The 55,338-nt window shown below is 60.1% G+C and carries 55 protein-coding genes and 1 pseudogene (1 of these 56 running past the window's edge); 18 read left to right on the top strand and 38 right to left on the bottom strand.

The window, feature by feature from the left end; genetic code table 11:
• Window positions 1–249 precede the first annotated feature (249 nt).
• Window positions 250–942: a GNAT family N-acetyltransferase gene (locus PL599_RS09445; protein ID WP_137411964.1), complete on the top strand. Its 693-nt coding sequence runs from the start codon at window positions 250–252 to the stop codon at window positions 940–942.
• Window positions 929–1,189, top strand: a complete 261-nt coding sequence (locus PL599_RS09440) for an intracellular growth attenuator family protein (protein WP_149148271.1) — start codon at window positions 929–931, stop codon at window positions 1,187–1,189. The genes PL599_RS09445 and PL599_RS09440 overlap by 14 nt, the downstream gene beginning before the upstream one ends.
• On the opposite strand, the gene PL599_RS09435 is transcribed toward PL599_RS09440, so the two are convergent.
• From PL599_RS09435 to PL599_RS09425, 3 genes are all read right to left on the bottom strand, one after another.
• Complete coding sequence (locus PL599_RS09435) at window positions 1,186–2,235, bottom strand: nickel/cobalt transporter (protein ID WP_077984061.1); 1,050 nt, start codon at window positions 2,233–2,235, stop codon at window positions 1,186–1,188. The two genes, PL599_RS09440 and PL599_RS09435, sit on opposite strands and share 4 nt — an antisense overlap.
• On the bottom strand, window positions 2,229–2,870 hold the full coding sequence (locus PL599_RS09430) for a DUF1007 family protein (RefSeq protein ID WP_173991521.1): 642 nt from the start codon (window positions 2,868–2,870) through the stop codon (window positions 2,229–2,231). Before PL599_RS09430 ends, PL599_RS09435 begins: the two co-directional genes overlap by 7 nt.
• A gap of 107 nt (window positions 2,871–2,977) precedes the next feature.
• Window positions 2,978–4,156 (bottom strand): hypothetical protein, encoded by a 1,179-nt coding sequence (locus PL599_RS09425; protein WP_137411967.1) that lies wholly within the window; start codon window positions 4,154–4,156, stop codon window positions 2,978–2,980.
• Window positions 4,157–4,426: 270 nt separating this feature from the next.
• Between PL599_RS09425 and PL599_RS09420 the strand changes: the two genes are divergently transcribed.
• On the top strand, window positions 4,427–4,714 hold the full coding sequence (locus tag PL599_RS09420; protein WP_077984058.1) for a hypothetical protein: 288 nt from the start codon (window positions 4,427–4,429) through the stop codon (window positions 4,712–4,714).
• Here PL599_RS09420 and PL599_RS09415 read toward each other — a convergent pair.
• Window positions 4,671–5,075, bottom strand: coding sequence for a hypothetical protein (locus PL599_RS09415; RefSeq protein WP_269824848.1), 405 nt, complete (start codon window positions 5,073–5,075; stop codon window positions 4,671–4,673). The two genes, PL599_RS09420 and PL599_RS09415, sit on opposite strands and share 44 nt — an antisense overlap.
• Window positions 5,076–5,108: 33 nt before the next feature.
• On the opposite strand from PL599_RS09415, the gene PL599_RS09410 reads away from it, so the two are divergent.
• Window positions 5,109–6,290 carry an MFS transporter gene (locus tag PL599_RS09410; RefSeq protein ID WP_142913150.1) on the top strand — a complete coding sequence of 394 codons (1,182 nt, stop codon included), beginning with the start codon at window positions 5,109–5,111 and terminating at the stop codon, window positions 6,288–6,290.
• Window positions 6,291–6,332: 42 nt separating this feature from the next.
• On the opposite strand, the gene PL599_RS09405 is transcribed toward PL599_RS09410, so the two are convergent.
• The 3 genes from PL599_RS09405 to PL599_RS09395 all read right to left on the bottom strand — a co-directional run bounded on the left by PL599_RS09405 (window position 6,333) and on the right by PL599_RS09395 (window position 9,592).
• Window positions 6,333–7,325, bottom strand: coding sequence for a WD40 repeat domain-containing protein (locus PL599_RS09405; protein ID WP_142913148.1), 993 nt, complete (start codon window positions 7,323–7,325; stop codon window positions 6,333–6,335).
• A 223-nt stretch (window positions 7,326–7,548) separates the two neighbouring features.
• Window positions 7,549–8,676, bottom strand: coding sequence for a CobW family GTP-binding protein (locus PL599_RS09400; protein ID WP_080793899.1), 1,128 nt, complete (start codon window positions 8,674–8,676; stop codon window positions 7,549–7,551).
• 115 nt (window positions 8,677–8,791) lie between these two features.
• The gene (locus PL599_RS09395) at window positions 8,792–9,592 is read right to left on the bottom strand and encodes a creatininase family protein (protein ID WP_137411970.1); all 801 of its coding nucleotides are present in this window, start codon (window positions 9,590–9,592) and stop codon (window positions 8,792–8,794) included.
• A gap of 79 nt (window positions 9,593–9,671) precedes the next feature.
• Between PL599_RS09395 and PL599_RS09390 the strand changes: the two genes are divergently transcribed.
• From PL599_RS09390 to PL599_RS09380, 3 genes are all read left to right on the top strand, one after another.
• A complete protein-coding gene (locus tag PL599_RS09390) occupies window positions 9,672–10,181 on the top strand; it encodes a MarR family winged helix-turn-helix transcriptional regulator (protein WP_077984053.1) in 510 nt (169 codons plus the stop codon).
• A 134-nt stretch (window positions 10,182–10,315) separates the two neighbouring features.
• Window positions 10,316–11,338 carry a LacI family DNA-binding transcriptional regulator gene (locus PL599_RS09385; RefSeq protein ID WP_142913140.1) on the top strand — a complete coding sequence of 341 codons (1,023 nt, stop codon included), beginning with the start codon at window positions 10,316–10,318 and terminating at the stop codon, window positions 11,336–11,338.
• Between the two features lie 407 nt (window positions 11,339–11,745).
• Window positions 11,746–12,708, top strand: a complete 963-nt coding sequence (locus PL599_RS09380) for a 2-hydroxyacid dehydrogenase (protein ID WP_271359040.1) — start codon at window positions 11,746–11,748, stop codon at window positions 12,706–12,708.
• 133 nt (window positions 12,709–12,841) lie between these two features.
• Here the strand turns inward: PL599_RS09380 and PL599_RS09375 are convergent, their stop codons facing one another.
• The 11 genes from PL599_RS09375 to PL599_RS09325 all read right to left on the bottom strand — a co-directional run bounded on the left by PL599_RS09375 (window position 12,842) and on the right by PL599_RS09325 (window position 25,355).
• Window positions 12,842–13,969, bottom strand: coding sequence for a Gfo/Idh/MocA family protein (locus PL599_RS09375; RefSeq protein WP_269824850.1), 1,128 nt, complete (start codon window positions 13,967–13,969; stop codon window positions 12,842–12,844).
• 36 nt (window positions 13,970–14,005) lie between these two features.
• Window positions 14,006–14,818 (bottom strand): 5-deoxy-glucuronate isomerase, encoded by an 813-nt coding sequence (gene iolB / locus PL599_RS09370; protein ID WP_269824851.1) that lies wholly within the window; start codon window positions 14,816–14,818, stop codon window positions 14,006–14,008.
• A gap of 101 nt (window positions 14,819–14,919) precedes the next feature.
• Entirely contained in the window at window positions 14,920–15,828 is a 909-nt protein-coding gene (gene iolE, locus PL599_RS09365) for a myo-inosose-2 dehydratase (protein WP_142913134.1), read from the bottom strand.
• 1 nt (window position 15,829) lies between these two features.
• The gene (gene iolD / locus PL599_RS09360) at window positions 15,830–17,656 is read right to left on the bottom strand and encodes a 3D-(3,5/4)-trihydroxycyclohexane-1,2-dione acylhydrolase (decyclizing) (protein WP_269824852.1); all 1,827 of its coding nucleotides are present in this window, start codon (window positions 17,654–17,656) and stop codon (window positions 15,830–15,832) included.
• Window positions 17,653–19,569 (bottom strand): bifunctional 5-dehydro-2-deoxygluconokinase/5-dehydro-2-deoxyphosphogluconate aldolase, encoded by a 1,917-nt coding sequence (locus tag PL599_RS09355; RefSeq protein WP_269824853.1) that lies wholly within the window; start codon window positions 19,567–19,569, stop codon window positions 17,653–17,655. Before PL599_RS09355 ends, iolD begins: the two co-directional genes overlap by 4 nt.
• A gap of 204 nt (window positions 19,570–19,773) precedes the next feature.
• A complete protein-coding gene (locus PL599_RS09350) occupies window positions 19,774–20,589 on the bottom strand; it encodes a MurR/RpiR family transcriptional regulator (protein WP_142913128.1) in 816 nt (271 codons plus the stop codon).
• A gap of 173 nt (window positions 20,590–20,762) precedes the next feature.
• Window positions 20,763–21,479 (bottom strand): ABC transporter ATP-binding protein, encoded by a 717-nt coding sequence (locus PL599_RS09345; protein ID WP_077984045.1) that lies wholly within the window; start codon window positions 21,477–21,479, stop codon window positions 20,763–20,765.
• Complete coding sequence (locus PL599_RS09340; protein WP_077984044.1) at window positions 21,460–22,224, bottom strand: ABC transporter ATP-binding protein; 765 nt, start codon at window positions 22,222–22,224, stop codon at window positions 21,460–21,462. Before PL599_RS09340 ends, PL599_RS09345 begins: the two co-directional genes overlap by 20 nt.
• Window positions 22,221–23,228, bottom strand: coding sequence for a branched-chain amino acid ABC transporter permease (locus PL599_RS09335; protein WP_142913125.1), 1,008 nt, complete (start codon window positions 23,226–23,228; stop codon window positions 22,221–22,223). The genes PL599_RS09340 and PL599_RS09335 overlap by 4 nt, the downstream gene beginning before the upstream one ends.
• A gap of 1 nt (window position 23,229) precedes the next feature.
• The gene (locus PL599_RS09330; protein WP_077984042.1) at window positions 23,230–24,093 is read right to left on the bottom strand and encodes a branched-chain amino acid ABC transporter permease; all 864 of its coding nucleotides are present in this window, start codon (window positions 24,091–24,093) and stop codon (window positions 23,230–23,232) included.
• 89 nt (window positions 24,094–24,182) lie between these two features.
• On the bottom strand, window positions 24,183–25,355 hold the full coding sequence (locus PL599_RS09325; RefSeq protein ID WP_142913123.1) for an ABC transporter substrate-binding protein: 1,173 nt from the start codon (window positions 25,353–25,355) through the stop codon (window positions 24,183–24,185).
• Window positions 25,356–25,698: 343 nt separating this feature from the next.
• Between PL599_RS09325 and PL599_RS09320 the strand changes: the two genes are divergently transcribed.
• Window positions 25,699–26,073 (top strand): hypothetical protein, encoded by a 375-nt coding sequence (locus PL599_RS09320; RefSeq protein WP_077984041.1) that lies wholly within the window; start codon window positions 25,699–25,701, stop codon window positions 26,071–26,073.
• A gap of 84 nt (window positions 26,074–26,157) precedes the next feature.
• Here the strand turns inward: PL599_RS09320 and PL599_RS09315 are convergent, their stop codons facing one another.
• The 6 genes from PL599_RS09315 to PL599_RS09290 form a co-directional block, all read right to left on the bottom strand.
• A complete protein-coding gene (locus tag PL599_RS09315) occupies window positions 26,158–26,982 on the bottom strand; it encodes an AraC family transcriptional regulator (protein WP_269826616.1) in 825 nt (274 codons plus the stop codon).
• Window positions 26,983–27,102: 120 nt separating this feature from the next.
• Window positions 27,103–28,836, bottom strand: coding sequence for a M14 family metallopeptidase (locus tag PL599_RS09310; RefSeq protein WP_269834363.1), 1,734 nt, complete (start codon window positions 28,834–28,836; stop codon window positions 27,103–27,105).
• Window positions 28,837–28,841: 5 nt separating this feature from the next.
• On the bottom strand, window positions 28,842–29,690 hold the full coding sequence (locus PL599_RS09305) for an ABC transporter permease (protein ID WP_077984038.1): 849 nt from the start codon (window positions 29,688–29,690) through the stop codon (window positions 28,842–28,844).
• Between the two features lie 6 nt (window positions 29,691–29,696).
• On the bottom strand, window positions 29,697–30,620 hold the full coding sequence (locus tag PL599_RS09300; RefSeq protein WP_003519820.1) for an ABC transporter permease: 924 nt from the start codon (window positions 30,618–30,620) through the stop codon (window positions 29,697–29,699).
• 78 nt (window positions 30,621–30,698) lie between these two features.
• Window positions 30,699–32,234 (bottom strand): ABC transporter substrate-binding protein, encoded by a 1,536-nt coding sequence (locus PL599_RS09295; protein WP_271359039.1) that lies wholly within the window; start codon window positions 32,232–32,234, stop codon window positions 30,699–30,701.
• A 41-nt stretch (window positions 32,235–32,275) separates the two neighbouring features.
• Window positions 32,276–34,096 (bottom strand): ABC transporter ATP-binding protein, encoded by a 1,821-nt coding sequence (locus tag PL599_RS09290; RefSeq protein WP_271359038.1) that lies wholly within the window; start codon window positions 34,094–34,096, stop codon window positions 32,276–32,278.
• Between the two features lie 490 nt (window positions 34,097–34,586).
• Here PL599_RS09290 and PL599_RS09285 point away from each other — a divergent pair, with 490 nt between their 5' ends.
• Complete coding sequence (locus PL599_RS09285; protein ID WP_271359037.1) at window positions 34,587–34,880, top strand: putative quinol monooxygenase; 294 nt, start codon at window positions 34,587–34,589, stop codon at window positions 34,878–34,880.
• A gap of 77 nt (window positions 34,881–34,957) precedes the next feature.
• Here PL599_RS09285 and PL599_RS09280 read toward each other — a convergent pair whose 3' ends face one another.
• Window positions 34,958–36,859: a bifunctional sugar phosphate isomerase/epimerase/4-hydroxyphenylpyruvate dioxygenase family protein gene (locus PL599_RS09280; protein ID WP_271359047.1), complete on the bottom strand. Its 1,902-nt coding sequence runs from the start codon at window positions 36,857–36,859 to the stop codon at window positions 34,958–34,960.
• 119 nt (window positions 36,860–36,978) lie between these two features.
• On the opposite strand from PL599_RS09280, the gene PL599_RS09275 reads away from it, so the two are divergent.
• Window positions 36,979–37,671, top strand: a complete 693-nt coding sequence (locus PL599_RS09275; protein ID WP_271359036.1) for a TetR/AcrR family transcriptional regulator — start codon at window positions 36,979–36,981, stop codon at window positions 37,669–37,671.
• On the opposite strand, the gene aroQ is transcribed toward PL599_RS09275, so the two are convergent.
• From aroQ to pcaD, 11 genes are all read right to left on the bottom strand, one after another.
• Window positions 37,646–38,089 (bottom strand): type II 3-dehydroquinate dehydratase, encoded by a 444-nt coding sequence (gene aroQ, locus PL599_RS09270; protein WP_142913111.1) that lies wholly within the window; start codon window positions 38,087–38,089, stop codon window positions 37,646–37,648. The genes PL599_RS09275 and aroQ overlap by 26 nt on opposite strands.
• On the bottom strand, window positions 38,086–38,955 hold the full coding sequence (locus PL599_RS09265) for a shikimate dehydrogenase (RefSeq protein ID WP_271359035.1): 870 nt from the start codon (window positions 38,953–38,955) through the stop codon (window positions 38,086–38,088). Before PL599_RS09265 ends, aroQ begins: the two co-directional genes overlap by 4 nt.
• 72 nt (window positions 38,956–39,027) lie before the next feature.
• On the bottom strand, window positions 39,028–39,789 hold the full coding sequence (locus PL599_RS09260; RefSeq protein WP_077984031.1) for an amino acid ABC transporter ATP-binding protein: 762 nt from the start codon (window positions 39,787–39,789) through the stop codon (window positions 39,028–39,030).
• A 13-nt stretch (window positions 39,790–39,802) separates the two neighbouring features.
• Complete coding sequence (locus PL599_RS09255) at window positions 39,803–40,642, bottom strand: transporter substrate-binding domain-containing protein (RefSeq protein WP_142913107.1); 840 nt, start codon at window positions 40,640–40,642, stop codon at window positions 39,803–39,805.
• Window positions 40,643–40,681: 39 nt separating this feature from the next.
• Complete coding sequence (locus PL599_RS09250; protein WP_142913105.1) at window positions 40,682–41,332, bottom strand: amino acid ABC transporter permease; 651 nt, start codon at window positions 41,330–41,332, stop codon at window positions 40,682–40,684.
• Window positions 41,333–41,342: 10 nt separating this feature from the next.
• Window positions 41,343–42,011, bottom strand: coding sequence for an amino acid ABC transporter permease (locus PL599_RS09245; protein ID WP_269833810.1), 669 nt, complete (start codon window positions 42,009–42,011; stop codon window positions 41,343–41,345).
• 368 nt (window positions 42,012–42,379) lie between these two features.
• The gene (locus tag PL599_RS09240; RefSeq protein WP_142913102.1) at window positions 42,380–43,441 is read right to left on the bottom strand and encodes a 3-carboxy-cis,cis-muconate cycloisomerase; all 1,062 of its coding nucleotides are present in this window, start codon (window positions 43,439–43,441) and stop codon (window positions 42,380–42,382) included.
• 68 nt (window positions 43,442–43,509) lie between these two features.
• A complete protein-coding gene (gene pcaG / locus PL599_RS09235) occupies window positions 43,510–44,130 on the bottom strand; it encodes a protocatechuate 3,4-dioxygenase subunit alpha (RefSeq protein WP_271359034.1) in 621 nt (206 codons plus the stop codon).
• Window positions 44,131–44,132: 2 nt separating this feature from the next.
• On the bottom strand, window positions 44,133–44,873 hold the full coding sequence (gene pcaH, locus PL599_RS09230; protein WP_077984025.1) for a protocatechuate 3,4-dioxygenase subunit beta: 741 nt from the start codon (window positions 44,871–44,873) through the stop codon (window positions 44,133–44,135).
• Window positions 44,870–45,304, bottom strand: a complete 435-nt coding sequence (gene pcaC / locus PL599_RS09225; RefSeq protein ID WP_271359033.1) for a 4-carboxymuconolactone decarboxylase — start codon at window positions 45,302–45,304, stop codon at window positions 44,870–44,872. Before pcaC ends, pcaH begins: the two co-directional genes overlap by 4 nt.
• A 3-nt stretch (window positions 45,305–45,307) precedes the next feature.
• The gene (gene pcaD, locus PL599_RS09220; protein ID WP_271359032.1) at window positions 45,308–46,105 is read right to left on the bottom strand and encodes a 3-oxoadipate enol-lactonase; all 798 of its coding nucleotides are present in this window, start codon (window positions 46,103–46,105) and stop codon (window positions 45,308–45,310) included.
• A 94-nt stretch (window positions 46,106–46,199) separates the two neighbouring features.
• On the opposite strand from pcaD, the gene pcaQ reads away from it, so the two are divergent.
• On the top strand, window positions 46,200–47,144 hold the full coding sequence (pcaQ, locus tag PL599_RS09215; protein WP_271359031.1) for a pca operon transcription factor PcaQ: 945 nt from the start codon (window positions 46,200–46,202) through the stop codon (window positions 47,142–47,144).
• Here pcaQ and pobA read toward each other — a convergent pair.
• A complete protein-coding gene (pobA, locus tag PL599_RS09210) occupies window positions 47,138–48,310 on the bottom strand; it encodes a 4-hydroxybenzoate 3-monooxygenase (RefSeq protein ID WP_271359030.1) in 1,173 nt (390 codons plus the stop codon). The genes pcaQ and pobA overlap by 7 nt on opposite strands.
• 117 nt (window positions 48,311–48,427) lie before the next feature.
• Here pobA and PL599_RS09205 point away from each other — a divergent pair, with 117 nt between their 5' ends.
• Window positions 48,428–49,351 (top strand): helix-turn-helix domain-containing protein, encoded by a 924-nt coding sequence (locus tag PL599_RS09205; protein ID WP_271359029.1) that lies wholly within the window; start codon window positions 48,428–48,430, stop codon window positions 49,349–49,351.
• Here PL599_RS09205 and PL599_RS09200 read toward each other — a convergent pair.
• The gene (locus PL599_RS09200; protein ID WP_077984020.1) at window positions 49,321–50,082 is read right to left on the bottom strand and encodes an IclR family transcriptional regulator; all 762 of its coding nucleotides are present in this window, start codon (window positions 50,080–50,082) and stop codon (window positions 49,321–49,323) included. The genes PL599_RS09205 and PL599_RS09200 overlap by 31 nt on opposite strands.
• Before the next feature lie 139 nt (window positions 50,083–50,221).
• On the opposite strand from PL599_RS09200, the gene PL599_RS09195 reads away from it, so the two are divergent.
• The 6 genes and pseudogenes from PL599_RS09195 to PL599_RS09170 all read left to right on the top strand — a co-directional run.
• A complete protein-coding gene (locus PL599_RS09195) occupies window positions 50,222–50,929 on the top strand; it encodes a 3-oxoacid CoA-transferase subunit A (RefSeq protein ID WP_077984019.1) in 708 nt (235 codons plus the stop codon).
• Window positions 50,926–51,621: a CoA transferase subunit B gene (locus PL599_RS09190; protein ID WP_142913091.1), complete on the top strand. Its 696-nt coding sequence runs from the start codon at window positions 50,926–50,928 to the stop codon at window positions 51,619–51,621. The genes PL599_RS09195 and PL599_RS09190 overlap by 4 nt, the downstream gene beginning before the upstream one ends.
• A gap of 10 nt (window positions 51,622–51,631) precedes the next feature.
• Window positions 51,632–52,837, top strand: coding sequence for a 3-oxoadipyl-CoA thiolase (pcaF, locus tag PL599_RS09185; protein WP_271359028.1), 1,206 nt, complete (start codon window positions 51,632–51,634; stop codon window positions 52,835–52,837).
• A gap of 144 nt (window positions 52,838–52,981) precedes the next feature.
• A pseudogene (locus tag PL599_RS09180) lies at window positions 52,982–53,713 on the top strand (TIM barrel protein).
• A gap of 621 nt (window positions 53,714–54,334) precedes the next feature.
• A complete protein-coding gene (locus tag PL599_RS09175) occupies window positions 54,335–54,979 on the top strand; it encodes a DUF1629 domain-containing protein (RefSeq protein ID WP_269833811.1) in 645 nt (214 codons plus the stop codon).
• Between the two features lie 43 nt (window positions 54,980–55,022).
• Window positions 55,023–55,338, top strand: the 5' portion of a protein-coding gene (locus PL599_RS09170; protein ID WP_271359027.1) for an AHH domain-containing protein. Its footprint extends 3,632 nt past the window's final position; 316 of the gene's 3,948 nt are visible here — the first part of the coding sequence; its start codon is at window positions 55,023–55,025; the stop codon falls past the right edge of the window.

The raw sequence follows: 55,338 nt of genomic DNA, 5'->3' as shown, positions 1-55,338 counted from the left end.
CCTCTGCCCTGCCGGGCATCTCCCCCTCAAGGGGGGAGATCGACTCGCGGATAGGTCTCGCCTATCACGACGTTTGCGAATGAAGTGGTGTTTGTGCCTCCTGCCGATCTCCCCCCTTGAGGGGGAGATGCCCGGCAGGGCAGAGGGGGGTGAACCACACCCACCAACGCCACCGCATCCCGCCCCACATCCCCTGTTGTCATCCCGCCCCGCTTGCCCTAATCCTTCTCCCAGCAAATGGGGAAGAGAATGCGCGATCTGAGTGATTTCAAGGGATGTCCGCCGCCGCAGCCGGTGGTGTTGAAGGGTCGTTATGTGACCGCCGAGCCGTTCGACCGCGAAAAGCATCTGGAAAAACTCTGGACCGCCCTTGGCGGCGAGGGCGTGAATGCGCTGCTCAAATATTTCCCGCAAAGCGCCTTTCCCGATGCCAGCGCTTTCGGCGACTGGCTTGTCGGCGCAGGGCAGAAGCTTAACTGGGTCACGCTGGTCTTCGTTGAAAACGCCACCGGCGATATCGTCGGCATGGCGAGCTATATGCGGCCCGATCCCGCCAATGGCGTGGTCGAGGTCGGCTCCGTCGCCCATGGCGCGAAGATGAAACGCTCGCCTCTTTCCACCGAGGCGCATTACCTGATGGCGAAACATGTTTTCGAGGATCTGGGGTATCGCCGTTACGAGTGGAAATGCCACAATGAAAACGAGCCCTCCAAGATAACGGCGAAGCGTTATGGCTTCACCTTCGAGGGCGTTTTCCGCCAGCATATGGTCTCGAAGGGCCAGAACCGCGATACGGCGTGGTTTTCCATGATCGACGGCGAATGGCCGCTGATCGGCAAGGCCTTCGAAGCCTGGCTTTCGCCGGAGAATTTTGCGGCCGATGGCGCGCAGAAACGCAAGCTTGAGGATATCCGCGCGGAGTTTGCCGATGCCATTGCCTGAAAACCAGGCCCCTGAAAACCCGGCGCCTGAAAAGCCGAGCCACGGTAAGAAGGATTGGTCTCCGGCCCTCGCCGCCGCCCTCATCATCGTCGGTTTCGGGCTGGTCTTCTTCGTCATGCCGAAGATCATGCTGTGGCTGGGCGATTATTCGCCCTGGCTCGCCGCTGCCTTCGGTTCGGTGGCTGTGCTGTGTTTCTTCCTGCTATTTTGGCTGCGCGCCCGTTACCAGCGCCGCCGTGACGGTTAGAGCTGAAGCGACGCACCGAGCAGCAGCAGTCCCATGATCAGCACGAACAGCGCACCGGCGATCTCTATCGCATGGCTGATGCCGGCCGCCCTGCGGCTGCCGGGGCCGGCGAAACGCACGGCGAGGCCCTTTGCCGAGACGGCCATGATGGCGAGAGCCGATACCGTTATGGCCGTGCCGAGCGACATGGCGAGCACGGAGAGCACGCCGCCGAGATAAAGCCCGTTCAGAAGTGCAAAGCTCATGACGATGATCGCGCCCGAGCAGGGTCTGAGCCCGACTGCGATAATGGCGGACCACGCCTCGTGCAGGCTGAAGTTCTTGCCCTTCAGCAACATCGGGTCGGGCGCGTGGGATTTGCCGCAGGCGGTGCACAGGTCGCCCGCGCCATTATGCTCATGATCTGCGAAAACCGGCTTACCCTGGAAGCGCAGGCCCGTGCCCATGCCGGTCGTTCGCGGCATGGCGGTTTCACCTGCCGTGGCGAAAACGGGAACGGGTTCGCGCCGGATGCGCAGCGACCAGAGCTTTCGCACAAGCAGCCAGGCGCCGAACAGCGCCACCATGGCGAAGCTGGCGATTTCCATCGCCTGCGTGGCCTTCGTCATGGTGATGGAGGTGCCACGCAGCACCAGCCAGGCCGCACCGACAAGGCCGATGGCCATCAAACCCTGAATGAGCGCCGAAACGAAAGAAATGAGAATGCCGCGTTTCAACTGCGTTTCATTGGCGATCATGTAGGACGAAATGACCGCCTTGCCGTGGCCGGGGCCGGCGGCATGAAAAACGCCATAAGCAAAGGAGAGGCCGATCAGCGAGCTGAGCGCCCAGCCATCCTCGCGCATGGCCTTCAACGCGCCGGTCAGCGCACGGTAGAACATCTGCTGGTGCACGTTGATCCATTGCATCAGCGGCGCGAAGGGGCCGCCAACGGAAAAGGAAGGCTCGGCCGAGCCGATGCCGAGCGGCGACTGCGCATGGGCCGCACCGGCCACGGCAACGAGGCCGATGGCGACAGCGACGAGGCTTGCCCTGCGGCTCAGCATGATATCTCCAGCCGGGTGGCGAAGAGTTTGGTCATGTCGGTTCCGGTCGGATCGTTGAAGAAGGCATCGGTCAGCGAACTCTGGTTTTGCGAGATCACCTCGTCCGGATCGGGTCGGACGACATGATGCTTGCAGGCATTCAGGTCCTTGCCCTGCGTTGCTATATCGCCGTCCTTTGCGAAATCGATCGCCGTGTACATGGTCGGATCCCAGGCGCCGAAGGACAGCTTGCCCTTGACTGCGAGCGGTTTGGTTGGCTTCACGGAGAAGAACATCAGGATCTGGTTGTCCTTATAGTCCACGTGAATGGCGTCGGGCTTCCCAAACTCCACCGGTTTTCCATTGGCGGTGATGAAGGTGTAGTAGGAATATTCGGCAAGCGATTCCTTGACCGTATTGCCGATTTCCGCCAGCTCGTCCTTGTCGAGCTTCAGATCGCTGTTCTTGTCGTAATCCATCACCACGCTTGCGGAAAACATCTCGTCGAAACGCCAGATGTTGCGCACTTCCTGAACGGTGCCGTTCGGCCCCTCGACGATTTCCATGCGGGCTTCGGCAAAGATATGCGGATGCGCAACCGCCGCGACGGGAACGCAGGCGAGGCCGGCCGCGAGGAGCAAAAAGCGTCTGTTCATTATCCGGTCTGTCCTGCCTTCGAATCTTGAAGGCCCGACTCTAGCAGAAATTGGGACCGAATTTCGACCTGATGGGTTTGATCCTTCGCGCGGGCCGCCAAGGAATTTCAGAAGGTGCCGCTGAAGCGCGAGGTGATGCTGGAGCCGCTATAGGCAAGATCGGTATCGCGCTCGCCATGCAGCAGGCGGTTGAACTCCAGCTCAAGCTTGCTGTTCTTGCCGGTATCGAAGGACAGCGTTGCGACCAGCCTGCGCTCGCTGGTATCGTAATTATAATAGATCCAGTCCTTGTGGACGCGATGCAGCGCAAGATCGAGCCCCACCTTTTCGGTGAGCCTGCTTTTCATGACGAATTGAAAGCGGCGATGGAATTCCGCAATCGGATCATCCGGATCGAAAAGCGCATAGTCCTGCGAAAAGCCGACGCCGAAGGCGATGCGATCGGTGGCCTTCACCTCGGCCTCGGCCCGCAGATAGGGGCGGGTGTGCTTTACCTTGTCGCTGATCTCATCGCCGGAAATGGATGTGAAACCCGCTTCGGCCAGAACCGCGAAACGGTCGGAGAACCTGTAACCATAGGCCAGAGAGCCGCGCAGCGTTTGGGCCGGGAAACGTTCATATTTTTCCTGCTGCCCCTCAGGCACGGCGATACGGTCGTAAACAAGCGTCAGCCCCGCCTCGCCACCGCCGAGCGATCGTGCATGTTCGGCCTTCAGCGATAAAAGCGCCTCGTTGGCTTCCAGTCGGGTGGGCAGGAAATAGGCCGGGCGGAACCGCGCCTTGCCTTTCATCAGGCTGGCGATGCTTGCCGTCAAGGTGTTCTTGCCGCCAAGGGCGAGGATGCCGAGCTGGGAAGACGCCTCCAGCTTGTGATCCAGCTGTCGGTAACCAATGTCTTCTTCCGGCAGATGCAGGAAAATATCGCCGGCATCGCTGCGGGTACCGCGCAGCTCAACAGCCCATTCCAGCTTGTCGGAAAAGCGCTTCGTCAGACCCAGTGTAGCGATGGTGTTATGTTCATTGGCGAAACGATAGCGGGGTAGGCGAACCTCTTCCTGCTCGAGCGAATAACGCAGCTCCGCCCCCTCCAGCGTTATCTTGCCATTGAGCCCGAAGCCGGTGCGCAGCGATATCGCGCTCAGCCGGTTGGTGTCGGCGAAATAATTGCTGTCATAAGCAATGCCGGATTTATAGGTGACATTGTGCTCCTCGGCCTTTTGCTGCGCCTGCGCGCCGCAGGCGCAGGCAAGCCCAAGAACAAGCGCGATATATCCCCCCAGCCGCATTCGCATCTCCGGTCGCTAATTAAGCAATATCTTATATTTGGATGGTTAATAAAGTCTCCCGCACCGTTTTACGTTCGGAGCCGAAATTCATGGCGTCTATGCCGAAATAGAGATGGTGAGCTCGAAAAGATGATGTGTAAAATTCTATTAAAATCACCAGTATTAAAGTTAATTTTTCATTGTAATATTAGCATTTGCTTGAATTAGAATCCTCTAAATATACAGTTCAGTTACGCCAGATGGCGTGATCAAGCAAAAGAGGAGAGAGAAATGATTGCAAAGTTCGCTTGTGTAGCCGCTATTCTTACTGTCGCTTCCGTTGGTCAGGCCAATGCGGGCGGTCTTCTGGGAGGCATCCTGTCCGGCAACAGCAACAAGGGCGGCGCCCTTGTCGTCGTCTCGCCCAGCATCGATCTCGGTGTCAACGGCATCCTGTCCAATAACGGGATTCTGAATGGCAACAAGACCGGCATTCTGAACGGTGTGCTGAACGGCAACAAGACGTCCGTCGATGTCATCGACAACAAGAACGGCGGCGGCAAAAAGCGCCGGCACTAACTGAAACGTGGAACGGGATGGCGAAACCATCGGGCTTTTCCCCATCCCGCTCCAACGGAACAGCTCGAAAATCATCAGGGATTTCCGACGCAGACGATGCGCGCAGCACATAAGCCGGCAACGATCCTCGAGTTGCGTGTGTTTGACGCATGGCGTTTCCGGCAAGAACAAACGGCGCATCGCATGACTGGAAGAGGGCCTCGCGGCCCTCTTTTTTGTCCGGTTTCTTCACAACATTGAAACCGAGCCGGTGTACCGGATGGGGAAGACGACTTGTTTTCTTCGAGAAGCGAAACCGCATTCGTTCCTTCGGACGGGCTTGAACCACAGAGCATTTTGGTGTGATGGTGGTCGCCGTCATCCCGTGCCGCCTCCCAGCCTTCACTCGATTCCCATGCCACAGAAAAGCACTTTGCCGGGCGCTTTCGATCGTCAGGCCTATATGATCGCGCTGCTGGTTTTCATCGCCGGCAGCACCAATGCTGCCATTGTGCCGTTTATCGGTTTCTACATCATCCAGGTGCTTGGCCATCCGCCGGCAACGCTCGGCCTTTACAGCGTGACGGCAGCGCTTGCCTCCATCATCGCCAGCCGTATCTATGGCGAGCGGGTGGATGCCGGTGTGCGGGTGAGGCCGTTGCTGCTGCTTTCCGTCGCCGGGGCTTTCGTGGCGGCGGCGGCGGCGAGTTTCGGGCATCTGGCGCTGCTGGTGGCGGTCACGGCGACAGGCATGGGGCTTTCCAACGCGGCCACCACACTTGTCTTCAGTTACGGCCGTTATCATGGCCGGATCGAGGCGCTCGATACCATCTCTTATAATGCTTTCCTCAGGATGATGGTATCGCTGGCATGGATGTTGTTGCCGGCTGCCGCCTTTCTGATTGTCGATCTCGCCGGTGCAAAGGCCGTCTTCGTGAACGCGATGCTGATGGCGGCCACCTGGGGAGCGCTTGCGTTTACAATCGTGCCGCGTGGCCAGACCTGCCCGATGGAGCGGCGAGATGAAGGCGGGGTCGATACGGGGCGCAACTTGCCGCTATTGATGGCGGCGGCAGCGAGTTTCTGCATGTCTTTCGCCCACGCTCTTTGCGCCTCGGCCCTGCCGGTGTTTCTGGTGCGTGAGGTGGGCTTGCCGGACTATGCGCCGGGCCTTTCGCTCAGCGTCAAATGCGCCATGGAAGTCCTGCTCATTCTTCTTGCGCCGCGCATCATGCGCCTGATCAGCGCACGGCTGCTGCTGAGCGGCGCGGCGATAACGGCGATCATCGCCTTCAACATCATCGCTTCCGTCACGACCCTGCCCGCAATGCTGCTGGGCGCTGCGATGGAGGGTGCATATTACGGCCTTTTTGCCGGCACCTGCCTCACCTTCGTGCAGGGCTTTGCCCGCGGACGCACGGCCCGGGCGACGGCGCTCTATATGAATTCGATTTTTCTCGCCGCGCTGTTTGCGGTGCCGCTAATGGGGTTCGTATCGCAATATGCCAGCTTCGGCACCTCTATTCGCCTTGCTTCAGTCGGGGCGGGTGCGGCGCTGCTGCTGCTGTTTCTGACGCGGCGGCAAGTGGCGGAATAGGGCGTTCCGGCGAAAGTGCGGAGCAACCCATTACGCCATCCCTCAAGCCGAAATATCGATGATCCCGCAATCGCCCGCTTCGGACGCAAAGGCGAGCAGTTTGCCGGTAGCGCTCCAGTCCATGGACGTAATAGCGCCCTTGCCGGGGCGGCGCAGCAGGGCTTCCTTGCCGTCGGCGAGGCGCACGCCGAGGATCATGCCGTCGATGAAGCCGATGGCGAGTACATCTTCCACCGGATGGAAGGCGACATTGGTGGCCATGATATTGGCGCGGCTACCGAGTTCTTCCGGGGCCTTGCCCATCGGGCCATCCTTGCCGGAGAAGGGCCAGACGATTGCGGCGGGGGCGCCCGATGAGGCGAGCCACTTGCCCTTTGCCGACCATGACACGGATTTGACCTTGGCGGGATAACCCGTCATGCGCATGTGGCGGGCTTCCATGCCGCCCTTGGTGGCTTCCATCTTCCAGCCGTGCAGGGCGTTTTCCTGCATGGTGGTCACAAGGAACTTGCCATCGGGCGAGAAGGTGACGCCGGTATGCGCACCCTTCCATTCCAGATCGACGGGATCGCCCGATGTTCCCACCCAGTGCAGTGTCACGCCGTTATAACGCGCCACCGCGATGCGCAGGCCCTTGGGGGCAAAGGCGATTGCCTCCACCGTGCGTTCTTCCTTGAATTCCTTGACCGTGCCGTCCGACAGCCGCACGAAGCTGGATTTGCCGACGCCATAAGCGACCGCCTTCTGCGGGCCGCCGGCAACGACGCCCACCCATTTGCGCGGTACATTGGCGATCTCGCTGATGCTGCCATCATGGCCGATGCGCAGCACGCGCCCGTCTTCGCCGCCGGAAAGCAGCGTGGCGCTATAGGGGTCACGAATGCAGGTCAAAAGACCGTCATGCGCCTCGGTCACCTTCTCGCCGCCATCCAGCCGGTGAATGGTGCCGGCGGCGGTGGCAAACAGAGGAATGTCGCCGAGAAAATGGGTCGAGACCACGTGGCCTTCGATATCAAGCGGGGCAACAGTCGGCATGGGGCATCGGTCTTTCGTATCAGTGTTTTTTGTTTGGTGGATTTCGGTCGCTGACAAAGGTCGGGAAGACCCGTTGGTGCGGTTTCAACCCGTTGCGTCATGGTCGGGCTTGACCCGGCCATCCACATGCTGGCGGCAATGGGTCCTCGGGTCAAGCCCGAGGATGACGTCGAGCGTGGGGAGGCACCGAGCATGAGCGTCTCGGTGCCTTCCCTTGAAAACCTCAGGCCGTCGCGAGGCAGGCGTTAAAACTCTTTTCCAGCTTCTCGCGGTCCAGTTCGCGGCCGATGAAGACGAGGCGGCTTTCGCGCTTTTCGTCTTCCTTCCACGGGCGCTGGTGATCGCCCTCGATGATCATGTGCACGCCCTGCACCACGTAACGTTCCGCATCGCCCTTGAAGGCGATGATGCCCTTGAGGCGCAGGATGTTCGGGCCGTCTGTCTGGGTGACTTTCTGGATCCACGGGAAGAACCGCTCGGGGTTCATCTCGCCGCCGCGCAGCGAAACCGACTGTACCGTCACGTCATGGATCGGGGAGACCGCGCCATGGTGGTGATCGTGGCCATGGTCGTGCGCATGGTCATGATCGTGGTGATGATGCCCGTGATCGTGGTCATGATGATGGTGATCATGGCCGTGGTCGTGATGATGATGATCGCAATCGGGGCCGCAAACGTGGTCGTCATGGCCGTGCTCGAGGAAATGCGGGTCGTTTTCCAGCGCGCGTTCCAGGTTGAAGGCGCCCTGATCGAGAACCCGGGCGAGATCGACGCCGGAACGGGTGGTCTTGTAGATACGGGCGGAAGGATTGATGGCGCGCACGATATCTTCGATGCGGGCGACTTCCTCCGGCGAAACGAGATCGGTCTTGTTGACGACAACGACGTCGGCAAAGGCGATCTGGTCTTCGGCCTCGCGGCTGTCCTTCAGGCGCAGCGGCAGATGCTTGGCGTCAACGAGGGCAACGACAGCATCTAGCTCGGTCTTGGCGCGCACGTCGTCATCCATGAAGAAGGTCTGGGCGACAGGAACGGGGTCGGCAAGACCTGTGGTCTCGACGATGATACCGTCGAAACGGCCCGGACGGCGCATCAGGCCTTCCACGACGCGGATAAGGTCGCCACGCACCGTGCAGCACACGCAACCATTGTTCATTTCGTAGATTTCCTCGTCGGATTCGACGATCAGATCGTTGTCGATGCCGATCTCGCCGAATTCATTGACGATGACAGCGTATTTCTTGCCGTGGTTCTCGGAGAGAATGCGGTTGAGAAGCGTCGTTTTGCCGGCGCCGAGATATCCCGTCAGGACGGTGACTGGAATGGGCTTGGCTATAGCTGTTTCGGTCATGGAAACCTCGTGTGGAGCAAGGCCGGTCGCGGCCTTAAGGAATAAGTGTCGTCGTCCATATAGGCGCGACGTTCCGGCAGTTCAAAGGGATTCTGGCCGGTTTCGGCTGAGTTTTTCAAATTTTGTTATGAAATAACGTTATGTCAAAAGCGTGGACATCTTCAAGCAGTTCGACGAGGCCCGATACAGCATGGGAAATCAGCCTTTCGCCCTTTTCGGCCGAGGCGACTGCCGCGTTTCCGGCAACGCCATCGGGATTCAGGTCGCTCATCAGCCAGCCGAAGGCGTGGGGGCCATAGGCGCGCAGATGTCTGAAGCGCTGTGCGAAGTCGCTTTGGCGCGAGGGGAAATTCTCGGCTTTTTCCATCGCCACACGTTCGGGGTGAAGCGCGAGCATGACGGATGTCTCGATATCGCCGCCGTGGATGTCGACCGCCTTGTCCTGCGGCTTCACGATATCGGCAGGCACGCCGAAACGGGTCCAGCTTGTGGCGACCGCCAGCATACCGAAACGGGCGCGGGCCTCGGTGGCGACGACGGTCATCAGCGGTGAATTGCCGCCATGAGCGTTCAGCATCACGAATTTGCGCACGCCCTTTTTATATTCCGCCTCGGCGATGCCGAGCCAGCGCTCGATGGCTTCATCGTAACGCAGTGTCTTCGTGCCCGGCACGTCCATGTGTTCGATGGAATAACCGACCGGCTCGACCGGCAGGAACGAGACCGGCAGATGGGCCGGCAAAACGGCGGCGAGGCGGGAGACGATGCCTTCGGCAATCAGCGTATCGGTCTCGAAGGGCAGGTGCGGACCATGCTGCTCGTGCGCACCGAGCGGCAGGACGGAGATTGCTCCTGTTGCGCGAAGATGAGGCTCTGTTACGTTTTCGTCGTGATAATGCGTGTATGAGTTTGGCATCTGGCAGTCCGCGCGTGCATTCGATAAGGATTTCCAGCAACATATATCGGTTCCGCCACAGGGTAAAAGGCACTCGCATATGAGCAAGGACAAATCCGGGAACAAGGACAAAAGCGCCAAGAAGGAAAAGGGCGGCAAGAAGGCCAAGGACGCCAAAAAAAGGGATGAGAATTTCAACCCCGAGGAACTGGCGCAATCCATCACTCAGGCCGCCCGCTCCATGCGCACGGCGCTGAGCCACAGTCTTGCCGAAAGCGGCCTTTATGCCGGACAGGACGGCGTTATCCTGGCGCTGGCGCAGGAAGGCAGCCTGACACCCGGGCAGATCGCCCAGAAACTCGGCGTCAAGGCGCCCACCATGACGCGCACGATCGGCCGCATGGAAGCCCAGGGCTTCGTGGAGCGCAGCGGTGACGACGAGGATGGCCGTGTGACGCTGGTGAAGCTGACGGAAGCGGGTCTGAAAAGCGTCGAACACATCAATGTTTCCATCGCCAATTGCGGCGCAAGAGCCGTCGAGGGGCTTTCGGCCAAGGATGTGCGTAACATCGTTAAACTCTTGAAGGCGATAGACGCCAATCTTCAATAATTTTTGCTGAAATTTTTAAAAGAACCATCTGTTTTGTGGGTATTCCTTAAACGGGTTGCGGATTTTGTTTAAATTGTTTAATTGCAATTTAAACGGAGCTATCCGTCATCGACGTGCGTTTGGGGAGGAATGCCGTGGCCCAAAAGGTCAAATTGTCCACGATTGCCGAAAGCCTCGGACTTTCGACCGCCACCATTTCTCTTGCATTGCGCGATAGCCCGCTGGTCGCCGCCGATACGCGGGAAAAGATCAAGGAACAGGCGCGGGCGCTGGGTTATATCTATAACCGCCGCGCCGCCAGCCTGCGCACCTCCCGCTCCGGTATTGTCGGCGTGGTGTTCCACGATGTGATGAACCCCTTCTATGGCGAAATCCTGAAAGCCATTGAAAGCGAGCTGGACCGCAGCCGACAGACGTTCATCCTGTCCAACCACTACGATTCGGTGGAAAAACAGCGCACCTTCATTGAAACGCTGCTGCAGCTCGGCTCTGACGGCATCATCATGTCTCCGGCCATTGGCACGCCGGTCGAGGACATGACGCTCGCCGAAGAAAACGGCATGCCCGCCATTCTGGTGGCCCGCTCCATGGACGGCGTCGACATGCCAACCTATCGCGGCGATGACAGCTACGGCATTTCGCTCGCCACCAACCACCTCATCAGCCTCGGCCACCGCACCATCGCCATGGTTGGCGGTACCGACCAGACCTCGACGGGGCGTGACCGTTATCAGGGTTATGTCAATGCGCTGCGCAAGGCGGGCATCGAGGTCGATCCGAACCTGCGCATTCCCGGCCCGCGCTCCAAACAGGGCGGCTTCGAGGCGGCGGTGCATTTCCTCTCGCTGCCGCAGAAGCCGACCGCCGCCGTGTGCTGGAACGATCTCGTCGCCATCGGTCTCATGAACGGCATTTCCCGCGCCGGTCTGGTGCCGGGTGTCGATATTTCAGTAACGGGCTACGACGATCTGGAGGAAGCTGCCATCGCCACCCCGGCGCTGACCACCGTTTCCAACGGCCAGGCCGAGGTGGGGCGCTTGGCGGCCCGCGCGCTGCTGGACAGGCTGGCGGGCAGCCATGAACCTGATGGTATTCACCTCATCAAACCGGAAATGCGCATCCGGCAATCGACTGGGCCGGTGCGGCCGCGGGTGTGAGCTTAACCCCACGGCAGGAAGTGGTCTTGGCGACGCCAGCCGCGCCGAGGTCAATCCTCGGGCCTGTCCCGAGGATCCGCAACCTATTGATTTTGTTGGCATGGTTAGACCCTTGGACAAGCCCAAGGGTGACGTTGCGAAAAGCTGTATCCATCGCGCTCAATGCCGTGATGTGTGCTCCTTTTAGAAGGTCACACCCTGCAGCGATGAAACAGCCCGGCACGACGGTGCGAGGCGCCGCCAAAAAATCGGCATGAAACCTCCGTCTGCCTCCACAACATCCCCTTATTGGCCTTTTCACGGCGGTCGTTGTTTGAAAAGATCGCCGCCATGAGGAGTGGGATGGCAAGCGGTTCGCTTGACGACCACTCCTGATATCGGAATGTTATCTGGAGGAATATCCGCTCATGTCTGGCAAAAAGGCCGTCGTTCTCATTCCCGGCAAGATAAACCCGCGCGTTCTCGAACGCCTCGAAGGCAAGGTCGAGATTGTGGCAGTGCCTGCCGGTGCCGAGCCGGTTTTGCCGGAGGGCGCGGCCGGACGCGTCAATGCGATTGCTGTTTCTGGCGCCGTCAACGCCAAATGGATCGATGCGCTGCCGAAGCTCGAGATCATCGCCAATTTCGGCGTGGGTTATGATGGTGTCGACGCCAAACACGCCGCCACCCGTGGCGTCGTGGTGACGAATACGCCTGATGTGCTGAATGACGAAGTGGCCGATACGACGATTGCGCTGTTGATTAACACCGTGCGCCGTCTTTATCAGGCCGAGACCTGGCTGCGGGATGGCAAATGGGTTGGCGAAGGCCCGTTCGCACTGTCGCCGTTTTCGCTGCGCGGCCGCAAGGTCGGCCTGTTCGGCATGGGCCGCATCGGCCAGGAAATCGCCAAGCGGCTTGAACCCTTCAAGGTGGAGATCGGCTATCACACCCGCAGCAAGCGCGACGAACTCTCCTACACCTATTATGGCTCGCTGAAGGAAATGGCAGAGACCGTCGATACGCTGATCTGTATCGTGCCGGGCACACCAGAGACACACAAGGCGATCAATGCCGACGTGCTGACCGCGCTCGGGCCTGAGGGCGTGTTCATCAATGTAGGCCGCGGCTCCAGCGTCGATGAGGACGCACTGCTTGAGGCGCTTAAAAGTGGCGCTTTGGGGGCTGCCGGTCTCGACGTGTTCTATGCCGAGCCGAAGGTGCCGGAAGCTTTCCTGTCGCTGCCGAATGTCTCCCTGCTGCCGCATGTCGCCTCCGCCTCGGTTCCCACCCGCAACGCCATGGCCGATCTGGTGGCCGATAATATTCTCGGCTGGTTCAGGGACCGCAAGGTGCTGACGCCGGTGCCGGAGACGCCGGTCAAGGGCTGAGGCCTTTCCTCCGTCCTCGGGCTTTTGTCCCGAGGATCCAAACACGTCGCGTTAGAGCAATCGTTTGCAGATGCTCGGGACAGGCTTGAGCATGACAAAGGAGGTGAGCGTGGCGCTCACCCCCTATCTGTCCCTATTCCGCAATTTCCTCCGTCGCCACCCAGCGCCCTTCTGCAAATGACCGGGCCATGGCGTGAATGCTGCGCTCGATCTTCAGCCCTTCGTCGAAATCGATGATATGGGCCTTCTTGCCTTCCATGGACGCTATCAGTTCCCGGCATTCGATCACTTTCAGATCGTTGAAGCCGAGGCCGTGGCCGGGGGCTGGGATGAAGCGGTCGTAGGGCTTGTGGTGGGGGGCGGTGAGAATGGTTCTAAAGCCCTGTTCTTCCGGGCGTCCGTCCGTGGTGTAGAGCTGGAATTCGTTCATTCGCTCCTGATCGAACAGGATGGAGCCGGTGGAGCCATATATCTGGATGGCGATGCGGCCCTTGCGGCCCCAGGCGGAACGATTGGCGATCAGCACGGCGGAAATGCCGCCTTCCAGCTTCAAGAGAACGCTGGCAAGATCATGCGTCTCGACCGCACGTTCGCCACCGCCGGCAAGCGGGCGGGTTTCGTAAGGTTTGACCATGTCGGTGATGGCGCTTTGCGCGTGGCCGAACAGGGCGAAGAGCAGTGACAACGGATGCACGGCGAAATCATCCAGCGCACCGTAACCGGAGGATGCCTCGCTCTTCCAGTAGAAGGTCTGGGTCGCGTCTGCCATGAAGTCCTCGTCCATTTCGGCCCGGACGTGATAGACCTTGCCGATGGCGCCTTCGTCGATCAGGCGGCGGATATGGCGGATGACGGGGTTCTGGATGTAGTTGTAACCCATCGCCGCTGCCTTGCCGGATCGGCGGGCCGCATCGCGCATCTTCACCGCGTCAGTAAAGGCAGGCGCCATCGGCTTTTCGCACCAGACGTGCTTACCGGCCTCAAGTGCGGCAATCGCCATTTCCGGGTGAAAGGCATTTGGTGTGGTGACGGAGATGACGTCGATCTCCGGGTCTGCCAGCAGATCGCGCCAGTTGCCCGTGGAACGGACGAAACCGAACTCCGCCGCTTTTTTGGCAGCAAGCTCCGGGTTGACTTCCGCGAGCGTCACGAGGCGGGGGCGTTCCACATCGCCGAAGACGCTGGTGACGTTGTTCCACGCAAGCGCGTGGCATTTGCCCATGTAACCGGTGCCGATAAGGCCCACGCCAAGAGCGGCCATGGTCATTCCTCCCAAAATTTAAAGTGAAAATAGCGGTCAGGGATTATCGCGCTTGAAAATCCAGTCATGATCGGGATGGTTCTTGAACCGCCATTTGCGCATCGGCCCGGCCATCACGTTCAGATAATACATATCGTACCCATAGGGCGCGCCGCAGGGGTGGTGACCCTTCGGCACCAGCACGACATCCCCGTCCGATACCGCCATGGTCTCGTCCAGCGAGCCGTCTTCGGTGAAGACGCGCTGGAAGCCGAAACCCTGCGCCGGGTTGAGCCGGTGATAATAGGTTTCTTCCAGATAGGTCATGTCGGGGTAATTATCCTCATCATGCCGGTGCGGCGGATAGGACGACCAGTTGCCCGACGGGGTGAAAACTTCCGTCACCAGCAGGCTGTCGGCCACATCGCGCTCTTCCATGGCGATGGGGAAAATGTAACGCGTGTTGGCGCCCTTGCCGCGCTCGGTCAGCTGCACGCCATTGGGGCCAATCTGCTGCGCCTCGCGGTTGCCTTTTTCGCCGGGCGCGGTGCAGACACCGATTGTGCAGTCCGTCGTGGCGGTCAGCGACCATTCGGAGCCGGCGGGAACATAAACGCAGTGCGGCGGCTTGCGCTCGAATACATTCATGCGGTCGCCGAGTTCACCGAAGTCCTTACCGCCTGCGGAAATCGTCGCCTTGCCTTCGACCAGCACGAGGATGACTTCCGTATCGCCGGTGTTTTCCGCCGCCGTTTCGCCCGGCTTCAGGCGGTAAAGGCCGAAACCGACATAACCCCAATCCGCGCTTTGGGGCGTGATATCGTGCACCTTGCCGCTGGTCGCGACCGGCTTGCGCAGAAGTGAGGTCATGGTGGTGTTCCCTTTTTTGGTCAGTCGTTCAATTCATCGGGCGGCTATTCCCGCGTTTCCCTCATCCCGGTGACGAGCACAGGAACGAGGGAGAAAAGGCTTCAAGCAGCCTCAGCCTTGTCCAGCCCCGCTTCGCGCGCAAAAGCCTTCAGCGATTTCAGCCCAAGGCTCTGATATTCAAACGGGTTGCGCACATCAGGGTCCTGTTCGGCCTCGATCACCAGCCAGCCGCTGTAATTGTGCTCGGCGGCAATTTTCAGCACGGCTGAGAAGTTCACGCCGCCCTCGCTGTCACCTGGCACGGTGAATACGCCGCGGCGAACGCCTTCGAGGAAGGAAAGCCGCTCGTTCCGAACCTGCTCGGCAATGACTGGGCGCACGTTCTTGGCGTGGATATGGCCGACGCGGCCCATGTATTTCTGCGCGACGCGGACGGGGTCGCCGCCGCCGAACAGGCAATGGCCGGTATCGAGCAGCAGATGGGTCTTCGGACCGGTATGCTTCATCAGGAGATCGATCTCCTCTTCGCTCTCGACCACCGTTCCCATATGGTGATGATAAACGAGGGTGATGCCCTGTTCCGCGGCAAAGGTGGCCAGCGCCTCGACACCTGCGCCGAACTTTGCCCAGTCCTCGGCCGCAAGGCGCGGACGGTCGACCAGCGCCGTGTCATCGGCGCCGTGGATGGCGTTGGAGGTTTCGCAGACGATGATGACCTTCGAGCCCATGGCCTTCAGGAGATCGAGCGCCGGCTGCATGGCCTTCTTTTCGGATTCGATGTCGTCGGTCAGGAGGTTCAGCGAATGCCAGCCGGAGACGAAGGAGAGGCCGCGCGGCGAAAGCACGCCCTTCAGGCCTTCCGGGTCGGTCGGGAATTTGTGCCCCTTCTCGATACCGTCGAAACCGATCTTGGCGGTTTCATCGAGGCATTGTTCCAGGCTGATATGCGCACCCAGCGTCCGGTCGTCGTCATTGGACCAGGCAATCGGGTTGGTTCCGTAACGGATCATCTTACTGTCTTTCCTTGACATGGGTTTCATAACGGACGCGGGCCGGGCCGATTTCGGCGCGGTCGGAGACTTCGGGCACCGCCACATCCCACCAGTGACCGCCGGCCTGCGGGGTCGGATAGGGGTCGGTATCGATGACGATGACAGTCGTGTGGGTGGAGGCGCGCGCGGCTGCGAGCGCGTCTTCCAGCTCCGCGATGGTGGAAACCTTGCGCGCATCCGCTCCCATCGAGCCGGCATGGGCGGCAAAATCGATGGCGATGGGATTGACGTTGCTGTGGGCGTAGAGATTGTTGAACTCCGCGCCGCCGGTTTCCATCTGCAGGCGGTTGATGCAGCCATAGCCCCTGTTGTCGGTGATGACGAGCGTGATCTTGACGCCCATCGCAACCGATGTCGCAAGCTCGGAATTCATCATCATATAGGAGCCGTCGCCGACCATGACGATCACATCGCGGTCCGGTTCCGCCATCTTGATGCCGAGGCCGCCAGCCACCTCGTAACCCATGCAGGAGAAGCCGTATTCCATGTGATAGGAAAGCGGCAGCTTGGATTTCCACAGTTGGTGCAGCTCGCCCGGCATGGTGCCGGCCGCGCACATGACGACGGTATTGTCACGCGACTGGCGCTGGACAGCGCCGATCACCTGCATGTCGGTGGGCAGGCTGTTCACATGCTCCTCGCCCGGTGCCGCCGTATCGGCATCGGCCTTTTCGAACCATGCTGCCTTGAGGCCCGCATCGGTCGCCGCAAAACGATGGCTACCGAGCGCTGCGGAGAGTTTTTCAAGCCCGATTTTGGCATCGGCCGTCAGGCTGATCGCATCGTGCTTGGCGCTGTCATAGGGCTGAACGTTGAGTGCCAGGATCTTGCGGTGCGGGTTTTTGAACAGCGCCCAGGAGCCGGTGGTGAAATCCTGAAAACGCGTTCCGACGCCAAAGACCAGATCGGCTTTTTCGCTGATTATATTAGCGCTTTCCGCACCGGTCACGCCGACGGGACCGAAATTGAGATCGTGATCCCACGCCAATGCCGATTTACCGGCCTGCGTTTCGACGACAGGAATGGAGTGGGTTTCGGCAAAGCGCTTCAACGTGTCGGTTGCGCCGGCAAAATGCACGCCGCCGCCGGCAACGATGATCGGGTTCTTCGCGGCCCTCAGCGCGGCGACGGCCTCTTCGAATTCCACCATATCCGGCTCGGGGCGGCGCTGACGCCAGACTCGCTTTTCGAAGAAGCTGACAGGGTAATCATAGGCTTCCGCCTGCACATCTTGGCAGAACGCGAGCGTGACGGGGCCGCAATCGGCCGGGTCCGTCATGGTGCGCATGGCGCGGGGAAGCGCCGTCAGCAACTGTTCCGGGCGCATGATGCGGTCGAAATAACGGCTGACCGGGCGGAAGCAGTCATTCACCGTCATCGTGCCGTCGCCGAAATCTTCGAGCTGTTGCAAGACCGGATCGGGACCGCGATTGGCGAAAACATCGCCGGGGATCAGCAGAACCGGCAGGCGGTTGACATGCGCAAGCGCTGCTGCCGTTACCATGTTGGCAGCGCCGGGGCCGATGGAGGAGGTGACCGCCATGGCGCGCCGGCGACGCAGCTGCTTGGAATAGGCAATCGCCGCATGCGCCATGGATTGCTCGTTCTGGCCGCGATAGGTCGGCAGTTCTTCGCGAATGCCATAAAGCGCCTCGCCGATGCCGGCGACATTGCCATGGCCGAAGATGGCCCAGACACCGGCAATATAGGTCTCGCCATGCTCATTCATCTGCGCGGCGAGGTAACGAACCATAGCCTGCGCAGCCGTCAATCTGATTGTCTTCACGCTGCCTCTCCCTTTTTGGCGCGCGCCTCATCCCATATACGGCACAGGCTGGTATAGCGCTGCGCCATGTCCTTCACCGCTTCCTCATCGGTGATCTTGCCACCGAGCCAACCCCGCGCGGCGTCGGCGAAAATCGTGCGGCCAACGGCGAAACCCTTGACCAAATCGAAACCGGCGGCAAGGCGGAAGCTCTCCTCCAACTCGCTTTGCGGTGCGTCTAGACCAAGAACGACGATGCCCCGCACGTAAGGATCGTTGCTGTGCACGGCGTCGCAGGCATTTTTCCATGCCGCGCGAGTCTTCATCGGCTCCAGTTTCCACCAGTCGGGATAAACGCCGATTTCGTAGAAGCGTTCGATGATGCGCGCGGCGGTCAGATCATCTGTCGGGCCGACCTTGGAGGGAATGACCTCGAGCAGCATTTCCAACCGGTTGCGGCGGGTCGCCTGGAACAGACGCATTACCGTCTCCTCCTGCGCGGCACGCATCTCGTCGGTATCATCCGGATGATAGAAGCACAGAACCTTGACGACATTTTCCAGCGGCCATTCGGAAAGACCGCCGAAATCCTTGCCGAGTTCGGGTTCCAGCGTCAGCGGGCGCGAACCCGGCCATTCCACCGGGCGACCGATCCACAGGCCGGAGCCGCTGGCGGCAAACAGGGCGTCGCGGCCAAGACGTCCGTCGCAGAGAATGCCGTAACCCGGCCTGTCGCCGGCAACCTGCTGCGCGGCCTGAAGGCATAGCTTCTTGAAAGCGCCGATCTGCTCGTGCTTGACGCCAAGCTCGTCGGCTATGGCTTCCAGTTGCATGCGGTGATCGAAGGCGAAGACGCGCATCGTGTCCCAGTCGCCCTTGCGGTTGGTGGACCAATGCACCTGCTCCAGCGCCTCGTCCTTGCGCAGCGCCTTGTTGCGAATGCCGGCCTTGAAGAAATATTGCAGCTCTTCCCAGCTCGGATAGGCGGGCGTGCAGCCGTGGCGGGAAACGGCAAAGGCGCCACAGGCATTGGCGTATTTCAGCGTCGTCGGCCAATCCTCGCCGCGCAGCCAGCCGCGGAACAGCCCGGCCATGAAACCATCGCCCGCGCCGAGAACGTTAAAGACCTCGATCGGAAAACCTTCGCCCGTCTCGCCATCGTCCAGGCTTGCGGGAATATCGCCGGTGAAGACAACGGCGCCCATCGGGCCGCGCTTGCACACCAGCGTCGCATTCGAAACCTTGCGCACGGCGTTCAGCGCGGTCAGCGTATCGGTGGAACCGCCGGCAATGTGGAATTCTTCCTCGGTGCCGACGATCAGATCGAAGAGATGTAGGGTGGATTGCAGCTTGGCGGTGACCTTCTGCGATTCCACAAAGCGGCTTTCGCCATCGCCATGGCCGGCAACACCCCAGAGGTTGGGTCGGTAATCGATGTCGAGCGCTGTTTTCGCACCGTTTTCGCGGGCAAGTTTCAGCGCCTTCAGCACGGCTGCTTCCGTCTTCGGATGCGACAGATGCGTGCCGGTGGCGCAGATGCAGCCAGCCTCGGCAATGAAGGCGGGATCGATGTCGTCTTCGCTAAGCGCCATGTCGGCACAGTTCTCACGATAGAAAATCAGCGGAAACTGGTTCTGGTCGCGAATGCCGAGCAGCACGAGCGCCGTCAGCCGCTCCGGGTCCGTCTTCACGCCGCGCACATCGACGCCTTCGCGCACCAGCTGTTCGCGGATGAAACGGCCCATATGTTCGTCACCCACACGCGTAATGACCGCGCTGTTCAATCCAAGGCGTGCAGCACCGGCTGCAATGTTGGTGGGAGAGCCGCCGATATATTTGGCAAAGGAGGCCATGTCCTCCAGACGGCCGCCGACCTGCGAACCGTAAAGGTCGACAGACGAGCGCCCGATCGTGATAAGATCAAGTTTTTTCAAAAGGTTCCTCCTTAGCACCGCACGCTGGCGCGGTCTGCCTCATATGTGTCGAGCGGATCAGGCAACCATGCCGCCAGTTGTCGCCATCCCGCTCGGGTGAGCCTCCTCCGCTCACTTGTCCCGTCACGAGACGGACAGTCGTGGAATGCCCGTTTCATGGATTTGGATCATAAATTCTATTTTTTCCATTTTCAATAAAAATATTCAGGCGGTCTTGCGTGTTCCGACAGCAACCGCCAGCGTGATGGCGAGACAGAGCGTGGCCGAAAGCGATCGGAATGCGCCGAAATCGATTTCCGTCACCGTCAGAAGTGTTGCACCGGATTTCCGGAGCGGATTGACCGCGGAATCGGAAAGCGCCACGACCGGAATACCGTTGGCGCGGGCGTTTTCCGCAAGCTCCAGCGTCTCAGTGGAATAGGGCGAGAAGGTGATGGCGATCAGCGCGTCGTCGCGGGAAATGGCGCTGATGTTGCCGAGCCCGCCAACCGCACTGTGCAGAACCGCCGGCACCTTCATCTTCTCGAACGCATAGGCCAGATAGCTGGCGATGGGGAAGGAGCGGCGCAAACCGATGATATGCACGGTGCGCGCCTGGGAGAGCGCTGAAACCGCCTCATCAAGCTGCTTCGTGTCGACCGATTTGAGCAGCATTTCCAGCGAGGAACGGCCGGCCTCCACGAATTCCGCCAGCAGGCCGGAAGCGCTTTCATCGCCCTTTTCACGCAGATGGTCGAGCCGTGTGGCGTAATCCGGCCAACCGCCGACATAGGAATCACGGAACAGCCGTTGCATTTCAGAAAAGCCGGAAAAGCCCATGATCTGGCAAAACCGCATGAAGGCTGAAGGCTGCACGCCCGCCCCTTCCGCCATTTCGGCGACGGTGGAAACGGCGATGCGATCCTGATTGGAGGCGACATAATCGGCGCATTGCCGCAATCGTTTCGGCAAACCCTCCGCGACCTGGAGCAGCCGCTCCTCAAAAGCCTTTACGGATTCTGGCGCCTCGATTGCCGTCATTGTCGTTCCTTCGTGCGGACTGAAATCGTGTGCACTTTAACTGCAGTGGAATTTTTATTCCATTGGGTTTTTTAGGAAACGGTAAATGAGGTCGGGTGGTGCTCGCGTGGCATTGCTTCCGTCATTCCGACGCAAAGCCGGAATGACGGGCTGAGGGTGAATTGCGTTTCAAATTAGTGCAGCCCGCCAACTCCGAGATGCGTATCGATAATATCCGGGTTTTCCGCAAGATCGCTGGATGGCCCTTCCCAGACGATGCGGCCGCGTTCCATGATGATGGCGTGGTCGGCGAAGTCGATGGCCATCTGGATGCGCTGTTCGACGAGGAGGATGGTCATTTCGCCGGATTGGGCGAGCTTGGAGAAGGCTGCCATCAGCTCCTCGCAGATGACGGGAGCGAGACCTTCGAGCGGTTCGTCGAGCAGCAGCACGCGCGGCTGGCCAAGAATGCTGCGGGCCGTGGAAAGCATCTGCTGTTCGCCGCCGGAGAGCTGCGAGCCGAGATTGCGGCGGCGCTCTTTGAGACGCGGAAACAGCGTGTAGGCTTCCTCGATGGCCGATTTTGGCCGAGCCTTGAGGCCGACAAACAGGTTCTCCTCGACGGTAAGCGTCGGGAATACATCCCGCGTCTGCGGCACGTAACCGAGGCCGGCTTTGGCGCGGGCGGCACTCGGCAAAGCGGCGATGTCCTGCCCGCCGATGCGGATATCGCCGGCGAAGCGTTTCGTCTGGCCGGCCAGTGTGGCGAAGAGGCTGGTCTTGCCGACGCCATTGCGGCCGAGCACGGCAAATCGCGAGCCCGACGGCACGGAAAGCGACAGGCCCTCGATGACCCTTGTCGGGCCGTAACCGGCGGTGAGGTTGGTGATTTCAAGCGGCGCTGCGGGCATCGGCGTAACTTCCCAGATAGGCTTGGCGGACTTCCGCATTGCTGGTGACGTCTTCCGGCGAGCCGTCGAAGATGACGGCGCCTGCGGCGAGCACCACCACACGTTTGGCAAACCGGAAAACCAGATCCATGTCGTGTTCGATCATCAATATGGCGAGATCAGCCGGCAGCCGGTCGAGCGCCTGTTCGATGCGCGCCGTTTCCGTGGAAGGCACGCCGGCGGCGGGTTCGTCGAGCAGCAGGATTTTCGGGCGAAGCGCCATGGCCAGCGCGATCTCGATCAGACGCTGCTGGCCATAGGCGATTTCGCGCACCCGAGTTTCGGCAAGCGCCAGAAGGCCGAGCGTGCCGAGAATGTCGCGGGCTTCGCTCATGACCGAGGGCATGGCGCGGTATCGGCCGAAAATCCGGCCCGTCTTGCCTTCGCGCTGGAGAATGGCAAGCGCCACATGTTCCTCCGGCGTCATGTCCTGAAACAACCTTGTGACCTGGAACGAACGGACGAGGCCGCGCTTCACCCGCTGGCTGGCGCTGAGGCCGGTCACATCCTCGCCGGCGATGCGCACCGTTCCGGCCGAGGGCTTGATATTGCCGGTGACAAGATTGACGAAGGTGGTCTTGCCGGCGCCATTGGGGCCGATCAGCACCGTGCGGTCTCCCGGCGAAAGCGACATCGACACATTATTGGTAACGACGAGGCCGCCGAAATTTTTCTTGAGGCCGGAGACTTCGAAAATGGCGCTCATTTGCGACCTCCACGAATGCGCGCAATGATGTCTTCACCCGCGCCATAAAGCCCGCGCGGCGCAAACAGCACGACGGCAATCAGCAGCAGGCCGACAATGGTGAGCCAGTGGAACGGGTTGGCGGCGGAAACCACATCCTCGAACCACATGAATGTGACGGTGCCGATCAGCGCCCCGTAAAGCGAACCTGCGCCACCGAGCACCAGCATGACCAGCCCTTCGGCTGAAAGCGTGAAGCTGAGGCTGTCGAGACCGACGACCTGGGTGGAGATGGCGTTCAGCGCGCCGCCAATGCCGGCGACGATGCCCGATATGACGAACATCTTCAAAATAGTGCCATTGACCGAACCGCCCATGGCCTGGATGCGGATGCTGTCCTGCTTGACGCCGCGGCACAACATGCCGAAGGGCGAATTGACCACCACCTTGAGGGCGAGGAACACGAGGAGCAGCAGACAGACGCCATAGATATAGGCGGTGCGGCCAAAAAGATCGAATTCGAAAGTGCCGAACAGGGCGTCGGGAGAGACGCCCGATAGCCCGTCGCTGCCGCCGGTCCAGCCGGAGGCTTTGTTGGCGGCCTCGTGGAACAGGTGAATGACGGCGATGGAAAGAACGAGCTGCGGCAGGCCGTGGGCGCGCAAGAGAACGGTGCCGGAGACCAACCCGGCCACGCCGCCCGCGCCTGCGCCGATCAAGGTCATCAGTAGCGGATCGGTGATCTCGAAATGGGCCGCGGCAATGCCGGCGGCATAGGCGCCCGCGCCGAAGAGCGCGGCATGGCCAAGTGTCGCGACGCCGCAATAACCGGTAACAAGATCAATCGACAGCACCAGCAGCGCGATGGCGATGATGCGGGTCAGAAGCGCCAGATTATCCGGAAACAGATAATAACCGGCAATCGCGGCCATAATGATGAGGAGCGGTCCCGCAAGCGTGCGCAGCGGTGAGCGCGCCTTCGGGATCTCTGCCGTTTCAGTCACGTCGTTCATGAGCACCGCCATCTCATTTCGCCCTTCCAAGAAGGCCGCGCGGGAACAGCGTGATGATCACGATGACCGCCAGGTAAAAGAAGAATTCGCCATATTCAGGAGCAAGATACCGCCCGGTCGTGTCGATCGCGCCGAGCAGAAGACAGGCGATCAGCGCGCCGGGAATGGAGCCTGCGCCACCAACCGAGACCACCACCAGGAAGGTCACCATGTAGCGCAGCGCATAATAGGGTTCGACCGGCAAAAGTTCCGCGCCGATGACGCCGCCCATGGCGGCAAGGCCGACGGCGATGGCAAAGCTGACGGCGTAGATGATTTCGGTGCGCACGCCGAGTGCGGCTGCCATGGCGGCATTATCGACGGCTGCGCGCAGCTTGATGCCGAAGGCCGTCTTTTCGAAGGTGAACCACAATGCGCCGGCCACGGCCAGCCCACAGGCAATGGCGAAGATGCGGTGCGTGGCGATGGTGCGGAAGCCGAGATCGGTGGGGCCGGCTAGTTGCTGCGGCAAGGGAATGGTCTTCAGCGTTGGGCCAAAGACGAAATTGGCGATGCCGATGATGCAAAACGTGATGCCGATGGTCATTAGCACCTGCGTCAGCTCCGGCGCGCCATAGATGCGGCGATAGAGGAAACGTTCGAGCGGAATGGCGATGACGATGGTGCCGACGATGGCGACGAGGATCGCCACGGCGTAACCGAGACCGAGGCCGTGGGCGGCATAGGAGGCGAGGTAACCGCCGATCATGGCGAAAGCGCCATGCGCCAGATTGACCACCCGCATCAGCCCCATCGTGACCGAAAGGCCGATGGAGATGATGAACAGGACCATGCCATAGGCAAGCGCATCGACAAGGATGCTGAAGACCGTCTGCATGCTGAAAAGCTCCTCCCGGTGCTGCAATGCCCATCCGGGCCGGAGACGGGCCGCTATTGGCGACCCGACAACGTCGTCAAAACTGTTCTTTACTTCGCGGCGGCGAGGCCCGGATCACCCTGTTTTTCGAAGGTCTGGACTTCCTTGTTGTAATAATTGCCGTCATCGCCCTTGGCCACTTCGCGCAGATAGATGTTCTGCGTGATGTGGCGGCTTTCCGGATCGATGCTGACCGGGCCACGCGGGCTTGTCCAGGAAAGACCCTTTACCGCGTCCACCGCCTTTTCCGCATCCTGCTTGCCGCCGGTGGCCTCGATCATCTTGCTGATGACGTACATGCCGTCAAAGGCGCCAACGGAGGGGAAGGACAGTTCCTTCGGATTGCCGATCGCCTTGGTGGCGGCTTCCACGAAGGTCTTGTTCTCAGCGGAATCATGTGAGACAGCGTAATGGAAGGTCGTCTGCATGCCGAGTGCTGCCTCGCCGAGCGCCGGCAGATCGGATTCCTGTGTCAGATCACCCGGTGCGAAAAGTTTGACGCCTGAAGATTTCAGGCCGTTATCGTTGAAGGCCTTGACGAAGCCGAGCGTGGTCGGGCCGGACGGCAGGAAGGCGAAGACGCCTTGAGCGCCGGAATCCTTCACGCGCTGCATGATCGGGCTGAAATCATTGGTGGAAAGCGGCATGCGGATGGTTTCCACCACTTCGCCGCCGGCGGCGGTGAAGGCTGCCTTGAAGGCGTTTTCGGCGTCGACGCCCGGGCCGTAATCGCTGACCAGCGAAATGACCTTCTTCACGCCGCCGTCAAAGGCCACCTTGGCGATGGGGGTGGAGGTCTGCCAGGTGGTGAACGAGGTGCGCACCACATAGGGGCTCTTGGTCACGATGGCCGAAGTGGCGGCATTCATGATGACCATCGGCACATTGCCCTGCTTCAGAAGCGGCGTAACCGCCATGGCGTCGGGGGTGAAATAAAAGCCGGCGAGATATTGCACGCCTTCCTTGACCACCAGCTCCTGCGCCAGCGCCTTGGACTGCGCCGGATCGGCCTGCGGAACATCGCGATAGACGATTTCAACCGTATCGTCGCCGACCTTGTTGCCGTGAAGGGCGAACCAGGCGTCGATGCCGGCCTTGAAGTTCTTGCCCTGCAACGCGAAGGGGCCGGAGAACGGACCGACTACACCCACCTTGATCGTATCGGCATAGGCAACGGAACTAAAACAAATGGCCGCGATGGCGGCGGTGATCCGCATTTTCATGACTTCCTCCCAATTGATCCGTGGCTCCCGTCCACCGATCCAGGCTGTCAGATTGATGAGTGCGGCGGCCAAAGTAAAATGAAATAAGGGGGGGTATAAATAACCTGACGGTTATCAATAACGGCTTTGTTGCGCCCCGCCCCAAACCGGAAAGGACAATAACGCCGCCTGAAAGATTTTCAAACCGGTTCCGTCGCCGGTCGTTTCAGACGCGGGAAAACAGCTTCGGGTAAACTCGGTGCGCAATGGTGTTCACGCGAAGGCGAACGCCACGCCTTAACCAGTTTTAAGGGGATTGTTCGTAGCCTCGCGAAGAATATTTCTGAACTTTATTTGGTGTCTGATGAGCGAATATCAAAACAGAGCCGTTGAGCTGATGCGTAATCGCGTCGGCGAAAGTATACTCAACAACAAGATCGAACGCCGCGAGGCGTTTCTTCGCAAGGCGCTCACGCTCTATCTCGGCATGGGCGGAACGGCGGAGGGTGTTCAGGCCGCCGCGCGGGACGTCGCCACCACGCCTGCGCCGACCATCGACGTCGCCGTCGGAGACGTCATGTACAAGCTCGCAGCGGTCGGGCATGTCTCCGATCTCGATATCATCCAGGCTGCCTATAACAAGCTGGATGCCGCCAACTTGCATATTCTCAGCAAGGGCAAGAAGCTGCTGCAGAAGCAGCGGGACCAGAAGCTCGCCACCGCCGCGTCGGCAAAATAGGCGGACCGTCTCCGGTTGGGCGGCGGCCCATGCGCCATATGCCCCAACGCTGGCTGGAGCATATGGTCTTTACAGGCCATTGTTTCAGGCGATGACGGGTATCCAGATTTCCACGCTTCCCCGCCCGGTCTCAGGATTGAAGCGCCGGTCATAACGTTCGAAATCGGGAGAGTCGGCGGTTTTCAGTCCGGCATCGGGCAGCGCCTTGTTCCAGATCGTGTAGACCGTTCGTGGAAGATCCGAGATGTGTCCGTTATGGGTGAAGACCGCGTAGGATTGTGCGGGCAACTCGATATGATCCATGCCCGGTGTTGTTTTCAGCGCCTGGACGCCGGCGAGATAGGTGCAGTTGCCGGCTTCATCGGCGGCACTGCACACTCCGTAGGCGGCCCCGGATACCACCTCCTCGACCTCGCTTTCGCGCAGATTGAAGCGCTGCCAGAGGGCGGGAATGGTGCTGTTATTCTCCAGTGAGCACGGGGTACTGAGACCCACAACCATAAAGGCGTCGGCACGGCGTATTTCCGGCGGCTGGACTTCGACGAACATGTCGGTTTTCATTTTTAATGGCTCCATGAGATCAAGGGACGAGGTTGATCGGGCCTTGCGAACAGTGCTCGGTAATGCATTGAAATAATTCGCAAAGGCTCGCGTGAACGCCTCATGGGACCCGTATCCCGCATCAAGTGCTGCGGTGAGGATGTCGCCATCGCACAGCGCGATGGTTTCCGCCGCCTTGGAAAGGCGGCGTGCCCGGACGTAGGACATGATCGACAGGCCGGTGGAAAGCTGGAACAACCGGCACATGTGATGTGTACTGATTGCGCAGCGATCGGACAGGACCGTCAATGTAAGGTCCTTGTGCAGATCGGTTTCGATCTGCCAGATGAGCTTGTCGAGAGCGGGCATGGGGTCTCCTGTGGTTCACGCCCTTACCATGCAAAACCGCTCCGCTTCCTGCTTGATCGGGTTTGACTTGTTATCGCCTTTTCCCGCCGCTTTTGCTCCCGCCGCCTCCGACTGGCTCTATCAGGCGACCTGTGGTGACAGGATTTCCTGCCAGGCGTCATAGGCCGAGAGAACCGTTTCCATTTGCGCGGTATGGCCGGTGATGAAATCATTGCCATAGATGGTTTCATCGGGATATTCGGTGATCAGCGTCATCGGTACGGTGTGGCGGTCATCGACGGACGACAGGCACGGGAAGCCGTTGATGATGCGAAAACCGGTTTCACCGGCGTGGATTTCATAAAGTGCGATTTGTCGGTTGTTGTAGTCGAGCAGGCCGGGAATGGCGCCAAGATGGCGGGTCACCCGGTCGAGCAGGGCCTCGGCCTGCCTTTCCCAGTCCGCATGGTGGCGGATGATGAGGAAGAAACCCTTCGGTAGCGTCCACATGGCGAAATTGCGCGGTACATAACCGGAAAGCGGTCGGGTCCATTCGTGAGATGGATAACCGTGCAGGTTCACATGCAGGCTGGCACCGCTGATGTCCTGCGCCTTGAAGCGGATTTCCTTCTCGTTGATATGGCTGCCTGAATTTTCCAGCGTGCGATATTCGAGATCGTCGCCGAGCGCCGTGTAACGGGCTGCGTGATGCATGTGGCGCGGATTGTCGGCTCTCAGCCGTTGATGCAGGGCGTAACCATCCGGATTTTCCAGCGGCGAAATGGTGAAATGCGCGCCCTTGCGTCCGGCGAGCCTGCGGGCGGCCCGGATGGCGCCGACAATGCCTGTGGTCTCGTTAGGGTGCTGACCGCCGCTGATCATCACGGCGGCATCGCTGCCGGCGACATACCGAGCGGCAAGAATACGGCCGGAACGAGAGCGCGCCTCGAATGCCTCGCCGCCGATTTCTTCAAGCAGCTTCGTGAGCTGGCCTGCCGCAACCGGTTCGCTGGCTGTATCGATCTCCTGTTCGCGACCATCGAGAAAGACGGTGGTGAGCCTGCGAGCCTCGATGCGGACGGAGACTTCGCCCTCGCTTTTGACGATTTCCGGTACGATCTGGCCGGGCTTCAGTCCCCGGTCGCCAAGCGGGCGGCCGGATTTTTTCTGGAAGAACTCCAAGAGCGAGAAATAGAAATCTTCATGCAGGGCTTCGCGCAGGCTGACGACTTCGTCGCCAACCGCCAGCGGCAGATCTTCGGCCGGATGCGTGACGCGAATGTTCAGTTCTTCGAAATAGGGCTCGTTGTCACCCCAGCCATGGTCGGCGACGGCTTGGATCGCCGCTTCGAAAAGCCGTTCGAAATCCGTCTCCAGCCGCTCACCTGAAGCGTTGCCGGCAGGCCGGAACCAGCCGGTGGGAGAGACGTTGGTTTCGCCGACGATATCGGTGTGAACCCGGTTCGGCGCCAGAACCTTCAGGGTTTCCGTCTTGCCGTTGCGGCTCAGGGTAACATCATAATGGAACTCGTCGTCTTTTCGGGCGATGAAGTCGATCTTCGTATCGCCCACCAGCGCCGCCAGGGGATAGGCCTCCAACCGGAAACGGTTGGCCGGCGCGCTGGCGTGCACCGGGTAACGCACCTCGATGGTGTCGACGCCATCGAGGCTGATCTCTTCCAGAAAGGTGAAGAGAAGCGGCTTGTAAGCGCTGCGGATGCGGGCGCTGACACCTTTTTTCTTCAGCCGGTTTTCGGCTTCGCGACGGCTTTTGGCGTCATCGAAGCTCCATGCCTCGAAGGACTGGCCGGGTTCGGCATTGGCAAGAAGCGTATCCAGCGTGCGTTCGAAAGTCTGGTCGAAAATCTGGCTCATCGCTGTTACCTCGAGGTTCTGCCGGTGGGGTCGAGGCTGTCGCGCAGCCAGTCACCGAGAAGGTTGAGGCCAAGCACCGTCAGAAGGATAGCAAGACCCGGGAAGACGCTGACCCACCATGCGGTTTGCAGATAGGTCCGTCCATCCGCCAGCATGCCGCCCCAGCTCGGAATGGTCGGATCGACGCCGAGACCGAGGAAGGTGAGGCTGCTTTCGAGCAGGATGTTGTTGGCGACATTGAGCGTCATCAGCACGATGACAGGGCCGATCAGGTTCGGCAGCAGGTGCTGGAGAATGATGCGCCAGTCCTTCACGCCGATAGCGCGGGCGGAAAGGATAAATTCCCGCTCCCGAAGCGTCAGCACCGAGCCGCGCACGAGGCGGGCATATTGCACCCATTGCGAGACGATCAGGAGGATGATGGTGTTGGTGAGGCTGCCGCCGACAATGGCGATGAAGGTGATGGCGAGCAGGATGAAGGGCATGGCGAGCTGGATATCGGCAAAGCGCATGACCAGCATGTCCCAGAAGCCGCGATAATAACCGGCCACCAGTCCGACCGCGACGCCGAAGATGACAGCGCCGATGACGGAGGTGAAGCCGACCAGCAGCGAGATCTTGCCGCCGGCGACGACGCGCGCGAGCACGTCACGCCCCAGCGGATCGGTGCCGAGCGGATGGGCGGCATTGGCAAACGGCTTGGCAAGGCGCGCCATGAGGTCGATCTTGTCGGCCCCGCCCGGAAACAGCACGTCGGAAAAGATGACGGCAAGGCAGATGATTGTCGTCAGCGACGCGCCGAGGACGAATTCGAGATTGGTGAAGCGCGAAAGACGCGAGGTTTTGGCAGCCATCGTCACTTACTCCGTGCGGATGCGCGGATCGACAAGGCCATAGGCGATATCGACCAGAAGGTTAATGCCGACGATCATCAGCGACAGCACGGTGATGACGGCCTGAAGCACGGGATAATCACGCGCGCCGACGGCGTCGAAGGCCAGCGTGCCGAGGCCCGGCCAGTTGAAGACGCGCTCAATGACGACGATGCCGCCGAGCAGCCCGCCGAATTGCAGGCCAAAATAGGTGATGAGCGGAATGGCGCAATTGCGCAGCGCGTGCTTGTAGAGAACCTTATTTTCGCTCAGCCCCTTTGCGCGCGCCACCATGACATATTGCGAGCGCAGCGTATCCAGCATGGCCGTGCGCACCAGCCGCACATTGGTAGCCGTCAGGATGACGCCCATGGTGACGGCGGGCATGATGTAGCTGGCAAAACCGCCCATACCGCTTGGCGGCAGCCAGCCGAGCGTGATGGAGAACAAGAGCACCAGCATGGTGGCCAGCCAGAAATTCGGGAAGGACAGGCCGACGAGCGAGAAGATGCGGATCACCTGATCGGCCGTCTTGCCGCGCGAGGTTGCGGCCTTGATGCCGAGCGGGATCGACAGCGCAATCGAGACCGCCATGGAGATGAAGGCGAGGAGAAGCGTTGCGGGTAGGGCATCCGCGATCAGGCGCGAGACGGGCGTGCTGCCGGTGAAGCTGCGGCCGAAATCGAGCGTCACGAGACCCTTCAGGAAGCTGAAATATTGCACGAAGAATGGCCGGTCGGTGCCGAGCGCTGCGCGGATGCGCGCCAGATCGTCTTCCGTCATGCTGCCACCGCCCTGGAACATGGTGACGGCGGGGTCACCGGTGAGGCGGATGGCGAAGGAAACGAGAAGGGTGATGGCGATGACGACAAAAATCGCCTGCAGCAATCGCTTGATGAGGAAACCGGCCACGTTTTTTACCTTGAAGAGAGACCCGACCTTGCCCGCATTGCGGCGGGCAAGGTGTGTTGATCAGAAAAACCAGCCTGATTATTCGACGGTGACGTCGGTCAGCTTCAGGCGGTTATCCGGCGGTGCCACAAAACCCTTGACCCGCTTGTTGATGCCGTAAATGGCATTGGTGTTGTAAAGCGGGATTTCCAGCGCGCGTTCGGCGGTATAGCTGCCGATTTCCTTGAGAATCTTTTCGCGCTCGGCACGGTCGGTCAGCGGCCGCTGGGATTCCAGCATTTTGTCCAGCTTCTCGTCCTTGTCGTAAGGGTTCCACTTTTCACCGGAGTGATACATGGAATAGGCCGTGTTGTCGTAATCGAAGGTCCAGCCGCCCCATTTTTGCTGGAACATCGCGCCGGTCTTGCCCTGCGGGATGATGTCGTTCAGGAGAACGTTGGTCTCATAGGGCTTGATGGTGGCGGTGATGCCGACCATGGACAGATAGCTGGAAATGACCTGCGCCACCTCGTTCATCGTCGCGTCATTGCCACGGATATCGATCTGGAGCGCCGCACCGGGCTTGACGCCGGCTTCCGCAAGAAGCTTCTTTGCACCTTCCGGATCGTAGGGCAGCGGCTTCAGCTCCGGATCGTAACCGAAGGACAGCGCGCTCTGGAAGCTTGCAATCTCGGAGGCCTGACCGGCGAGGATCGACTTGACGATGGTGCCACGGTCGACGGCCATGATGATGGCCTTGCGCACCTTCGGATCGGCGGTGATGCCATCACGGGTGTTGAAACGCAGCGCATCGACCGTCGGGCCGGGCACGCTGACAATCTCCAGCTTGGAATCGCCTTCGATGACCGGGATCATCCCGATCGGAATGGTGGGCGGAATGACGAGATCGACGCGGCCGGCCTGCAACTCGGCCACGGCGGTCGCCGGCTCGGAAATGAAGCGATATTCCAGTTCGGAAAGTTTTGGCGCACCGCCCCAATAGTCGGCGTTGGCCTCCAGCTTGATGTTGGTCTTCGGTGCGTAGGAAACGAATTTGAACGCGCCGGTGCCAACCGGGTTGAGGTTGAAGTTGTCCTCGCCCTTTTCCTGAATGTACTTCGGCGGAACGATCATGCCGCCATAACCGGCAAGCTTGGTCAGCAGCACCGGATCCGGCGCCTTCAGCTTCATGTCCACCGTGTAGTCATCGATGACATCGACGCTTTCGATGGCGACATAGTTGGAGCGCTGGGGGCCCTTGGCACCCTGTTCGCCGAGAAGGCGCTCGAAGGTGAACTTGACCGCGGCGGCGTTGAAGGGCTCGCCATTGTGGAACTTGACGTTCTGGCGCAGCTTGAAGCGGATGCGCTTGCCCTCATCCAGCTCTTCCCAGGATTCGGCAAGGCCGGGCACGAGTTTCAGGTCCGGGCCGCGATAGGTCAGGCCGTCGAAGATGTTGGTGGCGACGGCAGCCCATTGCACGAGGAAAGTGTCGATCGGATCCCAGCTGCCCGGGTCCTGCGGGCTGGAAATGGTCATCTTGCCGGCGGCAAGAGCCGGTGCGGCGGTCAAGGCCGATGCGGCCATGGCAAGCGCGACGAACGTTGTCGTCATCCCCTTCTTGATTATTGTCATCTACCTGTTCCTCTTCAGATGGTTGCGGTTCTGGTTGTTATTCAGGCGCTCTTCGCGATGAAGTGGCCCGGATTGATTTCCTCATGGGCGAGAATGGCCGGCTCATCACCGACACGGCGCACGGGATTGGGGATTTCGCCCTCGATCATGGCGATGCGGCGCTCGATGGTCGGATCGGCGACTGGCACGGCCGAAAGCAGGCGGCGCGTATAATCATGCGTCGGCGTTTCGAACACCTGACGGCGGCTGCCCATTTCCATGATCTGGCCGAGATAAAGCACCGCGACGCGGTGGCTCATCTTTTCCACGACAGCCATGTCATGGCTGATGAAGAGATAGGCGAGACCACGCTCGGCCTGCAAATCCATGAACAGATTGATGATCTGCGCCTGAATGGAGACGTCGAGCGCCGACAGCGCTTCGTCTGCAATGATGAGCTTGGGATCGGAAGCCAGTGCGCGGGCAATGCAGACGCGCTGGCGCTGGCCGCCGGAAAACTCGTGCGGATAACGCGCGGCATGTTCGGAGGAGAGGCCCACACGCTCCAGCAATTCATCCACCCGCCGCTTTACGGCCTTCTGATCGTTGATCAAGCCATGGGTGTTGATCGGCTCGGCAATCGAAAAACCGACCGTCTTGCGCGGATCGAGCGAGGCGAAGGGGTCCTGGAAGATATATTGCACTTCCTGGCGCATGCGAAAGCGCTCCGCCGCCGACATTTCAGAATAGCTGCGGCCATTGAAGGCAATTTCGCCCGATAGCGCCGTCTGCAGCTGCTGGATGGTGCGGCCGATGGTGGATTTGCCGGAACCGGATTCGCCCACCAGTGCCAGCGTTTCGCCGGCGTGAATATCGAAGCTGACCTTCTGCACTGCGCTGAGGCGATGGGTCGCCTTGCCGAACAGGTTCTTGCGGATATCGAAACGCACGAACAGGTCCTTCACCGACAGCAGCGGCTTCGCGTCATATTTCGCAGTGTTTTGCACGCGCTCTTCACCAACCACGACCGGCTGGCCATCTTGCAACACCGTGAGCGGCAGGCGCTTGGGAAACTCTTCGCCTTCCATGCTGCCGAGACGCGGAACGGCGGAGAGCAGGGCGCGCGTGTAAGGGTGCTGCGGATTGGCGAATATATCCTTGACCGGACCTTCCTCCACCTTCTTGCCCTTCCACATGACGACCACGTCATCGGCCATTTCCGCCACCACGCCCATATCGTGGGTGATGAAGACCATGCCCATGCCGAGCTTCTTTTGCAGGTCGCGCATGATGTTGAGGATCTGCGCCTGAATGGTGACGTCAAGCGCTGTCGTCGGCTCGTCGGCGATCAAAAGCTTCGGCCGGCAGGCGAGCGCCATGGCGATCATCACGCGCTGGCGCATGCCGCCGGAAAGCTGGTGTGGATACCGTTTCAGAAGTTCTGCCGCATCGGGCAGGCGCACCATTTCGAGAAGCTCCTGCGCCCGCGCCATCGCCGCCTGTTTGCCCATTTTCTCATGCAGCACAAGCACTTCGCATATCTGGTCGCCGATGGTGAAGACAGGGTTGAGCGAGGTCATCGGCTCCTGGAAGATCATGGCGATCTCCTTGCCGCGGATCGAGCGCATTTCTTTCTGCGACGCCTTCAGCAAGTCCTTGCCTTCAAACAGGATTTTGCCGGTGGGGTAGGTCGCGCCCATCATGTCCGCAAGTCGCATGGTGGAAAGCGAGGTGACCGATTTTCCTGATCCGGATTCGCCGACGACCGCGACCGTGCGGCCGGGCTCGACGCGGAAGGAGATATCGTCCACGACGCGGCTGTTGCCAAATTCGACGCTCAGGCCTTCGACCGAGAGGAGGGCGTTTGCGTGTGCGGCAGTCATGTCAGCGTCTCCGGCGTGGCGCACGCGGCAAGGCTGGCGTGGCCATATGAAAATGAGCAAGGGGAAATGTCTCGGGCACGCCTGCTGGGCGACACCGCACTGAAGGCAGAGAAGGCAACGAAAAGTCGCATGTTTCAGGCCGCTTTGCCGGCAAAATGCCGGTTGGCCGCCGCCCGCTGAAACGGCACATTCGATGCCCCCAAAGCGCCGCAGGCAACCTCAGCGGCGCTGGCCGGACGATTTGCGTAGGACGCAGATTCGACGATGCGCATGTAACTCTAATTCCCCACCCTTGTTTTGCCGAAAAAGCTAACAAAACCGAACAATCATGTCCAGAGTGTTGAACAATTTTTATGTACTGCTCTACAAATACGCAGCTGCACCGATTTTGAGCGCGGGTTCTGGAAGAATGCTTCGCAATGATGCGCGTATTTCGAAATGATCGTCGATAGAACCTTTGAGACGAATGATGAGGAATGGAGTCCCGGCCATGAACGACCAGGCGGGCGCAGTCAGGCTGAGCGGATTTTTACGGTGCTTGTCGAAGGACGATGTCGAACTGGTCCGGCGCCGCCTTCCCGAACATCTTCGCCTGACCAGAGAGGAACCCGGCTGTCTTTCCTTCGAAGTGTCCGAGACGGACGATCCCCTGATCTGGCAGGTGGAGGAGCTTTTTTTCGACCGTGCTGCCTTCGATTTTCATCAGGAGCGGACGCGGGCGTCCGAGTGGTTCAGGGCGACCTCCGCCATTCCGCGCGACTATGAGATAACGACATTGGCATGAATGAAAACAGGCCGCAGCGGCATTCCTGCTGTCCGCGGCTTGTCCGGATTTCCCCGATCGTATTTCGGTGCCGGGATTTATTCCTTCGGCATGCCGACCGGCGGCGCAAGCCGTCTTTGCGCGGCGATGCGGAAGGGGGCGTTCATCGCGCCATAACCGCCATAGGCTCCGCGCCTTTCGATGATTTCGAAGAAGAAACCTTCCCCGAAGGTGCGGCTGTATATCTGGAAATATTCGCCATTGTCGTCGCGGTCATAAAGAATGCTTGCCGCCCTGAGCGCATCGGAAAATTCCGGTTCCAGCCCGAAGCGGGCTTCCAGATCGTCGTAATAATTGCGCGAGATCGGCAGGGCGTGGAACCCGCGCGCCTGCAGTGCTTTTGCTGTGGCGAAGATGTCGTCGGTGGCAAATGCGATGTGCTGGATGCTGGTGCCGAAGCCCTCGGCCAGAAATTTGCCGGCGAAGGTCTTGCGATTGTCGGCACCGTTCATGGTCAGGCGGAAATGCGGCGAGGGCACGCTTTCGATCGCCTGGCTGCGCACCAGCCCGCCGGGATCCACCACATCGACCATCGGCGTGCGCCGGGTGGAAAACAGCGAGGTATAAAACAGAAGCCAGGTCAGCATTTCATCGTAATGCGTTGTTTGCGCAAGGTGATCGATCCGCTTCAGTCCTGCGTCGCCCGCCTGTTCTTGGTTGTCGGTGGGCGCAAATTCCTTGTCCCAGATGGAGGAAAGCTCTGGTGAGCCGTCGAGGAAATAGATGACGCCGTTGCCCACGCCCTGAATGGCGGGAACGGCGACTTCGCCTGACTTGCGCGGCTCGGCGAAGGTGGGCGCGCCGAGCGCTTCTGCCCGGGCAAGGGCTGCTGCGGCATCATCCACCTTCAGCCCGAAGGCATAGGCATTGGTGCCGTGGATGGAATAGGACGCGCCCGCGAAACTGTCGCCGCCATCGCTGGTATTGATGACAATGCGAATATCGCCCTGCGTATAAAGATCGACATCGCGATTGCGGTGCCGGGCGGTGTTTTCAAAGCCGAGCGTGGCGAGAAGGGCTTCCAGATTGGGTTTTTCTTCCGGTGCCGTGGTGAATTCGACGAATTCCACGCCGTCCGTCTCCACTCGTTCCGGCATTGATGGCACATCGATGCGGATGTCGGGTTCGAGACGCCGGACCTGGTCCATGAGATTGATGAGCGAGCGGTGGCCGTCTTCGGCAAGCAGCCGGGCCGAGCCGCCGCGGAACTGGTCGTTGAAGATTTCGAGCGACAGCGGGCCGCTGTAACCGGTTGCGGCGACGGCGCGCATGAAATCCACCACCGGCAGATCGCCTTCGCCCGGCATGTTGCGGAAGTGGCGGCTCCAGTAGAGCAGGTCCATGTCGATCAGCGGCGCATCGGCAAGCTGCACGATGAAAATCTTGTCGCCGGGAATGGAGCGGATCGAATTGGGGTCGATCTTGCGCGACAGCGTGTGGAAACTATCGAGAATGATGCCGACATTGGCGTGATCGGCGCGGCGCACCACCTCCCAGGCATCGCGGTGATCGCTGATATGGCGGCCCCAGGCCAGGGCCTCGTAACCGACGCGCACGCCATGTTTTGCTGCCAATTCACCGAGCTGATGGAAATCGGCGGCGGCGCGGTCGATGCCGCCGAGCGAGACCGGCGAGACATTCGAGCAGATCAGCATCAGATCGGTGCCGAGTTCGCCCATGATGTCGAATTTGCGCTCAGCCCTCTCGAGGGCCCGGGCGCGGTGCGGTTCCGGCATGCCCTCGAAATCGCGGAACGGCTGGAAAAGGGTGATATCCAGCCCGTGATCGGCGGCCAAGGCCTTCACCTCGCGCGGCGAGGCGTCGTAAGTCAGGAAATCGTTTTCGAAAATCTCAACGCCGGAAAAGCCCGCCTTGGCGATGGCCGCCAGCTTTTCGGGGAATTCGCCGCTGATCGATACGGTTGCAATGGATGTGCGCATTGGCATGCCGTGTCTTATTGTGTCATAGCTCGCCATATTGCCTTCCTTTTCAGCATTATGTACTGATTGGTTAATAAAGGGGCCGCCGCCGGATGGCAGCCCCGTCCAGGGAATGAAGCATGAGCAAAAGCACGACCTTGAGCGGCGCCCGCGATACCCGGCAGGCGAAACGCGACCCGGAAGGGGTGCGCCGCGACATTCTTTCGGTCGCGATGGAGGAGTTTTCGCAAAACGGACTTTCCGGCGCGCGTATCGATGAGATCGCGGCGCGCACGCGAACCTCCAAGCGCATGATTTATTATTATTTCACCGACAAGCAGAGCCTTTATCAGCGTGTGCTTGAAGAGGCCTATGCCAAGGTGCGCGGCGGCGAAAGCGATCTGGAGCTGGACGATCTGGAGCCGGCGGCGGCGCTCGACAAGCTCTGTCGGTTCACCTTCGATCACCACAGGCGCAATCCGGCTTTCATCCGCATGGTGATGATTGAGAACATCCACCATGGCCGGCATATGCAGTCGTCCGAAACGATCCGTCAGCTGAACCGCCCGGCGATCGACGCGCTCGAAAGCGTGCTGCTGCGCGGCCAGAAAAGCGGCGTCTTTCGCGAGGGCATCGATGCACTGGAACTGCACTGGCAGATCAGCGCGCTGTCCTTTTTCAATGTCTCGAATGTTGCAACCTTCTCGTTCATCTTCGGCGACAGCCTTTATACGGACAAGGGCCAGGAGACATTGTCGCGGCATGTCAGCGACATGGTGCTGCGTTATGTGCTGACGCCCGCCCATATCACGACGGGCGCGAAAGACGGTTGATGAGGTGGCGCAGCGCCACTTCATAACCTTCGATGCCGAGACCGGCGATCACGCCTTCGGCGCGGGTCGAGACGTAAGAATGGTGCCGGAAAACCTCGCGTTTGTGGATGTTGGAAATGTGAACCTCGATCACAGGCGCCTCGAAGGCATTGAGCGCATCGAGGATTGCCACCGAGGTGTGGGTAAAGGCGCCGGGATTGATGACAATTCCCGAAGACTTGCCGCGGGCTTCGTGAATCCAGTCGATCAGCTCATATTCCCGGTTGCTCTGGGCAAAAAACAGCTCGTGGCCAGCGGCATCAGCGATAGCACGGCAATTGGCTTCGATATCGGCGAGCGTTTCATAACCATAGATTTCCGGCTGGCGCTGGCCGAGCAGGTTGAGGTTGGGACCGTTCAGAACCGTGAAAAGGCTCATGCGACGCCCTCCGCCATGCAAAGCTCGGTAAAATGCGCCGTCATGCGCCCGGCATCCGGCTCGCGGCCGCAGAAGAGGCGGAATGCGCCGACGGCCTGAAACACCGTCATGCCGCCGCCGGGCAGGGTTCGACAGCCCTTTTTCGCTGCCGTCGCCAGCAATTCTGTGACAAGCGGCATGTAGACGATATCGGCCACCCAGTGCCGCCGTTCGATGAGATCGGCCGGAACCGGCATGCCGCGATGGGCCGGCATGCCCATCGGCGTTGCATGGATCAGGCCATCGGCAAAGGGCAGGGAGGCGGCGGGGTCTTTGACGGCAAGCGCGCGGCCTTCGCCGAAGCGGGCATTGAGTTCGCGGGCCAGTTGCTCCGCCCTGGGGAAATCCCGGTCGAAAATGTCGAGACGGGCGAAGTCGAGCTTCAATGCGGCATGGGCCACCGCAACGCCCGCGCCACCCGCGCCGACCAGAAGCGCCCGGTCACGCCGCGAATCCGGCAGGCCGCGCACGAAGCTTTCGTAAAAGCCGTACCAGTCGGTGTTGTGGCCGATGCGGCGTCCGTCCCGGAAGACGACCGTATTGACCGCGCCCAGCATGCGGGCATCGTCAGACAGTTCGTGCAGATGCGGAATAACGGACTGCTTGAAGGGATGGGTGATGTTGGTGCCGGAAAAACCGCGCGCTTCCAGCTCGTCCAGCAGGTCGGGAAGGGCGCCCGGTGGCAGCTTGCGGGCGGTAACGTCCACCAGCTCGTAGGAATAATCGAGGCCGTGAGCCGCCCCTTCGCGCATGTGCAGCGCGGGCGATTTGGAAAGCTGTATGTCGGCGCCTATCAGGCCGACCTTGAAGGATGTTTGTTCTGTCATGATCGGGTGTCGCTCATCGGACGGTGTGGGAGAGGCGGGATTATCCCCGCCCGCCTTAAGAGCGCGCGAACCTCAGTGATGGGCGAGAATTTCACCGAGGAACGTGCGCGTGCGCTGTTGCTTGGGATCGCGGAAGAATTCCTCCGGCGGGCCTTCCTCGATGATCTCGCCTTCCGACATGAAGATCACCCGGTCGGCCACCTGCCGTGCGAAACCCATTTCATGGGTCACGCAGATCATCGTCATGCCGTCACGGGCAAGGCCGATCATGGTGTCGAGGACTTCCTTCACCATTTCAGGGTCGAGAGCCGAGGTCGGCTCATCGAACAGCATCGCCTTCGGCTCCATGCACAGCGCCCGGGCAATCGCCGCGCGCTGTTGCTGGCCGCCGGAAAGCTGGGCCGGGTACTTGTCTGCCTGGTTGAGAATGCGCACGCGCTCCAGATATTTGCGCGCCGTCGCCTCCGCATCGGCTTTCGACAGGCCCTTCACCCGCATGGGTGCGAGCGTGCAGTTTTCCATGATGGTCTTGTGCGGGAAGAGATTGAAGCTCTGGAACACCATGCCCACTTCGCGGCGAACCGCATCGATGGCCCGGCTGGAATCGGACAGCATCGTTCCCTCGACCGTGATCTTGCCCTCCTGGATTTCTTCCAGATGGTTGATGCAGCGGATGAGCGTGGATTTGCCCGAACCGGACGGCCCGCAAAGAACGATTTTTTCGCCCTTGCGAACCGTCATGTTGACGTCTTTAAGCGCATGAAAGGCTCCATACCACTTTCCAACCCCTTCGAGGGCTATCAGCGGAACCTGTGCGGCGGCGGATTGCGGCATGGAAATCTCCTGCTTACTTCACGGTGAAGGGGATGTCGGGCAGGCTGTCCGGGAAGGCCGGGACTTCGCGCTTCATCCACTTGTCATAGATCTTGGCGAGCTGGCCGTCGGACTTGATCTTGTCGAGGAAGGCGTTGACGGTTTCGTTCCAGTCCTTTTCGCCGGGCCGGGTGCCGGCGCCGTTGTAGAGCGTCGTCAGGTCGAATTTCGGTTCGTATTTACCTTCGGCAGCCTTGTTCAGGCGGTCGCCGTAGAACTGGTTGCCGCCGACGGCCTCGACCTGGCCGGAAATCAGCGCCTGAATATTGGCGGCGTCATCGTCGAAGCGCAGGATATTGGCCTTGGAGCCGGCGCCTGCGGTGATCGAGGTGTCCATGGCGCTCGACTTCGGCACGCCGACGGCGATGCCCGTCAGATCGTCATAGCCGGCGATCTTCTTGTCCTTCGGGCCATAGACCGAGAGCACGTTGCCGGCATAGGGCTTAGAATATTGAATGGTCTTGGCGCGTTCGGCCGTCATGCCCATGGTTGCGAATAGCAGGTCGACCTTGCCGGTCAGAAGGGCCGGAATGCGGTTTGCCACGGCGAGCGGTACGAACTCAACCTTGACCCCGAGATAATCGGCAAAGGCCTTGCCGATATCGGCATCGAGGCCGTCCTGCACGCCGCTGGAATTAACGAAGCCCCACGGTGAGTTGTCGCCCTGAATGCCGATGACGACCTTGCCCTTGGCCTTGGCCTCTTCCACCGTACCGGCGAAAGCATCGACCGGTGCGATGAAGGGCAGGGCAACCGTTGCCGCGGCAAGCGCGAGCAGGGCGCGACGAGAGAATTTCATGCTGGTGGTTTTCATCTTTTGCTCCTCCTTACAAAGCTGATGAGTTTTCGAGACTTAACGGGATGCGGCCTGCAGCCGCTTTTCAACACCGGCGCCCCACAGGGAAAGCGGCCAGCAGATCAGGAAATACATGATGCCGACGATGGCGAAGACGGTGAGCGGGCGGAACGTCTGGTTGGAGACGATCTGGCCGGCGCGCGACAATTCGACGAAGCCAACAATGGCCGCAAGCGAAGTGCCCTTGATAAGCTGCACGAGGAAACCGATGGTGGCGGGCAGCGAAATCTTGAAGGCCTGCGGCAGAACTACGTCCTTCATGCGCGAGATATAGTGCAGGCCGAGCGCATTGGCGGCCTCCGTCTGGCCTTTCGGCACCGCCTGGATGCCGCCGCGCCATATTTCGCCAAGGAAGGCGCTCGCATGCAGCGTAAAAGCAATGGCGACCGCAACCCAGGCATCGACATTGAGGCCCGCAAGCGCCACGCCGTAATAGACCACAAAAAGCTGCATCAGGAGCGGCGTGCCCTGGAAAACGGCGATGAATGCCGTGCTCGCCCTCTGGATCGCCGGGCTGTCCGCGACGCGGGCAAGCGCCACACAAAGGCCGAAGACGCCGCCGCCGATAAAACCGATGATGGTCAGCGCAAGCGTCCATTTCAGGCCTTGCAGCAGGAAGAAGAATTCGTTGGGACCGATGGATGCCATTGTCTTCTCCTCACTTGACCGGATAGCTGAAGGATGTGCGGGAGATGAGCGAGAAAATGCCCATCATCAGCGAGGAAATGATGAGATAAAGCAGCGTGATCGAGAAATAGACCTCGAAGGACCGGAAGGTATCGGCCTCGATCTTCTGCGCCACCGAGGTCAGCTCGTAAGCGGCGATCGAGGTGCAGACCGAGGTGGTCAGCGTCAACATGATGAACTGGCTGGTAAGCGAGGGATAGACCGCCCGCAGCGCCGGCTTCAGGATGATGTGCCGGAAGATTTGCGCGCGGTGAAGGCCAAGCGCAAGCCCCGCCTCCACCTGCCCCTTGGGAATGGAATCCACGCCGCCACGAATGATTTCTATCGCATAGGCGCCGCCGTTGAGAGCCAGCGCGATGATGGCCGTCACCGTCGGGTTGAGCTTGATACCAATCTGCGGCAGGGCGAAGAAGATGAAGAATATCTGCACCAGAAACGGTGTGTTGCGAATGGTTTCCACAAAGCCGATGACGAGGCCGCGCAGCAGCTTGAAGCGCGAGCGGCGGGCGACGACGCCCAGAACGCCGATGACGGTGGCGAGCGACATGCCGGCAATCGCAAGGCCGATCGTCGCCAGACAGGCTAAAAGCAGCTCGGGCAGGCGGTCTATGACCGCCGAAAAATCGAGACTGTAAGACATTCTTCCTCCCAACCCGTTCGGGTCCGGACAGGCGTTTCGCCGTGTCCTTATCGCTTTGGGAACCTTACGGCGCCAAAGCCCTCCATTCGTCTGACCATGTCCAGAAGGTTCTTTTCCTCACCTGCGGCATGACTTCAACATGATTGTTTGTACCAGTTAGTTCATTTTTATGTCAAGCGCTACACCCGGTCAAAAAGCAGCTAAAAAGCTGTTTTTTCTACATTCTATATTTTTAAGAAAATCTTTTGTTATCAATGGCTAATGCGCAAAGACCCAAGCGATTCCAACGCGCGAAAATCCTGCCGCCAATGAGGTGGCGGGAGGTGCCGGGAAAGCTGATTTTAATCAAGAACTCGACGGTGTTCCGGTTAGCCGTCTTTCGCGCCCAGCCTGTCTATCTGTCCTGCGAGGCGTTCGGCGATCAGCAGGGACGCCCCTGTTGCCGTCACCATTTGTGGCAGTGTCATCCATTCCAGCATCCAGCCCGCGCCCGACCTTTCCTGTTCATGGACAAGCGACTGGTGCAACGCCGAGATTTGCACGGCATTGAAGCGGGCCAGTGCCACCAGCGTTTCGGCATTGACCGGGTTCTGTTTGTGCGGCATGGCCGAGGAGCCGCCGCCGCCGGAAAGGCGGATCTCCGCACCGAGCTCGGCCATCAGCGCGATATCCTGCCCGAACTTGCCGAGCGCGCCGGTGATCAGCGAGAGCAGATTGGCGAATTCGACGATGCCGTCGCGCTGGCTCTGCCATTGCGGCCTGTCGGCAAGGCCGAGCCGTTTTGCGAGATCGGCACGCACCGCTGCGGCATTGTCGCCAAGCTTTTCCAGCGTGCCGGCAGCCCCGCCGAATTGCAGGACGAAGCCGCTCTGTGCGAATGTTTCGAGCCGCAGCAGATGGCGTTCGAGCGGCGCAGTCCAGCTCGCCGCCCGGGCGGCGACGGTGATGCCGATGGCGGCCTGCATACGGGTATAGCCCGTCAGCGGGTTGCGGCCGTCGCGGGAGGCAAGGTCTCCCAGCGCATCGATGAGGTGGCCGAGGCGGGCCGTGATGATTTCCGCCGCAGCCTTCAGCCGCAGCATCAGGCTGGTGTCGATGACATCCTGGCTGGTGGCGCCGAAATGCACCCTGTCGGCCGCCTTGCCGCCGACTGACGCGCGCATCTGCCGGATGAGTTCGGGAACCACGACGCCGTCCTTCGCGACGCCATGGCGAAGCGCGGTCATATCGGCGGCAAAGTCCGAAAGCCGCGAAACGATTTCTTCTGCCGCCTCCTCGGGGATAATGCCGGCCTGTGCTTCCGCCTGCGCCAGCCCCGTCTCGAAACGGACCATGGCGTCGATATCCGCTCTTGCCGAAAACAGCTCGACGATTTCACTGTCGCCGAAGAGGCCTGACAGAAACGGATGCTCGAAGGGGGAAAGGCTCATCTTCCGTCTCGCTTTCTTTTGCGCATATCGTCGTCGCAAAACCGCTGCACACCTTAGCGCGATATGCGTCAGATATCGAAAAACACGGTTTCGCCTTCGCCCTGAAGACGGATATCGAAGCGATAAACGTTGCCTTCTTCCTTTTTGGCGACAAGCGTGGCGATGCGGCTTTTTTGCTCGATGCGGGCAAGAACCGGGTCGGCGGCATTGGCCTCCTGTTCTTCCGGGAAATACATGCGGGTCTGCAGGCCTATATTGATGCCGCGGGCGACGATCCAGAAGGTGATGTGCGGCGCCATCGGCCGGCCATCGCGGAAGGGCACGTTACCAGGCTTGATCGTCTCGAAGACGAATTCGCCCGTATCCATGTCGCCGGGCGAACGGCCCCAGCCGATGAAATTCGGATCGGCCTTGCCCCGCGTTTCGCTGGGGCTGTTGTAATAACCGTCGCAATCGGCCTGCCAGATTTCGATCAGCGCGTCCTTCAGCGCCATTCCCGCACCGTCATAGACAGTGCCGCGCACGCTGATGCGTTCGCCGCGAGCCTTGTCGTTATAAAGCGGACCGGAGCCGAGATCCCGCTCGAACACGCCCTCGATGCCGACGAAATTCGGCGTGCAGCCGATATGCACGTAAGGGCCTGCCGTCTGCGAGGCGGTTTCCTTGAGATAGCTGAGCGGCTGAACCATGGTCAGTTTCCCTCCATGCGGTTTTCGAAAAGGGTCGAGCGGCGGCCACGCAGGACGATATCGAACTTGTAGGCGAGCATGTCCATCGGCAGCGTCGCATTCATGTCCAGCGGTGCGATCAGGCGTTTGATCGCGTCCTCATCGGGGATGGTCTTCACGATCGGACATTTCCAGATCAGCGGATCGCCTTCGAAATACATCTGGGTAATCAGCCGCTGGGCAAAGCCGTGGCCGAAGACTGAGAAGTGAATATGGGCCGGCCGCCAGTCATTGACGCCGTTCGGCCAGGGATAAGCCCCGGGCTGGATGGTCTTGAACCAGTAATAGCCGTTTTCATCCGTGATCGTGCGGCCGACGCCGCCAAAATTCGGATCGATGGCGGCGAGGTAACTTTCCTTTTTGTGGCGGTAACGGCCGCCGGCATTGGCCTGCCAGAATTCCACCAGTGCGCCGTCCACGCCGCGGCCGCGTTCGTCCAGCACCCGGCCGTGGACCAGAATGCGCGGGCCAACAGGCATTTCGCCGGGGCGGGCATAGTTGAGGATGAGGTCGTTATCCAGCGGGTTGAGCATGCCATGGCCGAAAACGGGGCCGGTGATCTCGCTTTTGGTGCCCTCAAGCGAAATCAGGGCGCGCTGCGGCGAGCGCAGGATCGAGGTCTTGTAGCCGGGCGCATAGGCGAGCGGATGAATATCGCGGTTGCGCGCGAAGAAGGGCCCGGTTTCGGGCGGTTGGTTGCTCATTTCGTCTCCTCCCCATCGCCAGAATTATCAGCGGAACTATCGGCCTTCATACCGGCCAGGGCAAGCTTGGCGATCTTGAAGGCGTGGTTGGCGGCGGGCACGCCGGCATAGATCGCCACATGCAGCAGTGCCTCGCGAATATCCGCTTCGGTGGCGCCGGTATTGGCGGTGGCGCGCACATGCATGGCCAGCTCCTCGTCCTGCCCGAGGGCGGCGAGCAGGGCGATGGTCACCATCGAGCGCTCCCGCTTCGTCCAGTGGTTGCCGGACCAGACCGTTCCCCAGGCGGCTTCGGTGATGAGCTGCTGGAAAGGCTGGTCGAAACCGGACGTCAGGGTCTGCGCCCGGTCCACATGGGCGTCGCCGAGTACGGAGCGGCGGGTCTTCATGCCCTGTTCAAATCTTGCGTTCTTGTCGATATGGTCCGCCATCGGTCAATGCTCCGGCAAGGTATTGAGAAAAATGCCTGCCGCCTGTGCGTAAACGAGCGGCTGTTCGAGGCAGGGAATATGGCCGCAGCCGGCAATGGTGACGAAGCGGCTTGCGGGAATGAGACCGGCCAGCGATTGCACCAGTTCCGGCGGGGTAGAGCCATCCTGATCGCCCGCGACACAAAGCGTCGGCACGGCGATGCGCCCGGCCTCTTCGGTAAAATCCGCATCGCGGATGGCCGCACACGTGCCGCTGTAACCGGCCTCCGGCTGTTGCGAAAGCATATTGCGCGCGCCGGCATAGACGGCGTTGTCAGGCTGACGGAAGGCGGGTGTAAACCAACGCTCCATGACGGGATCGACCAGCGAGACGAGGCCGTCTGCGGCGATCTTGTCGACGCGGGCGTTCCACATCTCGGCCGTGCCGATCTTGTGTGCGGTGTTGCTGAGTATGAGCGCGCGCACCAGATCGGGACGGCGGGCATAAAGCCCCTGCGCAATCAGGCCGCCGACCGACAGGCCCCAGATGATCGCGCTCTTCACGCCAAGATGATCGAGGAGTGCGATCAGATCGCCGGCGTGATCGTCGATGGAATAGGGCGGCTGCCCGACATCGGAAAGCCCATGGCCGCGCTTGTCGTGCAGCACATAGGCATAATCATCGCCAAGCGCTTCAATCACCGCATCCCAGATGCGGAAATCCGTGCCGAGCGAATTGATGAAGGCGACGACCGGCTTGCCTGTGTCCAATCCCTTGACGTGATAATGGATCACCGTCTCGCCGCAGCGCAGAAAATGCATGATGTGCTCCTCCTGCCGGGGATATTGCAAGCGGGTTCCGGTTAAGTAAAATGACATTATCGATGAAAATCATAACCACTGGATTATATGAGCGATGGTCGATCAGCGTATCAAGTTCCGCCACCTGCAGACTTTCGTGGAGGTGGCGCGGCAAAAAAGCGTCATCCGGGCCGCGGAGATCCTGCATGTCAGCCAACCGGCGGTAACGAAGACGATCCGTGAACTGGAAGAGATTCTCGGCGTCTCGCTGTTCGACCGGGAGGGGCGCGGCATCCGCATCAGCCGTTATGGCGAGGTGTTCCTGCGCCACGCGGGCGCGACGATGACGGCGTTGCGCCAGGCGGTCGATTCGGTATCGCAGGAGGCGGCGCGCGCCGGTCCGCCGGTGCGGGTCGGCGCTCTGCCCACGGTGTCTGTTCGCATCATGCCGAAGGCGATGGCCGGATTTCTGGCGGAAAAGACCGGCAGCCCGGTGAAGATCGTGACGGGAGAAAATGCGGTTCTGCTGGAGCAGCTGCGTGTCGGCGATCTCGATCTCGTCGTCGGGCGTCTCGCCGCGCCGCAGAAAATGGCCGGTTTTTCCTTCGAGCATCTCTATTCGGAAAAAGTGCGCTTCGTGGTGCGCGCCGGCCATCCGCTGCTCTTACCCGGCCTTTCCGTGTTCGATCACCTGCATGAATATCCGGTGTTGATGCCGACACGCCAATCAGTCATCGGCCCAGTCGTCGATCAGTTCCTGATCGCCAACGGCGTGCCGGCCCTGCCGATCCGCATCGAAACCGTGTCCGACGCCTTCGGCCGCGCCTTCCTGCGCACCAGCGATGCGATCTGGATCATCTCGGAAGGCGTGGTGGCGGCCGATGTGGCGGATGGTATTCTCGCAATCCTGCCCGTCGAGACCGGCGATACCAGTGGCCCGGTGGGGCTGACGGTGAGGGCCGATACGCAGCCCACGCTGCCGCTGTCGTTGTTGATGCAGGCCATCCGCGAGGCGGCGGGCGAGTTGCTGGATGGTCGGCCGGAGGCTGTCTCTCAGTAAGGAAGCCCCACATAATTCTCCGCAAGCGCGGTGGAAGCGGCGCGCGATTGCACCAGGTAATCCAGCTCCGCCTCCTGTATGCGCTGGCCAAAATCTCCGGTATCGGGGAAGCGGTGCATCATTGTTGTCATCCACCAGGAAAAGCGCACCGCCTTCCAGACGCGGGAAAGCGCTTTCTGCGAATAGCCGTCGATGCCGGCCTCGGACTTCTCGCGATAAAATTCGATCAGCGCCTCGCTCAGATAATGAACATCGCTGGCGGCAAGGTTAAGGCCCTTGGCGCCCGTCGGCGGCACGATATGGGCGGCGTCTCCGGCCAGAAACATCCTTCCGAACCGCATCGGTTCACAGACGAATGACCGGAGCGGCGCGATGGATTTTTCAAAGGACGGGCCGGTGACCATGGCATCCGCATGGTTTTCCGGCAGGCGGCGGCGGATTTCGTCGAAGAAGCGCTGGTCGCTCCAGTCTTCCGGTCGGTCCTCCAGCGAACATTGAATGTAATAACGGCTGCGCGTGTTTGAGCGCATGGAACAGAGCGCAAAACCACGCGGATGGTTGGCATAGATGAGTTCGTGATTGACCGGCGGCACGTCAGCGAGAATGCCGAGCCAACCAAAAGGATAGACCTTCTCGAATTCCTTGATCGCCCCCTGCGGCACCGATTTGCGGCTCACCCCGTGAAAGCCGTCGCAACCGGCGATGAAATCGCAATCGATACGGTGGGTTACGCCGTCCTTCTGATAGGTGACATAGGGGCTTGCGCCATCGAAATCATGCGGTTCGACATTGCCGGCGTCGTAGATGGTCACAAGATTTGCCGCTTCGCGTCTATCCATCAGGTCATGGGTCACCTCGGTCTGGCCATAAACCATGACGCGTTTGCCGCCGGTCAGGTCGAAGAGATCGATGCGGTGGTCGCGGCCGCCGAAGGTCAGCGAAAAACCGTCATGCGGGAGGCCTTCCCGGTGCAGGCGCTTATCCGCGCCGACCTTTTCCATGAGTTGCACCGTGCCTTCTTCCAGCACGCCGGCGCGGACACGGCCGAGAATGTACTCCTTGCTGACCCGGTCGAGAATGACGGTCTCGACGCCTTCTCTGGCCAGAAGCTGGCCAAGCAGAAGCCCCGAGGGGCCGGAGCCGATGATGACGACCTGGGTGCGCATTGTTTCCTCCCGAACTTGTCTCCTATCAAGAAATTGACCAAGGGATGCTGCAAGCTCAATGGACTTTCTGATCGGCAAATTGCACAATCCGACCATTGTGAAGAGGAGCGAAGGAACATGCGGCTTGCTGCAAGCGAAGGTTTGTATGGCGAAGAGGCGGTGCAAGGCACTGATTTCCGCTTCCATTGCGAGACGCTTTTTTCCAGAAGCAGCCTGCACCGCTTTGAAATCGGCCTGCACCGCCACGCGGCCTTTCAACAAATCTTGTACATTTGGGGCGGTGAGGGCGATGCCCTGCTGGATGGTCACACCGAAGCGATCCGCCCGCCGGTCGCCATTGTCGTGCCACCGGGTTTCGAACACGGCTTCCGGTTTTCGCGCGATATCGGCGGGGTGATCGTTACCGTGCTGCCGGGCGCCCTGCCGGCATCGGTGCAGGCGCTGTTGCTGCGGAATTTCCACCGGCCTGTCCTGTTGCCGTTGCGGGATTTTGCCGATGGCGAACGCCTGCGCAGCGGGTTCGAACAGATTTCCGTCGAATATGAAACCCGTGAAACGGGCCGGGATGCCATTATCGAAGGTCAGTTGGCCATCGTGACGGGGCTTCTGGCGCGGGCGGCGCGGCCTCTGCTTGAGGGAACCGGCGAAGGTCTGGCGGAACAGCGTTTCGAACTTTTGTTGTCACTGATTGCACGCCATATTCGCGATCCGCAGAAAGCGGAGTTTTATGCGCAAAAGCTCGGTCTTTCCGAGACGCATCTCAATCGCCTCGTCCGTTCCGTTTCCGGCCTCAGCCTGCAGCGGCTGATCGCCAAACGCCAGATCGAGATCGCCCAGCAGGAACTGATCTTTACCGTTTCGAGCGTGCAGATGATCGCCGAGGGGCTGGGTTTTGCCGATCCGGCCTATTTCAACCGGTTCTTCAAGCGCGAGACCGGCATGACCCCGCGTGCCTGGCGGCTGGCGGAGAAGCGGAAAATGGGGGATTCCGGCGCGCGGCAGGTGCCGCTTCAGACCAGCATTCTTGCCAGTTCGCGCTGAACGGCAAGTAGGGCGGGTAGATATCGCTCCACCAGATCCTCCATCGAGGCGACCGAGGCGGCAAGCCCGACATTAAGGGCGGCAACCGTCTGGCCGCGCACGCTTTTCAGCGGAACGGCGATGGAGCGAAGGCCGATCTCGACCTCCTGATCGATCAGCGCATAGCCGCGATGGCCGGTGACCTCGATTTCCGCGAGCAGTGCGTCCAACCTGGTGATCGTCTTTTCCGTGCGTGCCACCCGCCTGGAGGCCTCGAGAATGGCGCGCTGCCGCTCGGCCATCTGCGCCGAAAGCAGAACCCGGCCCATGGAGGTGCAATAGGCCGGCAGGCGCGACCCCGGCATCAGCGCGATCGACATCACCCGCTGCTGAGCGGCACGCGCCACATAAACGATTTCGGTCTCGTCCAGGATGGAAACGGAGGTGCTCTGGCCGATCTCCTCCGACAATCGGTCGAGCAGCGGCTGGACGATCTTCGGAAGCGGCATGGTGGCCAAACAGCCGGTGCCGAGCCGCAGGACTTTCGGCGTCACGGTGAAGAACTTGCCGTCATAGGCCGCATAGCCAAGCTCCGAAAGAGTCAGCAAACAACGCCGCGTCGTGGCTCGGTCCAGCCCGGCGATCTCGGCGGCGTCAGAGATCGACAGGCGCGGCCGTTCGGCGCTGAAGGCCTCGATCACCCGCAATCCCTTGGCAAGACCACCCATCATGTCTCTTTCGCTGACGGCCATGTCCTAGCTCCGTTTGTGCGATATACGAACAAAAATCATATAACGCACAAAATCCTTGCCGTCGAGGTGGTTTCGGATTTACCTCACGGTCAGGCAGCCTTGCGGGTTCCATCCGCTCGGCTGGATGGAGGTTTTGAGAATGGACAAGACAATTAAGAGCGCTAAAGAGGCGCTTGCCGGCATCGGCGATGGTGCGACGATCATGATCGGCGGTTTCGGCGGCTCCGGCGCGCCTATCGAACTGATCCACGCACTGATCGACAAGGGCCCAAAGAACCTGACGGTCATCAACAACAATGCCGGCAATGGCCGCATCGGCATCGCCGCAATGATCGATGCCGGCATGGTCAAAAAGATGATCTGCTCCTTCCCGCGCTCGTCCGATCCGCGCGCTTTCACCGACCGGTATCTGGCTGGCGAAATCGAGCTGGAACTGGTGCCGCAGGGCACGCTTGCCGAGCGCATTCGCGCTGGCGGCGCTGGCATTCCGGCGTTCTACACCCCGACCGGCTTTGGCACGGAACTGGCGCAAGGCAAGGTCATCGCGGAATTCGACGGTCGCTCATACGTGCAGGAGCGATGGCTGAAGGCGGATTTCGCCATCGTTAAGGCGGAGCTTGGCGATACCTATGGCAACCTCACCTACAATAAGGCGGGCCGCAATTTTAACCCGCTAATGTGCATGGCGGCAAAGACCACCATCGCGCAGGTCTCGAAGATCGTCAAAGCCGGCGAGATCGATCCGGAGCATGTCGTCACACCAGGCATTTTCGTGAACGGCATCGTCGAAATCCCCGATCCGCAACAGGAAGAAGTCCTCATTCGCGCCGGAGTAGCCTACGCATGACCACGACCATCGACACCCGCGAAGACATCAAGCTTTCCAACGCCCAGATCGCCTGGCGCGCGGCGCAGGACATCGAGGACGGCGCTTATGTCAATCTCGGTATTGGCTTTCCCGAAATGGTGGCGCGTTACCAGCCGCCCGGCCGTCAGGCGATTTTCCATACCGAAAACGGCATCCTGAATTTCGGCGAGGCGCCGCCGGAAGGCGAAGAGGACTGGAACCTCATCAATGCCGGCAAGAAAGCCGTGACGCTGAAGCCGGGCGCGGCATTCTTCCACCATGCCGACAGCTTCGCCATGGTGCGCGGCGGGCATCTGGATGTGGCGATCCTCGGGGCCTATCAGGTGGCGCAGAATGGTGATCTCGCCAATTGGCGCGTCGGCTCCAAGGGCGTGCCGGCCGTCGGCGGCGCGATGGATCTGGTGCATGGCGCCAAGCAGGTCTTCGTCATCACCGAACATGTGACCAAGAACGGCGAGCCGAAGCTCGTTGAAAAATGCAGCTTCCCGCTGACTGGCGTCGGCTGCATCACCCGCATTTATACCAGCCATGCGGTGATCGATGTGGTGGACGGCCGTTTCGTGCTGCGTGAAAAACTGCCGGCGATGACCTTCGATGAATTGCAGGCCATGACCGGCGCGCCTTTGGCGGTCGATGGCGAGGTCGCCGATCTCGTCGCCCCGGAACTTTGAGGAAGAACTGATGACCGATGCATTCATCTGCGACTATATCCGCACGCCCATCGGCCGCTTCGGCGGCGCGCTTTCTTCGGTGCGGGCCGACGATCTCGGCGCGGTGCCGCTGAAGGCGCTTGTCGAGCGCAACCCGTCCGTCGACTGGGAAGCGGTCGAAGATGTGATCTTCGGCTGCGCCAACCAGGCGGGAGAGGATAACCGCAACGTCGCACGCATGTCGCTGCTGCTCGCCGGCCTTCCGGTGTCGGTGACCGGAACGACGATTAACCGGCTGTGCGGCTCGGGCATGGATGCCCTCATCACAGCCGCCCGCGCCGTGAAATCAGGCGAGGCGGAATTGATGATCGCCGGCGGCGTGGAAAGCATGAGCCGCGCGCCCTTCGTGCTGCCCAAGGCGGAGAGCGCCTTTTCGCGCAATGCCGAAATCTACGACACCACCATCGGCTGGCGTTTCGTAAACCCGCTGATGAAGGCGCAATATGGCGTCGATTCCATGCCGGAAACCGGCGATAACGTCGCCATTGACTATCAGGTCTCCCGAGAAGATCAGGACGCCTTTGCCGTTCGCAGCCAGCAGAAGGCGGCTGACGCGCAGGCCAATGGTCGCCTCGACAGGGAAATCGTGTCCGTGACCATCCCGCAGCGCAAGGGCGATCCGCTGGTGGTATCGAAGGATGAGCATCCTCGGGCCACTAGCCTTGAAGCGCTGGCGAAGCTGAAGCCGGTTAACAAACGCGATGGTGCGACCGTGACGGCAGGCAATGCGTCTGGCGTCAATGACGGTGCTGCCGCACTCATCATCGCGTCAGCCGAGGCTGCAAAGAAATATGGCCTCACTCCCATCGCCCGTATCCTCGGTGGCGCCGCTGCCGGCGTTCCGCCGCGCATCATGGGCATTGGCCCCGCGCCGGCATCCCAAAAGCTTCTGGCCCGCATCGGCTGGACGGCCGCCGATCTCGACGTTGTCGAACTCAACGAAGCCTTTGCCTCCCAGGGCCTGGCAACGCTCCGCCTGCTCGGGATCGCCGATGACGATCCGCGTGCGAACCCGAACGGCGGGGCGATCGCGCTTGGACATCCGCTCGGCATGTCGGGTGCGCGTATTGCCGGCACGGCGGCTCTGGAACTGTCGCTGACCGGTAAATCCAAGGCGTTGGCCACGATGTGCATCGGCGTCGGGCAGGGTATTGCCGTGGCACTGGAACGGGTCTGACCTTTCGCTCTAGCTTAGGTCCATTCTGATCCTCTGTGCTTGCGTTTTGGCGCGGGCACAGAACATGCCTGCGCGGGCAAGCTGGCGCTGGACTGGCCGCGGGATCGGCCATAGGGTTGTGACATCGTGTGCCAAGAGGTCTACATGCGTTTTGCCATCAACCACATCACCGCGCCGAAGCTCTCCCTTGAGGCGTTCTTTGCGACGGCCCGCGAACTCGGCCTTACCGAAGTCGAAATCCGCAACGACCTGCCTGATATCGTCGGCACGGTGGAGCCGGCGGCCGTGAAGGCGGCGGCCGAAAAGGCCGGCGTGACGATCATCTCGATCAATGCGCTTTATCCCTTCAACGTCTGGTCGGGCGACCTGCCTGCGCGGGCCGTCGCCATGGCCGATTATGCGGCGGCAAGCGGCGCGAAAGCGCTGGTCATGTGCCCGCTTAACGACGGTACAGTGGTTTCCTTCGACGATCTCGTGGCGGCGTTGAAGGCCATGAAACCGATCCTTAAGGAACGTGACCTGATTGGTTTCGTCGAGCCGCTCGGTTTCCCGATCTCTTCGATGCGCACCAAGGCCGAAGCCATCAGGGCCATCGATGCGGCAGGCGGCGGCGATGTCTACAGGCTGGTGCACGACACCTTCCACCACCATCTCGCAGGCGAGACGGAGTTCTTCCCCGAACGTACCGGCCTCGTGCATATTTCCGGCGTGATCGACCCCGGCGTCTCCGTCGCCGACATGCTGGACGCCCACCGCATTCTGGTGGATGGAGGCGACAGGCTGGAAAATATTGCCTAGATCAGGAGGCTGGAGGCGGCCGGTTACAAGGGACCTTACAGTTTCGAACCCTTCGCAACCGAGGTGCACGCGCTCTGAACGCCTTGCCGCCCGTGGTTTGCCGCGGGCGGTGCGCTCGATGGTAAAATGTGAGGAGCGGAGAGGAACGTTCGACGCATCTCCGTAAAGATCCCATAAAAGACATTGCCGAACTGATATTGACTTTTGCGTGTTTCGTCGTCGCGATTGTTACATAATGATCGCGTGTTCGCCATGCTCTAGAAATTCCAGCGTGATTTTGTGAATGGTTATATGTTTTCTTAATAAATCTTAATATAGCTCGTTCATAGCAACTATTATGTACGGCTTGATATTGTTAATATTTAAAACTGCATTTAAACTGTTTTGTAGTTGACAAATTTATTGCTTAAAGCTTGAAATGGTATCCAAGTTGAGTTGGGTGTTAGACTGTAAGGAAGTGATGTTTGACATGCCATTTTGGAGTCTGAAAGGAGGCCACTTGAGCTTGGAGCTGGAGTGGCGACGCCTGATGTGTTTGGCTTAAAAGCATGATTTGTAAGCTTGGCGCGTTCTCTGCGAGTCATCTGGAGGTTGGTTTGTCCTTCACACGAGGGCGGCCCACGGCGCTTGATTATTTTGTTGGACCGAGGCTCGTATGGCGACGTAGATATTATAGACGATATAATTCCGGAGTTGATTGTGAACGACGCGAGAGCACCCCACCGCCACAGCGGCGAGAGAAAATTTTATGTATTTGGCCCGGACATAACCGGTGGAGGTCCAGGTCATGGTCTTGTTTTTGTCAACAAAGAGAAACTGTTGACGCCACCCCGCCTGATCCTTCGTCCTGACGGCGGCGGCTTCCCAAAATTAAATGAGAGGCCGCACATTGCCTACGACAAGAAGAAGGGGAGACCCCCACGTGATCTGGAGGGGACGCTAAGCGGATACTGGTTCGTGTCCGAGCGACTGAAGAACATTTTTGAATCCATCGACGCAGCGGCGTTTGCTTTCGCAGAATGCGACTACACGCTTGCTGACGGATCGATTGGGCCGAAGCACTTCTTGTGTGATGTTGTCAGATCAATTGATGCATTGGACAAAGAAGCTTCAGACATGCGCATTAAAATTTATCGAAACCATCAGACTGGTGAAGATGAAGAGATTTACAGCGTCGCAGGCGGCGCGAGCATTTATTTCCGCGAAGATGTAGTTGGCGACGCTCATGTTTTTGTTCAGCCACGACTTGCGGCAGATCCAATTTGTGACGATGCATTATATGTTGCTTTTAAAGCTGTAAAAAACATTAATGGTATTTGTTTTTTAGACGCATTAAATCTTTAGAATGATTTTTTATTAAAAATTTACTTCAGCTGGAGCTATTTTAGTGGTCGATATTCCTGCGTTTCAAAGTCACCATATTATAGAGCAACAAGCGGTGGGCAAGAGCGCTTTGTTGGAGGCGCTAATTGAACTAGGACTTTTTAAGGTGGGCGATCAGGCCAACCTCATAAACTTGCCGCGCGAACGTACAGTGGCAATTAAGATGGGCGTGTCTCCGCATCTAGGCGGGCCTATTAAAGAGTACTCCAATGGGTTAGCGTTTCAATTAGCGGAGTTGGAAAAATCGCCCGATGGCCAATTGGCGATGAAAGGTGACAAATCGGCCGCCTTGCGTGTTGCTGGAGAAGTGAGTTCGTTGC

The organism is Agrobacterium sp. ST15.16.055 (genome assembly GCF_027956555.1).
Taxonomy (GTDB): Bacteria; Pseudomonadota; Alphaproteobacteria; order Rhizobiales; family Rhizobiaceae; genus Agrobacterium; species Agrobacterium salinitolerans.
The sequence above is the reverse complement of the archived record's forward strand: the minus strand, read 5'-3'. Positions and strand labels throughout refer to the sequence as shown.

What these genes read in the sequence shown, in the direction of transcription:
- PL599_RS09445 (WP_137411964.1), top strand. Translation starts at nt 250, where the DNA reads ATGCGCGATCTGAGTGATTTCAAGGGATGTCCGCCGCCGCAGCCGGTG.
- PL599_RS09440 (WP_149148271.1), top strand. Translation starts at nt 929, where the DNA reads ATGCCATTGCCTGAAAACCAGGCCCCTGAAAACCCGGCGCCTGAAAAG.
- PL599_RS09435 (WP_077984061.1), bottom strand. Translation starts at nt 2,235, where the DNA reads ATGCTGAGCCGCAGGGCAAGCCTCGTCGCTGTCGCCATCGGCCTCGTT.
- PL599_RS09430 (WP_173991521.1), bottom strand. Translation starts at nt 2,870, where the DNA reads ATGAACAGACGCTTTTTGCTCCTCGCGGCCGGCCTCGCCTGCGTTCCC.
- PL599_RS09425 (WP_137411967.1), bottom strand. Translation starts at nt 4,156, where the DNA reads ATGCGGCTGGGGGGATATATCGCGCTTGTTCTTGGGCTTGCCTGCGCC.
- PL599_RS09420 (WP_077984058.1), top strand. Translation starts at nt 4,427, where the DNA reads ATGATTGCAAAGTTCGCTTGTGTAGCCGCTATTCTTACTGTCGCTTCC.
- PL599_RS09415 (WP_269824848.1), bottom strand. Translation starts at nt 5,075, where the DNA reads ATGACGGCGACCACCATCACACCAAAATGCTCTGTGGTTCAAGCCCGT.
- PL599_RS09410 (WP_142913150.1), top strand. Translation starts at nt 5,109, where the DNA reads ATGCCACAGAAAAGCACTTTGCCGGGCGCTTTCGATCGTCAGGCCTAT.
- PL599_RS09405 (WP_142913148.1), bottom strand. Translation starts at nt 7,325, where the DNA reads ATGCCGACTGTTGCCCCGCTTGATATCGAAGGCCACGTGGTCTCGACC.
- PL599_RS09400 (WP_080793899.1), bottom strand. Translation starts at nt 8,676, where the DNA reads ATGACCGAAACAGCTATAGCCAAGCCCATTCCAGTCACCGTCCTGACG.
- PL599_RS09395 (WP_137411970.1), bottom strand. Translation starts at nt 9,592, where the DNA reads ATGCCAAACTCATACACGCATTATCACGACGAAAACGTAACAGAGCCT.
- PL599_RS09390 (WP_077984053.1), top strand. Translation starts at nt 9,672, where the DNA reads ATGAGCAAGGACAAATCCGGGAACAAGGACAAAAGCGCCAAGAAGGAA.
- PL599_RS09380 (WP_271359040.1), top strand. Translation starts at nt 11,746, where the DNA reads ATGTCTGGCAAAAAGGCCGTCGTTCTCATTCCCGGCAAGATAAACCCG.
- PL599_RS09375 (WP_269824850.1), bottom strand. Translation starts at nt 13,969, where the DNA reads ATGGCCGCTCTTGGCGTGGGCCTTATCGGCACCGGTTACATGGGCAAA.
- iolB (WP_269824851.1), bottom strand. Translation starts at nt 14,818, where the DNA reads ATGACCTCACTTCTGCGCAAGCCGGTCGCGACCAGCGGCAAGGTGCAC.
- iolE (WP_142913134.1), bottom strand. Translation starts at nt 15,828, where the DNA reads ATGATCCGTTACGGAACCAACCCGATTGCCTGGTCCAATGACGACGAC.
- PL599_RS09350 (WP_142913128.1), bottom strand. Translation starts at nt 20,589, where the DNA reads ATGACGGCAATCGAGGCGCCAGAATCCGTAAAGGCTTTTGAGGAGCGG.
- PL599_RS09345 (WP_077984045.1), bottom strand. Translation starts at nt 21,479, where the DNA reads ATGCCCGCAGCGCCGCTTGAAATCACCAACCTCACCGCCGGTTACGGC.
- PL599_RS09340 (WP_077984044.1), bottom strand. Translation starts at nt 22,224, where the DNA reads ATGAGCGCCATTTTCGAAGTCTCCGGCCTCAAGAAAAATTTCGGCGGC.
- PL599_RS09335 (WP_142913125.1), bottom strand. Translation starts at nt 23,228, where the DNA reads ATGGCGGTGCTCATGAACGACGTGACTGAAACGGCAGAGATCCCGAAG.
- PL599_RS09330 (WP_077984042.1), bottom strand. Translation starts at nt 24,093, where the DNA reads ATGCAGACGGTCTTCAGCATCCTTGTCGATGCGCTTGCCTATGGCATG.
- PL599_RS09325 (WP_142913123.1), bottom strand. Translation starts at nt 25,355, where the DNA reads ATGAAAATGCGGATCACCGCCGCCATCGCGGCCATTTGTTTTAGTTCC.
- PL599_RS09320 (WP_077984041.1), top strand. Translation starts at nt 25,699, where the DNA reads ATGAGCGAATATCAAAACAGAGCCGTTGAGCTGATGCGTAATCGCGTC.
- PL599_RS09315 (WP_269826616.1), bottom strand. Translation starts at nt 26,982, where the DNA reads ATGCCCGCTCTCGACAAGCTCATCTGGCAGATCGAAACCGATCTGCAC.
- PL599_RS09310 (WP_269834363.1), bottom strand. Translation starts at nt 28,836, where the DNA reads ATGAGCCAGATTTTCGACCAGACTTTCGAACGCACGCTGGATACGCTT.
- PL599_RS09305 (WP_077984038.1), bottom strand. Translation starts at nt 29,690, where the DNA reads ATGGCTGCCAAAACCTCGCGTCTTTCGCGCTTCACCAATCTCGAATTC.
- PL599_RS09295 (WP_271359039.1), bottom strand. Translation starts at nt 32,234, where the DNA reads ATGACAATAATCAAGAAGGGGATGACGACAACGTTCGTCGCGCTTGCC.
- PL599_RS09290 (WP_271359038.1), bottom strand. Translation starts at nt 34,096, where the DNA reads ATGACTGCCGCACACGCAAACGCCCTCCTCTCGGTCGAAGGCCTGAGC.
- PL599_RS09285 (WP_271359037.1), top strand. Translation starts at nt 34,587, where the DNA reads ATGAACGACCAGGCGGGCGCAGTCAGGCTGAGCGGATTTTTACGGTGC.
- PL599_RS09280 (WP_271359047.1), bottom strand. Translation starts at nt 36,859, where the DNA reads ATGCGCACATCCATTGCAACCGTATCGATCAGCGGCGAATTCCCCGAA.
- PL599_RS09275 (WP_271359036.1), top strand. Translation starts at nt 36,979, where the DNA reads ATGAGCAAAAGCACGACCTTGAGCGGCGCCCGCGATACCCGGCAGGCG.
- aroQ (WP_142913111.1), bottom strand. Translation starts at nt 38,089, where the DNA reads ATGAGCCTTTTCACGGTTCTGAACGGTCCCAACCTCAACCTGCTCGGC.
- PL599_RS09265 (WP_271359035.1), bottom strand. Translation starts at nt 38,955, where the DNA reads ATGACAGAACAAACATCCTTCAAGGTCGGCCTGATAGGCGCCGACATA.
- PL599_RS09260 (WP_077984031.1), bottom strand. Translation starts at nt 39,789, where the DNA reads ATGCCGCAATCCGCCGCCGCACAGGTTCCGCTGATAGCCCTCGAAGGG.
- PL599_RS09255 (WP_142913107.1), bottom strand. Translation starts at nt 40,642, where the DNA reads ATGAAAACCACCAGCATGAAATTCTCTCGTCGCGCCCTGCTCGCGCTT.
- PL599_RS09250 (WP_142913105.1), bottom strand. Translation starts at nt 41,332, where the DNA reads ATGGCATCCATCGGTCCCAACGAATTCTTCTTCCTGCTGCAAGGCCTG.
- PL599_RS09245 (WP_269833810.1), bottom strand. Translation starts at nt 42,011, where the DNA reads ATGTCTTACAGTCTCGATTTTTCGGCGGTCATAGACCGCCTGCCCGAG.
- PL599_RS09240 (WP_142913102.1), bottom strand. Translation starts at nt 43,441, where the DNA reads ATGAGCCTTTCCCCCTTCGAGCATCCGTTTCTGTCAGGCCTCTTCGGC.
- pcaG (WP_271359034.1), bottom strand. Translation starts at nt 44,130, where the DNA reads ATGGTTCAGCCGCTCAGCTATCTCAAGGAAACCGCCTCGCAGACGGCA.
- pcaH (WP_077984025.1), bottom strand. Translation starts at nt 44,873, where the DNA reads ATGAGCAACCAACCGCCCGAAACCGGGCCCTTCTTCGCGCGCAACCGC.
- pcaC (WP_271359033.1), bottom strand. Translation starts at nt 45,304, where the DNA reads ATGGCGGACCATATCGACAAGAACGCAAGATTTGAACAGGGCATGAAG.
- pcaD (WP_271359032.1), bottom strand. Translation starts at nt 46,105, where the DNA reads ATGCATTTTCTGCGCTGCGGCGAGACGGTGATCCATTATCACGTCAAG.
- pcaQ (WP_271359031.1), top strand. Translation starts at nt 46,200, where the DNA reads ATGGTCGATCAGCGTATCAAGTTCCGCCACCTGCAGACTTTCGTGGAG.
- pobA (WP_271359030.1), bottom strand. Translation starts at nt 48,310, where the DNA reads ATGCGCACCCAGGTCGTCATCATCGGCTCCGGCCCCTCGGGGCTTCTG.
- PL599_RS09205 (WP_271359029.1), top strand. Translation starts at nt 48,428, where the DNA reads ATGCGGCTTGCTGCAAGCGAAGGTTTGTATGGCGAAGAGGCGGTGCAA.
- PL599_RS09200 (WP_077984020.1), bottom strand. Translation starts at nt 50,082, where the DNA reads ATGGCCGTCAGCGAAAGAGACATGATGGGTGGTCTTGCCAAGGGATTG.
- PL599_RS09195 (WP_077984019.1), top strand. Translation starts at nt 50,222, where the DNA reads ATGGACAAGACAATTAAGAGCGCTAAAGAGGCGCTTGCCGGCATCGGC.
- PL599_RS09190 (WP_142913091.1), top strand. Translation starts at nt 50,926, where the DNA reads ATGACCACGACCATCGACACCCGCGAAGACATCAAGCTTTCCAACGCC.
- pcaF (WP_271359028.1), top strand. Translation starts at nt 51,632, where the DNA reads ATGACCGATGCATTCATCTGCGACTATATCCGCACGCCCATCGGCCGC.